This window comes from Paraburkholderia piptadeniae (assembly GCF_900007165.1).
Taxonomy (GTDB): domain Bacteria; phylum Pseudomonadota; class Gammaproteobacteria; order Burkholderiales; family Burkholderiaceae; genus Paraburkholderia; species Paraburkholderia piptadeniae.
The window spans coordinates 3113-60783 of the sequence record NZ_CYGY02000075.1 but is presented as its reverse complement, the minus strand read 5'-3'; the positions used below and the strand labels follow the sequence as shown (position 1 = coordinate 60783).

Annotated in this window: 52 protein-coding genes (1 of these 52 cut by a window edge); 18 read left to right on the top strand and 34 right to left on the bottom strand. The window is 62.3% G+C overall.

The features are described 5' to 3' along the window. The 6 genes from BN2476_RS35485 to BN2476_RS35460 all read right to left on the bottom strand — a co-directional run. A protein-coding gene (locus BN2476_RS35485; protein ID WP_087738860.1) for an aspartate carbamoyltransferase catalytic subunit crosses the window boundary here: on the bottom strand, nt 1-549 show its 5' portion. 492 nt of this gene lie to the left of the window's left edge; only the first 549 of its 1041 coding nucleotides appear in the window; its start codon is at nt 547-549; its stop codon lies off the left edge, out of view. Between the two features lie 195 nt (nt 550-744). Beyond that, the gene (pyrR, locus tag BN2476_RS35480) at nt 745-1257 is read right to left on the bottom strand and encodes a bifunctional pyr operon transcriptional regulator/uracil phosphoribosyltransferase PyrR (protein WP_087738859.1); all 513 of its coding nucleotides are present in this window, start codon (nt 1255-1257) and stop codon (nt 745-747) included. Then, nucleotides 1244-1684, bottom strand: a complete 441-nt coding sequence (gene ruvX, locus BN2476_RS35475; RefSeq protein ID WP_087738858.1) for a Holliday junction resolvase RuvX — start codon at nt 1682-1684, stop codon at nt 1244-1246. The genes pyrR and ruvX overlap by 14 nt, the downstream gene beginning before the upstream one ends. Beyond that, entirely contained in the window at nt 1681-2256 is a 576-nt protein-coding gene (locus tag BN2476_RS35470) for a YqgE/AlgH family protein (RefSeq protein WP_087738857.1), read from the bottom strand. Before BN2476_RS35470 ends, ruvX begins: the two co-directional genes overlap by 4 nt. A gap of 263 nt (nt 2257-2519) precedes the next feature. Then, nucleotides 2520-3929, bottom strand: coding sequence for a FimL-related protein (locus BN2476_RS35465; RefSeq protein WP_087738948.1), 1410 nt, complete (start codon nt 3927-3929; stop codon nt 2520-2522). 433 nt (nt 3930-4362) lie between these two features. After that, nucleotides 4363-4533 carry a rubredoxin gene (locus BN2476_RS35460; protein ID WP_004186709.1) on the bottom strand — a complete coding sequence of 57 codons (171 nt, stop codon included), beginning with the start codon at nt 4531-4533 and terminating at the stop codon, nt 4363-4365. A gap of 260 nt (nt 4534-4793) precedes the next feature. Here BN2476_RS35460 and BN2476_RS35455 point away from each other — a divergent pair, with 260 nt between their 5' ends. Together BN2476_RS35455 and BN2476_RS35450 are read left to right on the top strand one after the other, a co-directional pair. After that, nucleotides 4794-5654, top strand: coding sequence for a hydroxymethylpyrimidine/phosphomethylpyrimidine kinase (locus tag BN2476_RS35455; RefSeq protein ID WP_087738856.1), 861 nt, complete (start codon nt 4794-4796; stop codon nt 5652-5654). A 280-nt stretch (nt 5655-5934) separates the two neighbouring features. Continuing rightward, nucleotides 5935-6960, top strand: a complete 1026-nt coding sequence (locus BN2476_RS35450) for an IS110 family RNA-guided transposase (RefSeq protein WP_087738855.1) — start codon at nt 5935-5937, stop codon at nt 6958-6960. A 327-nt stretch (nt 6961-7287) separates the two neighbouring features. Here the strand turns inward: BN2476_RS35450 and groL are convergent, their stop codons facing one another. The 3 genes from groL to BN2476_RS46755 all read right to left on the bottom strand — a co-directional run bounded on the left by groL (nt 7288) and on the right by BN2476_RS46755 (nt 9777). Further along, nucleotides 7288-8928: a chaperonin GroEL gene (groL, locus tag BN2476_RS35445; RefSeq protein ID WP_087738854.1), complete on the bottom strand. Its 1641-nt coding sequence runs from the start codon at nt 8926-8928 to the stop codon at nt 7288-7290. A 59-nt stretch (nt 8929-8987) separates the two neighbouring features. Next, a complete protein-coding gene (gene groES, locus BN2476_RS35440) occupies nt 8988-9278 on the bottom strand; it encodes a co-chaperone GroES (RefSeq protein ID WP_087738853.1) in 291 nt (96 codons plus the stop codon). Between the two features lie 352 nt (nt 9279-9630). Next, nucleotides 9631-9777 carry a hypothetical protein gene (locus BN2476_RS46755; RefSeq protein ID WP_160111814.1) on the bottom strand — a complete coding sequence of 49 codons (147 nt, stop codon included), beginning with the start codon at nt 9775-9777 and terminating at the stop codon, nt 9631-9633. Between the two features lie 406 nt (nt 9778-10183). Between BN2476_RS46755 and BN2476_RS35430 the strand changes: the two genes are divergently transcribed. The 4 genes from BN2476_RS35430 (at nt 10184) to BN2476_RS35415 (ending at nt 14410) form a co-directional block, all read left to right on the top strand. Then, nucleotides 10184-10429: an AbrB/MazE/SpoVT family DNA-binding domain-containing protein gene (locus BN2476_RS35430; protein WP_087738851.1), complete on the top strand. Its 246-nt coding sequence runs from the start codon at nt 10184-10186 to the stop codon at nt 10427-10429. After that, nucleotides 10426-10824 (top strand): type II toxin-antitoxin system VapC family toxin, encoded by a 399-nt coding sequence (locus tag BN2476_RS35425; RefSeq protein WP_087738850.1) that lies wholly within the window; start codon nt 10426-10428, stop codon nt 10822-10824. The genes BN2476_RS35430 and BN2476_RS35425 overlap by 4 nt, the downstream gene beginning before the upstream one ends. Before the next feature lie 524 nt (nt 10825-11348). Then, a complete protein-coding gene (locus BN2476_RS35420; protein ID WP_087738849.1) occupies nt 11349-13358 on the top strand; it encodes an acyltransferase family protein in 2010 nt (669 codons plus the stop codon). 842 nt (nt 13359-14200) lie between these two features. Beyond that, complete coding sequence (locus tag BN2476_RS35415) at nt 14201-14410, top strand: hypothetical protein (protein WP_087738848.1); 210 nt, start codon at nt 14201-14203, stop codon at nt 14408-14410. A gap of 74 nt (nt 14411-14484) precedes the next feature. On the opposite strand, the gene BN2476_RS35410 is transcribed toward BN2476_RS35415, so the two are convergent. Further along, entirely contained in the window at nt 14485-15504 is a 1020-nt protein-coding gene (locus BN2476_RS35410; protein WP_087738847.1) for a zinc ribbon domain-containing protein, read from the bottom strand. A gap of 519 nt (nt 15505-16023) precedes the next feature. Between BN2476_RS35410 and BN2476_RS35405 the strand changes: the two genes are divergently transcribed. Next, nucleotides 16024-17865, top strand: a complete 1842-nt coding sequence (locus BN2476_RS35405; protein ID WP_087738947.1) for a SulP family inorganic anion transporter — start codon at nt 16024-16026, stop codon at nt 17863-17865. 77 nt (nt 17866-17942) lie between these two features. Here the strand turns inward: BN2476_RS35405 and BN2476_RS35400 are convergent, their stop codons facing one another. After that, nucleotides 17943-19340 (bottom strand): MFS transporter, encoded by a 1398-nt coding sequence (locus BN2476_RS35400; RefSeq protein WP_087738846.1) that lies wholly within the window; start codon nt 19338-19340, stop codon nt 17943-17945. 98 nt (nt 19341-19438) lie between these two features. Between BN2476_RS35400 and BN2476_RS35395 the strand changes: the two genes are divergently transcribed. Continuing rightward, nucleotides 19439-20572 (top strand): RNA-guided endonuclease TnpB family protein, encoded by a 1134-nt coding sequence (locus BN2476_RS35395; RefSeq protein WP_087738845.1) that lies wholly within the window; start codon nt 19439-19441, stop codon nt 20570-20572. A gap of 115 nt (nt 20573-20687) precedes the next feature. Here BN2476_RS35395 and BN2476_RS35390 read toward each other — a convergent pair whose 3' ends face one another. The 5 genes from BN2476_RS35390 to xylA all read right to left on the bottom strand — a co-directional run bounded on the left by BN2476_RS35390 (nt 20688) and on the right by xylA (nt 27382). Next, nucleotides 20688-21437, bottom strand: coding sequence for a methyl-accepting chemotaxis protein (locus tag BN2476_RS35390; protein ID WP_087738844.1), 750 nt, complete (start codon nt 21435-21437; stop codon nt 20688-20690). 502 nt (nt 21438-21939) lie between these two features. Beyond that, a complete protein-coding gene (locus BN2476_RS35385) occupies nt 21940-23136 on the bottom strand; it encodes a sugar ABC transporter permease (protein ID WP_087738843.1) in 1197 nt (398 codons plus the stop codon). Next, a complete protein-coding gene (gene xylG / locus BN2476_RS35380; RefSeq protein WP_087738842.1) occupies nt 23133-24704 on the bottom strand; it encodes a D-xylose ABC transporter ATP-binding protein in 1572 nt (523 codons plus the stop codon). The genes BN2476_RS35385 and xylG overlap by 4 nt, the downstream gene beginning before the upstream one ends. A gap of 77 nt (nt 24705-24781) precedes the next feature. After that, the gene (xylF, locus tag BN2476_RS35375; protein ID WP_087738841.1) at nt 24782-25810 is read right to left on the bottom strand and encodes a D-xylose ABC transporter substrate-binding protein; all 1029 of its coding nucleotides are present in this window, start codon (nt 25808-25810) and stop codon (nt 24782-24784) included. A gap of 246 nt (nt 25811-26056) precedes the next feature. Beyond that, nucleotides 26057-27382 (bottom strand): xylose isomerase, encoded by a 1326-nt coding sequence (gene xylA, locus BN2476_RS35370; protein ID WP_087738946.1) that lies wholly within the window; start codon nt 27380-27382, stop codon nt 26057-26059. Between the two features lie 303 nt (nt 27383-27685). Here xylA and BN2476_RS35365 point away from each other — a divergent pair, with 303 nt between their 5' ends. The 3 genes from BN2476_RS35365 (at nt 27686) to BN2476_RS35355 (ending at nt 30593) form a co-directional block, all read left to right on the top strand. Continuing rightward, nucleotides 27686-28912 carry a XylR family transcriptional regulator gene (locus BN2476_RS35365; RefSeq protein ID WP_087738840.1) on the top strand — a complete coding sequence of 409 codons (1227 nt, stop codon included), beginning with the start codon at nt 27686-27688 and terminating at the stop codon, nt 28910-28912. A gap of 61 nt (nt 28913-28973) precedes the next feature. Continuing rightward, nucleotides 28974-30065, top strand: coding sequence for an aldose epimerase family protein (locus BN2476_RS35360; protein ID WP_087738839.1), 1092 nt, complete (start codon nt 28974-28976; stop codon nt 30063-30065). 150 nt (nt 30066-30215) lie between these two features. After that, a complete protein-coding gene (locus BN2476_RS35355) occupies nt 30216-30593 on the top strand; it encodes a hypothetical protein (protein WP_087738838.1) in 378 nt (125 codons plus the stop codon). A 64-nt stretch (nt 30594-30657) separates the two neighbouring features. On the opposite strand, the gene BN2476_RS35350 is transcribed toward BN2476_RS35355, so the two are convergent. From BN2476_RS35350 to BN2476_RS35335, 4 genes are all read right to left on the bottom strand, one after another. Continuing rightward, nucleotides 30658-30996, bottom strand: coding sequence for a BON domain-containing protein (locus BN2476_RS35350; RefSeq protein WP_087738945.1), 339 nt, complete (start codon nt 30994-30996; stop codon nt 30658-30660). 498 nt (nt 30997-31494) lie between these two features. Continuing rightward, nucleotides 31495-31680, bottom strand: a complete 186-nt coding sequence (locus BN2476_RS35345) for a hypothetical protein (RefSeq protein ID WP_235851103.1) — start codon at nt 31678-31680, stop codon at nt 31495-31497. Beyond that, nucleotides 31677-32192, bottom strand: a complete 516-nt coding sequence (locus BN2476_RS35340; protein ID WP_235851102.1) for a hypothetical protein — start codon at nt 32190-32192, stop codon at nt 31677-31679. Before BN2476_RS35340 ends, BN2476_RS35345 begins: the two co-directional genes overlap by 4 nt. A 197-nt stretch (nt 32193-32389) precedes the next feature. Next, nucleotides 32390-33163: an SDR family NAD(P)-dependent oxidoreductase gene (locus BN2476_RS35335; RefSeq protein ID WP_087738837.1), complete on the bottom strand. Its 774-nt coding sequence runs from the start codon at nt 33161-33163 to the stop codon at nt 32390-32392. Nucleotides 33164-33326: 163 nt separating this feature from the next. Here BN2476_RS35335 and BN2476_RS35330 point away from each other — a divergent pair, with 163 nt between their 5' ends. Together BN2476_RS35330 and BN2476_RS35325 are read left to right on the top strand one after the other, a co-directional pair. Continuing rightward, nucleotides 33327-33917, top strand: a complete 591-nt coding sequence (locus BN2476_RS35330) for a TetR/AcrR family transcriptional regulator (protein ID WP_087738836.1) — start codon at nt 33327-33329, stop codon at nt 33915-33917. A 174-nt stretch (nt 33918-34091) separates the two neighbouring features. Then, nucleotides 34092-34403 carry a hypothetical protein gene (locus BN2476_RS35325; RefSeq protein WP_087738944.1) on the top strand — a complete coding sequence of 104 codons (312 nt, stop codon included), beginning with the start codon at nt 34092-34094 and terminating at the stop codon, nt 34401-34403. 18 nt (nt 34404-34421) lie between these two features. On the opposite strand, the gene BN2476_RS35320 is transcribed toward BN2476_RS35325, so the two are convergent. From BN2476_RS35320 to BN2476_RS35300, 5 genes are all read right to left on the bottom strand, one after another. Then, complete coding sequence (locus BN2476_RS35320) at nt 34422-35273, bottom strand: carbohydrate ABC transporter permease (RefSeq protein ID WP_087738835.1); 852 nt, start codon at nt 35271-35273, stop codon at nt 34422-34424. A gap of 10 nt (nt 35274-35283) precedes the next feature. Then, nucleotides 35284-36234 carry a carbohydrate ABC transporter permease gene (locus BN2476_RS35315; protein ID WP_087738943.1) on the bottom strand — a complete coding sequence of 317 codons (951 nt, stop codon included), beginning with the start codon at nt 36232-36234 and terminating at the stop codon, nt 35284-35286. 90 nt (nt 36235-36324) lie between these two features. Continuing rightward, nucleotides 36325-37596: an ABC transporter substrate-binding protein gene (locus BN2476_RS35310; RefSeq protein ID WP_087738834.1), complete on the bottom strand. Its 1272-nt coding sequence runs from the start codon at nt 37594-37596 to the stop codon at nt 36325-36327. Between the two features lie 52 nt (nt 37597-37648). Further along, nucleotides 37649-39631, bottom strand: coding sequence for a beta-galactosidase (locus tag BN2476_RS35305; protein ID WP_087738942.1), 1983 nt, complete (start codon nt 39629-39631; stop codon nt 37649-37651). A gap of 11 nt (nt 39632-39642) precedes the next feature. Next, a complete protein-coding gene (locus BN2476_RS35300; protein WP_087738833.1) occupies nt 39643-40794 on the bottom strand; it encodes an ABC transporter ATP-binding protein in 1152 nt (383 codons plus the stop codon). A 234-nt stretch (nt 40795-41028) separates the two neighbouring features. Between BN2476_RS35300 and BN2476_RS35295 the strand changes: the two genes are divergently transcribed. Further along, nucleotides 41029-42057, top strand: coding sequence for a LacI family DNA-binding transcriptional regulator (locus BN2476_RS35295; protein ID WP_087738832.1), 1029 nt, complete (start codon nt 41029-41031; stop codon nt 42055-42057). Nucleotides 42058-42180: 123 nt separating this feature from the next. Here BN2476_RS35295 and BN2476_RS35290 read toward each other — a convergent pair whose 3' ends face one another. After that, entirely contained in the window at nt 42181-42783 is a 603-nt protein-coding gene (locus tag BN2476_RS35290) for a lipocalin family protein (protein WP_087738831.1), read from the bottom strand. 248 nt (nt 42784-43031) lie between these two features. Here BN2476_RS35290 and BN2476_RS35285 point away from each other — a divergent pair, with 248 nt between their 5' ends. After that, on the top strand, nt 43032-44027 hold the full coding sequence (locus BN2476_RS35285) for an aldo/keto reductase (protein WP_087738830.1): 996 nt from the start codon (nt 43032-43034) through the stop codon (nt 44025-44027). Between the two features lie 35 nt (nt 44028-44062). Here the strand turns inward: BN2476_RS35285 and BN2476_RS35280 are convergent, their stop codons facing one another. The 8 genes from BN2476_RS35280 to BN2476_RS35245 all read right to left on the bottom strand — a co-directional run bounded on the left by BN2476_RS35280 (nt 44063) and on the right by BN2476_RS35245 (nt 54692). Then, on the bottom strand, nt 44063-44620 hold the full coding sequence (locus tag BN2476_RS35280; RefSeq protein ID WP_087738829.1) for a YbhB/YbcL family Raf kinase inhibitor-like protein: 558 nt from the start codon (nt 44618-44620) through the stop codon (nt 44063-44065). Nucleotides 44621-44753: 133 nt separating this feature from the next. Continuing rightward, on the bottom strand, nt 44754-45554 hold the full coding sequence (locus BN2476_RS35275) for an ROK family protein (protein ID WP_087738828.1): 801 nt from the start codon (nt 45552-45554) through the stop codon (nt 44754-44756). A 26-nt stretch (nt 45555-45580) separates the two neighbouring features. After that, nucleotides 45581-47215 carry a glucose-6-phosphate dehydrogenase gene (zwf, locus tag BN2476_RS35270; RefSeq protein WP_087738827.1) on the bottom strand — a complete coding sequence of 545 codons (1635 nt, stop codon included), beginning with the start codon at nt 47213-47215 and terminating at the stop codon, nt 45581-45583. 160 nt (nt 47216-47375) lie between these two features. Further along, complete coding sequence (locus BN2476_RS35265; RefSeq protein WP_087738826.1) at nt 47376-50123, bottom strand: MGH1-like glycoside hydrolase domain-containing protein; 2748 nt, start codon at nt 50121-50123, stop codon at nt 47376-47378. 34 nt (nt 50124-50157) lie between these two features. Continuing rightward, nucleotides 50158-52161 carry an amylo-alpha-1,6-glucosidase gene (locus BN2476_RS35260; RefSeq protein WP_087738825.1) on the bottom strand — a complete coding sequence of 668 codons (2004 nt, stop codon included), beginning with the start codon at nt 52159-52161 and terminating at the stop codon, nt 50158-50160. 114 nt (nt 52162-52275) lie between these two features. Beyond that, nucleotides 52276-53631: an ATP-binding protein gene (locus BN2476_RS35255; protein ID WP_087738824.1), complete on the bottom strand. Its 1356-nt coding sequence runs from the start codon at nt 53629-53631 to the stop codon at nt 52276-52278. Next, nucleotides 53628-54341 carry a response regulator gene (locus BN2476_RS35250; RefSeq protein WP_087738823.1) on the bottom strand — a complete coding sequence of 238 codons (714 nt, stop codon included), beginning with the start codon at nt 54339-54341 and terminating at the stop codon, nt 53628-53630. The genes BN2476_RS35255 and BN2476_RS35250 overlap by 4 nt, the downstream gene beginning before the upstream one ends. A gap of 57 nt (nt 54342-54398) precedes the next feature. Continuing rightward, entirely contained in the window at nt 54399-54692 is a 294-nt protein-coding gene (locus tag BN2476_RS35245) for a hypothetical protein (protein WP_087738941.1), read from the bottom strand. A 351-nt stretch (nt 54693-55043) separates the two neighbouring features. Between BN2476_RS35245 and BN2476_RS35240 the strand changes: the two genes are divergently transcribed. The 3 genes from BN2476_RS35240 to BN2476_RS35230 form a co-directional block, all read left to right on the top strand. Beyond that, a complete protein-coding gene (locus BN2476_RS35240; RefSeq protein ID WP_087738822.1) occupies nt 55044-55448 on the top strand; it encodes a hypothetical protein in 405 nt (134 codons plus the stop codon). Nucleotides 55449-55546: 98 nt separating this feature from the next. Continuing rightward, a complete protein-coding gene (locus BN2476_RS35235) occupies nt 55547-56020 on the top strand; it encodes a ferritin-like domain-containing protein (RefSeq protein WP_087738821.1) in 474 nt (157 codons plus the stop codon). 329 nt (nt 56021-56349) lie between these two features. After that, nucleotides 56350-57671 (top strand): efflux transporter outer membrane subunit (locus tag BN2476_RS35230; RefSeq protein WP_235851111.1); only part of this gene is annotated, 1322 nt, incomplete at its 3' end.

Sequence of the window (57671 nt, the reverse complement as noted above, 5' to 3'; positions counted from 1 at the left end):
GTACATGTCGAGCAGACCCTGAGTGGGATGCGCGTGCCGGCCGTCGCCGGCGTTGATCACGTGCACGTGCGGCGCGCAGTGCTCGGCGATCAGATACGGCGCGCCGCTCGATGCGTGGCGCACGACGAACATGTCGGCATGCATTGCCGACAGGTTGTTGATCGTGTCGAGCAGCGACTCGCCCTTGCTCGTCGACGAAGCGTTGATGTTCAGATTGATCACGTCCGCCGACAGCCGCTTCGCGGCGATCTCGAACGTGGTACGGGTGCGCGTCGAGTTTTCGAAGAACAGGTTGAACACCGACTTGCCGCGCAACAGCGGCACCTTCTTCACCTCGCGGTCGGTCACGCTGACGAACTGCTCGGCCGTATCGAGAATATGGCTGACGATCGCGCGCGGGAGGCCTTCGATAGTCAGCAGATGCTTCAGCTCGCCGTTCTTCGTGAGCTGCGGATTGCCCTTCAGGAAACCGTAGCGAAAACGGCCCGCTGACGCCGCGCTATCGTTCGAATCGGTGGAACCTTGGGAAACCGGGTTGGGCGTGTTCATGGTGTTCCTGAATCAGACTTGGGACTGCGGGTGGTGCTTTGGTGTGTTGCGTTGCGGTGCCGCTTTTCGGATGCCGCTGCGAGGTATGGATCTCTTTCGACCTGTGCTCGCGCTGGTGGCATGCTACGTGCGCTATACGCGCCACATTTTCGATGCCCTGCTTCGGATGTTGCCGTCCTGCTCGCGCGAGCGCGCTCAATCCACGCGCGGCTCGGTGTGAAACGTGAAGCGTTCGCCATCGCGCGCGAGCACGAGCGTCGCATTCGCCGGCACTTCGACCGTGCCGCCGACGAAGCCCGCGGCCACTGGCAACTCGCGCCCGCCACGGTCGGCGAGCACGGCGAGTTCGACGGCTGCGGGGCGCCCGTAGTCGTACAGTTCGTTCAATGCGGCGCGCACGGTGCGGCCCGTGTACAGCACGTCGTCGATGAGCACGATGCGGCGGTTGTCGACTTCGAACGGCAACGAAGTCGGGCTCGCCTGCGTGTGCAGACCTTTCTTCGCGTAGTCGTCGCGATGCAGCGCGACGTTGACGACGCCGAACGTCGCGACGTTCAGGTCCTTGGCGAGCCGCTCGGCGAGCCATGCGCCGCCGCTGTAGATGCCGGCGAGCACCGCGCCGTCGGGACCACCGAGCGCGTCGCCGTATGCGGCGCGAATCTGTTCGAGCACGGCGCGATAAAACGCCTCGGCGTCAATGGAACTCATGATCGTCGGAAAGTCCGTCCAGATATTGCTGAAGAATGATGCACGCAGCTTCGGCGTCGAGCATGCCGGCCTGTCTCGTCCCGCTGCGGATGCCCGCCTCCGCTTCGACGGACGAATAGCGCTCGTCGACCCACGAGACGGGAAGATTGAAACGCCCGTTCAGTTGATTGCCGAAGCGCTTGGCAAGCTGGGTTCGTTCATGCGCGGTGCCATCGGGATGCATCGGCAGCCCGACGACGAGCGCATCGGGCTTCCATTCGTCGATCAGTTTGCCGACGGCTTCGAAACGGTATTCGCGATTGCGGTTTTGCAGAACGACGAGGGGCCGCGCGCTGCGCGTCAGTGAATTGCCGACGGCGACGCCGATGCGTTTTTCGCCATAGTCGAACGCAAGCAGCGTCGCTTCACGTCCGGCTATGTCGCTCATGCGTGACCCGCTTCGCCGGAGAGCATCGACGACGAAATGCCGAGCAGTGCGAGCGCGGCTTCGAAGCGGTCTTCGGCGGGCACGTCGAACACGATTTTCGGATCGGCCTGAACGGTGAGCCAACCGTTCTTCGAGATTTCTTCTTCGAGCTGGCCCGCGCCCCAGCCGGCATGACCGAGCGTCAGCAGGAAGCGCTGCGGGCCCTTGCCGCTCGCGACGGCTTCCAGTACGTCTTTCGACGTGGTCATTTCGAGCCCGCCTGGCACCTGCATCGACGACGTATAAGTGCTTTCCGATGCGTCATGCAGCACGAAGCCGCGTTCCGTTTGCACGGGGCCGCCGAAATACACGGGAACATGCAGCAAAGGTTCGATTTCGAGCTTGAGATCGATGCGATTGAAGAGCGCCTGAAGGTCGATATCGGTTGGCCTGTTGATGACGAGGCCAAGCGCGCCACGCTCGCTGTGATCGCAAAGGTAGACCACCGTTCCTGAAAACGTGGGGTCCGCCATGTTCGGCATGGCGATCAGGAACTGGTTGGTCAGATTGATGCGATCGTTACTCTTGGGCATAGGTCGAATTTTAGCAAAGACGGTGCGCAACTGCGGGCTTCCGGCCTCATACACGGAGGCCTGCCGGATCGTACAGCGCGCCACGCTTGCAACCTGTGCGCAGCCTCTGTGCATCGGCGCGCGGCCGGCAAAAACCGCAGTTCATGAAACTGCACTCTATCACGCGCTTCGCCCTCGCCGGGCAAGAGGAACGTGCGCTATCGCGCGGCGAATGGCATAGGACAAGTGACCGTCCCCATTCAACCCGCGTGAGCTTCGACTCGCTACGCGACGCCCTGCTCGATCGCGTGCGTGAGCGCCGAGAGAGCGGTCGTCGCGGACTGCGGCGCGACACCCGCCGCCACCTTATGCAACATCGCGCGCAGCGCCTCGGCGGCGGCTTCGAGCGAAGGCGCGCCGGGCGCATCGACGGCGACATGTGCGCGAACCGCGGGCGTCGACACGCCAGCGTGCGCGCGACGACGCCACGCAAGCCCGAGCGCATCGGCGAGCAGCGCCACCTGGCCCAGTCCGAGCGCGGACGCCGCCGCGCCCAGCCGGTACGCGGCATCGCCCGCCTGCAGCGCGGCGCTTGGGTCGGCCTTCTGTGGGTTGTCCGCGGCGCGCGCATGGTCGGTCAGCGCGACGATCGCGCCATCGGCCGTCTGCAAGAAGTCCTCGTAGGCGTTGGCATTGACCGTGAGCACGCCCAGCTCGCGCGTCACCGCGGCCTGCGCGGCCAATGCCTCGGCCTGGTGCGCGCCCGCCTCCCATAGTGCCTCCGACGCCTGCGTGCCCGCGACATGCCAGTCCACCGTCAGACCGTAGTCGCGCAGCAATTCGACGTGTTCGGTGTCTTCGGCGGCGGCGCCGAAAAGCGCGTAGTCGCGCCACAAAAGCGCGAGCGTCGCGCGCACTAGCGAGCGCGGCGCGAGGGGGATGCCCCGCGCCGCGTCCGCGAGCGCCAGATTGCAGCGCGCATAGAAACGCCGCGTTTCGGCGTCTTCGATCGGCAGGCCGCGTGCGCGGAAAGCGCGGGCGCAAGCGGACGCGAGACGCCAGAAGTCGTATGGATCGGGGCCCGTCAGTTCGGCAAGACATGCGTCGAGATCGACGAGCGCGGCGTTGACGGCGCCTGCCACCGCGCTCGTGCCGACATTGCCCTTCGAGCGCAGCACGGGCAGCAGCGCCTGCTCGTAGCGGGCCCGCGCATGCGCGAGACGCGCCGCGGGCTGCGAGCGCAGCGTGACGGGCGGAATCGGCCGGCCGGCCAGCGCGATGTCTTCGAATGCGACGCTGTAGCCGGGCGTGTGCTGCGCGATATGGGTGCTGAGTGCCTGGTAGTGCGAGAACAACGAGGGCGAGCAGCTCAGCTCGCGCAGATTGCGCCGCTCCAGCGCCGCGTGAAAAGCGCGCAACGCCGCGCCGAACGTGGCGCGCACGGGGGCCTCGTCGGCGAGACCGCTGGCGGCCATCGGCGACACCAGCAACAGCGCGTCGGTAAAACGTTGCGCGGCCAGCCAGCCTGCCTCGCGCAGCGCGCGCACCGCGACGAGCAGCTGCGCAGTCATGTCGCGACGCTCGTCGAAGGCGTCGAGGGCGTCGGCAATGGCCTGTTCCGCCGGGCGGACGGCGCCGCCGCGGGGATTCGGTAAAGCGTCGAGCGTATCGGGCGATGCGGATCGAGGAGTCATGAGCAGGCTGCAGGAACGCCGGCATGTCAGGCGTGCACCCGCAAGGCGCCGCCCGAACTGCCGCAGTGGCGAAAGTAAAGCAACCGCAGGGCCATCGGACGCCCGGCCGGAAACGGCGCCGCGTCTTTTGATCACTTGAAGACGCGATGCGACAGCCTGGCGGCGATGGCTACGCGAGACGGCAAGCGCGCCCATCGCGCATTTCGGCGATCGTCGGCAAACGTCGACGCCGACGAGACGGCACCTGCTGGACCAAAACCACAATCAGGCGCAATAGCGCACCATAAAGCGCAATGAAAGCCCGGTGACGCGTTACCTGCGACACCGCGTGTGCGCGGATGTTCCATCCCGCGCGAAAACATGCAATTCGAGTCTTGCGCCCTTTCACTTCACGCGATGGACAAACGCCGCCCGTCGCCGAACGATGGGTCGCTCAGATCTGGACCATCTCGAAGTCTTCCTTGCGCGCGCCGCACTCGGGGCAGGTCCAGTTGATGGGAACATCTTCCCAGCGCGTGCCCGGCGCGATTCCTTCCTCTGGCAAACCGGCTTCTTCGTCGTAGATCCAGCCGCAGATCAGGCACATCCAGCTCTTATATTCCATTCTTGAGTCGCGTCGAAAAGTCCGTGGAAACGGGAGCCATGATGGTACCGTGTTGCCGCCCCTATGCCTAGCGGATGCGGGGCCCGAGCGGCTCCGAGCGGCCCCGTGGCCGCTTTATCTATGATGGGACAGACCGGCTGATGCGAAAAAATGCCGGCTGCCGATATAAAGCCGCATAATTGAGCCGTCTGCGGGCCCCATCGGCGCCTCGCGCGCCCACGGCCCACGAACGCCCCGCTTATCGACTCATCAAAGATTTCATGGCCAGCGACACCCCTCCCATCGTTCTCACTTTCGGCCTCTCCGATCCGACGGGCGGCGCCGGGCTGCAAGCCGACCTGATGACGCTTGCCAGCATGGGCTGCCACGGCGTGTCCGTGCTGACCGGCTACACGGTGCGCGACTCGGCGAATTGCGACGAAGTGACCGGGCTCGACCCGGAAGTCGTCGCGACCCAGGCGCGGATGCTGCTGGAAGACATGCCCATCGCGGCGTTCAAGGTCGGTGCGGCAACGCGCGCGGAAGTGGTCAGCGCAATCGCCGAAGTGGTCGCCGATTACGACGACATCCCGCTGATTCTCGCCCCCGACTTCACGCTCGACGACGAACACGTGCTCGCCGCCGACGAGTTGCGCGAGGCGATCGCCGATCTGCTCGCGCCGCAGACGACGCTGCTCGTCGCCGACACCACAGCGCTACTCGCGCTTGCGCAGCCGGACGGCGACGCTGAAGCGCCGACGCTCGATGCGGCGATCTCGCATCTTCTGGCGCAAGGCTGCGAATACATTCTGTCGACGGAAACGGGCACGCACCGGCTCGTCAATACGCTATTCAGCGACGAAGGCCAGATACGGCAGGACATGTGGGATCGCGCCCAGCAGCGCGTCATGGGCATCACCGATACGCTCGGCGCCGCGATCGCCGCGCTGCTGGCGAACGGCCAGGAGCCCGCCGAAGCGGTGCGCGAAGCGCAGGAGTATCTGTTCCAGGCGACGCAGGCCGCGTTTCGCCCGGGTATGGGCGCTTACCTGCCGGACCGCTTCTTCTGGGCACGCAGCAGCGATGAAGACGTGCCGCTTGCCGGAGGCAAGGAGCCGCCGCCGGGCGAGGCACGGCACTGACCTGTTGGGTTCCGTCATTTTCCGCCCTCCGCTCGCAGCTTGCGGAGGGCGCGTCCACATCACTGCTTTCGCATCAACCCGATAATCAAGCACGAATTGGCAAGTCGGATCTTTCTGTTGAAACAACGCTGAAGCAATCGGCATCGCGGCGGCCAGAACATGGCTTGCCTGCCGGAAGCGCAAACAAAAAACCCGCATCGCTGCGGGTCTTAATGAGATGGTCCCCTCCACCCTACGAGCGGGTTACGCTGTAGGGTGTTTTTCTTTCTGGAGACCATCAATGGATAGCGTGACGCTGGTTGGAATCGATCTGGGCAAACATTCGTTTCATCTTCACGGCCAGAACAAGCAAGGTAAAGCTGTGTTTCGCAAGAAGGTGAGCCGCAAGCAACTGGTTGAGTTCTTTGCCACGTTTCACGCCTGTACGGTGGTCATGGAAGCCTGTGCTGGAGCCCATTACATGGCACGCAGGCTGGCTGGATTCGGACATGAGGTCAAGCTCATTTCGCCGCAGTTCGTGCGCCCCTTCGTCAAGAGCAACAAGAACGACTTCGTGGACGCGGAGGCGATCTGCGAAGCGGCATCCCGCCCGTCCATGCGATTTGTGACGCCAAAGACGGAGCTGCAGCAAACGCTGTCCGCCCTGCACCGGGTCCGCGAGTCGCTGGTGCGCGATCGCACGAAGACTACCAATCAGATCCACGGCTTCCTGCTTGAATTTGGCATCAGCCTGCCCAAGGGCAAGGCGGTTATCACGCGTCTGCCCGCCGTGCTAGAAGAGCATTCATTGCCGCCGCACCTGGTCACGACGCTTGAACGCCTGCACAAACACTACAAGTATCTCGGCGAACAAATTACGGCCATCGAGAAGGAAATCACCCAGCAACTCGCCGCCGACGATCTCGGTCAGCGTCTGCTGAGCATCCCCGGCGTTGGCCCCATTACGGCCAGTGTATTGGCGGCGGAGATGGGGGATGGCAAACAGTTCGGCTGCAGTCGGGATTTTGCTGCGTCCATCGGCCTGGTGCCCCGCCAGTACAGTACGGGAGGCAAATCAAATTTGCTGGGCATCAGCAAACGGGGTGACAAGAATCTCCGGCGCCTGCTGGTGCAGTGCGCCCGTTCCTATATGCAGCGGCTGGAGCGGCAAACGGGCCGGCTTGCCGATTGGGTCCGGGGCATGCTCACCAGACGGCACTCGAACGTCGTGGCTTGCGCGCTGGCAAACAAGCTCGCTCGAACGGCATGGGCGCTGGCAACCCACTATGCAACCTTTAACCCGGAGCCGACCGGCGGACCTGCCTGATCCGCCGACGCCCTATCTTGCTGAAACGAAGTGACGAATCACCAACTGGTTTTGCGACCGCTGAAATTTGATGACGTAAACGGCACAACGGCCTGACGGACAACCTGCCACAAAAATCGGCCTTCGAGGCCGCGGTCTTTTTAAGGACTGTCAGGCGCGACTCTCATCGTGGCGCGGGGAGTAATCCCCACAACGACGCCGGATAGATTTAGGCAAGCCAATCACACATCGAAAGTCAGTGTTGCAAAAACGGAGGGGACCATAGATTTGTTTTTTGGGAAGCACGCCTCGCGACGCGCTTCCCGCATGTATTCCCATTGCCGGAAATTACATGTCCATGCCCATGCCGCCCATGCCGCCGGGCATGCCGCCAGGCATCGGTGCATCTTCCTTCGGCAGTTCGCAGACAGCTGCGTCCGTCGTCAGCAGCAGGCCAGCGACGGAAGCTGCGTTTTGCAGCGCCGTGCGCGTCACCTTCGTCGGATCGACGACGCCAGCTTCGACCAGGTCGCCGTACTCGCCCGTTGCTGCGTTGTAGCCGTAGTTGCCCTTGCCAGCCGAAACAGCCGCCACCACGACGCTGGCTTCTTCGCCGCCGTTCGTGACGATCTGGCGCAGCGGCTCTTCCATCGCGCGCAGCACGATCTTGATGCCTGCGTCCTGGTCAGCGTTGTCGCCCTTCACGCTGCTGATTGCGGCGCGAGCGCGGATCAGCGCGACGCCGCCGCCAGCCACGATGCCTTCTTCCACGGCCGCGCGCGTTGCGTGCAGTGCGTCTTCGACACGTGCCTTCTTTTCCTTCATTTCGACTTCGGTCGCGGCACCAACCTTGATCACTGCAACGCCGCCAGCCAGCTTGGCCACACGCTCTTGCAGCTTTTCACGGTCGTAGTCCGACGTCGCTTCTTCGATCTGCGTGCGAACCTGCTTCACGCGCGCTTCGATGCTCGCTGCTTCGCCAGCGCCGTCGATGATCGTCGTGTTTTCCTTGCCTACTTCGATGCGCTTCGCCTGGCCCAGCTCCTGCAGCGTTGCCTTTTCCAGCGACAGACCGGTCTCTTCAGCGATGACCTGACCACCCGTCAGGATCGCGATGTCTTCCAGCATTGCCTTGCGACGGTCGCCGAAGCCCGGAGCCTTCACGGCAACGGTCTTCAGGATGCCACGGATGTTGTTGACGACCAGCGTAGCGAGCGCTTCGCCTTCGACGTCTTCAGCGATGATCAAGAGCGGACGGCCAGCCTTCGCGACTTGTTCCAGAACCGGCAGCAGATCGCGGATATTCGAAACCTTCTTGTCATGCAGCAGCACGAACGGGTTTTCAAGAACGGCGACTTGCTTTTCCGGGTTGTTGATGAAGTACGGCGACAGGTAGCCGCGGTCGAACTGCATGCCTTCGACGACGTCCAGTTCGTCTTGCAACGACTTGCCGTCTTCGACGGTGATGACGCCTTCCTTGCCGACCTTGTCCATCGCTTCAGCGATGCGATCGCCGATCGACGTGTCGCTGTTCGCCGAGATCGCGCCGACCTGCGCGATTTCCTTGTTCGTCGTGCAGGGCTTGCTGATCTTGCGCAGCTCTTCGATTGCTGCAGCGACGGCCTTGTCGATGCCGCGCTTCAGGTCCATCGGGTTCATGCCCGATGCGACGTACTTCATGCCTTCGCGAACGATCGACTGGGCCAGAACCGTTGCCGTCGTCGTGCCGTCACCGGCGTTGTCGCTGGTCTTGGAAGCGACTTCCTTGACCATTTGCGCGCCCATGTTCTGGAGCTTGTCTTTCAGCTCGATTTCCTTCGCGACCGACACACCGTCCTTCGTGACCGTCGGGCCGCCGAAACTGCGCTCGAGAACAACGTTACGGCCCTTCGGACCCAGCGTAACCTTCACTGCGTTGGCGAGAATGTTCACGCCTTCAACCATCTTGGCACGGGCGGAATCGCCGAACACGACGTCTTTAGCTGCCATCTTCTAACTCCTTGAATTCTTGAGAATGAACCGGAACAAGTACTTACTGGAACAAGTGCTTACTTGTTGACAACGGCCATGATGTCTTCTTCGCGCATCACCAGCAGTTCGTTGCCATCAACCTTGACGGTCTGGCCTGCGTATTTGCCGAACAGGACGCGGTCGCCGACCTTCACGTCGAGCGCGATCGGGTTGCCCTTGTCGTCACGCTTGCCCGGGCCGATGGCCAGCACTTCGCCTTGATCCGGCTTTTCTGCTGCTGCGTCGGGGATCACGATACCCGATGCGGTCTTGGTTTCCTGATCCAGACGCTTGACGATCACGCGATCATGCAAAGGACGAAGGTTCATGGATAGATCCTCTCTTGATTGGGACTGAAGTACGCTGAGGAAAGCCAGCTGGCGGAGCCAGCCGGCGAAGTTGTTAGCACTCTCGTGCAGTGAGTGCTAATTATATGGACGGGGAATTACAAATTCAAGAAGGGGTGTCGAGGTTCATCCAACTCTGAACTTTGTTCACTTAAGTTTGAACTTCGAGCGTGCCGTCGAAGACGAAAATATCTCGCAAATACAATAATTTACTATCGTGAACCATCGTCATCTGACGCAGCAGCCTTAACGTCCCGCCCGTCGTATTTCATGCGCAATGACGCAGCCCGCACAACATCAGTAAAAACCCTTGGCGCCCGGCGCAGCAAGAGGCTTAGCCAACACTGAGCCCCGCCGCGAGGAGCAGATCATCGGACATGGCATGCGCCAGCGTCGTATCCCGACACCTGCTGACGAATGCCGTCCAGTACGGCACGGGGCCCGTCAGCGTGGACGCATAGTGCCAGGGTGATGTGCTCACGCTGGACGTCTCGAACCCGGGCGCGCTGATTCCGGCCGCGGCGCTGTCCACGCTGTTTGATCCGCTGAGTTGGGCCGTCGTCCGCGCACGACGGCTTAACGGGCGGCACGGGCTCCGGCCTCTATATCTGCCGGTGCATCGCGCGGCGCATGGGGCCGCCCGTTAAGTCGAGTCGTCGGACCGGGCCACACCATTCACGCTGCAGTTGGCCGCGCTCGTGCAGGGCGTCAACACCGTCATCCGGCTCATGAACGTGCTGCGCGCCTTGTGCCGCTGGCGCACGCGCGCATCCTGACGCAGCCGGCCCCTGGCTCCGACAATCGTTTGCAGTTCATCAGGCAGTTTTCCGGTGGCCTTGCCTTTCCTATTGCCTTACCTTAAGGTAAGGAATATTGGAGGTACCATCATGACCGCAGCAACTATCACTTCGAAGGGCCAGGTCACGATCCCCGTGGACGTGCGCAATCAGCTTGGCTTGCAGTCCGGCGATCGGATCGAATTCAGCTTCAATGAGGCGACGGGCCGGTATGAAGTTTATCCGGCCACGCGCTCGCTCACGTCGCTCAAGGGCATCGTGAAGAAGCCCGCTAAACCGGTGTCGGTCGAAGACATGAACCGGGCCGTCGCGGAACAGGGAGCATCCGCGCGATGATCGGACTGGATACGAACGTCCTGGTCCGCTACTTCGCCCAGGACGATGCCGTGCAATCGAAGAAGGCGACGGCGCTGATGGAGTCCCTGTCGGCCGAGCGGCCGGGGTACGTTTCTCAGGTTGCGCTGGTCGAGGTGGTATGGGTGCTCGAGCGCTGCTATGGCGTCGAGCGCGAGCAGATGAAGGACATCATCGATTCGATGATCGGCACCAAGGAGCTGCTCGTTGAAGGTGCTGACACGGTGCGAAAGGCGCTTCGCATTTTCTCAGCATCTGCGAAGGGAGACTTTGCGGATTGTCTGATCGAGCGGTCGGGGCACGTCGCCGGATGCGAGTACACGACCACTTTCGACGTGGCGGCTTCGAAGGTCGCAGGAATGCGCTTGATTAAGTGACCGCGCACGCGTTGATACAGGAAACATCAGGACGGGAAGCATCGCCGCGCGCCGCGAATCGTTTTGGAGACGACTTCACGGCCGGGCAGGAGGGCTCTACGTCGTTCTCGCGATCGCGAATATCGTCGTGGCCCATGCAGGGCCGTTTCGTTTCATATGTGGCTCTAGGTAAAACGTTCGGTCCACTCTTGACTCGTCGCGATCGTCGGCGTGCTCATGCTACTGACGGACCTCTGGCGCACCGAGCAGTGACTCGTTCCTGAGGGTAACTTAGTCACACGGGAAGATTGTCGCCTACCGTCGATTTCGCTCTCCCTCTCGCCGTGCGGAACTTCTTCCGTGAATGACCCCACAAGGACATTCGCGCTTTCCAAAAGCAGCCATTCAAATCCATCGCACGACGATGTCATCGGAATTGATGGCACGTGGGGCCTTGACGCGCGCTGTCAATGAGCGCGCAGCGGGTCCAGGGGCTGCGCCACAGCCTGATATGATTTGGGCCGCAATTTGAAGCGAGAACCCTTGTGAATCACCCGCCCCGACATCTGTCTCCTCATTATCGTTCCGACATTGACGGACTACGTGCCGTAGCAGTTCTCTCCGTCGCGCTCGCACACGCCGGATTCTCGTCATTCGCGGGCGGATTCACGGGTGTCGACGTTTTCTTCACGATCTCAGGTTTCGTTGTCACGACTTCGATTCTTGGGGATCTGCGGACTGGTACATTTTCGTTTCCCGGCTTCTATGCCCGACGAGCAAAACGGTTAGCCCCGGCGCTTTTTCTTGTCCTTGCTGCGACGTTTGCGTTCAGCATTCTTTTTTCGTTTCCCGACGACTCATTTCATCTGGCGAAGAACATTCTTGCGGTCGCCACGATGACCTCAAACATCTATCTGTCAAAGCAGACGGGTTATTTCGACGCAAAAGCTGCCGATCAGCCCTTGCTGCACACATGGTCCCTATCGGTTGAAGAGCAGTTCTACGTCGTCCTTCCGCTGCTGCTTTTCTGGCTGAACAGAAAGGCAAGGCGCTGGATGCTACCAGCATTGGCGGTTCTTACTGTTGCGTCCTTCCTTTCGGCCTTGGCCGCTGCGCGCGTGCCGACGGCTGGCTCGTATTACTTCGCGCAGTACCGCGCTTTTGAATTTCTGGTCGGAGTGCTGCTAGCAATACGCGAGCATCAGAAGGAGCCGCAAAAGTCGCGGCTCTTCGATGTAGTGTTTCTTGCCGGTCTCTTGATCATTTTGGCGGAAGTGCTCGGTATCAGCACGACATCGCATTTTCCGGGCATTGGCGCTATCGGTCCTTGCGGTGGGACGCTACTGGTCATCTATGCAGGCCGCCGCTCCTTGGCGCTTCATCGTTTGCTCGCAAACGAAGGTGCCGTCTTCATTGGCCGCGTTTCCTACCCGTTCTACCTTTGGCACTGGCCAGTCTATTTCGCCTTGCGCAGGCTTGATCTCGATTCAACGACTGGCTATGCAGTCGCGATCACCGTGGCATTTGCACTTTCTGTTCTGACCTATCTGTACGTCGAGGGCGCAGTTCGGCGAACTAGCATGCCGACAGGACGCGCCCTAGTGGGATTTCTCTTGCTGCCGCTGCTTGTTTCGGGAGCGCTCGCCGGTACGGGCAAACTGACAGACGGATTCCTTTTCGCGTACCCGACGAAGATCCGCGAGGACGTACGCTGGTCAGGTGATGCGCTGTTTGACATGCCACGCGGGAAGAAGTGCTGGTCTCACGTCGAGATCACCGATGAGGCGACCTGCACGCTCGGCGATGTGGGCGCAAGCGACAAGGCCGTGCTTTGGGGTGATTCGCACGCTTATCATCTTGTCTATTTCTTCGACAGGCTTGGCAAGGCCGAGCGTATGGCGATACATGATGTAGCGTTGACCCTCTGTCCGCCCATCGAAAACGAACCGCCCAAACCTGGCGACATGACGTATCTTGAGGACCATCTCAAGTGCGTTGATCACGACAAGGCCGTGCTGGCGTACCTGATAGCACGGCCAGAAATCAAGACCGTTTTTATGGCTGCTGCATGGCAAAACTATCTTAACCAATCTACGGATTCGAACGCTGGTCCTAACGGACACGGATTCTTGCCCGGACAGCTTGAACGGGAACTGGCCAGTACGATCGTGAAGTTGTCGGCGGCCGGCAAGCACGTGGTCCTGATGAATGATGTGCCTATGATTCCCATGGGTCTCATCAACTGCGACTTCAACAACGATCTTCTATTCCCTGTCAGTCGCCACGTTTGTCAGTTCGATGCCTCGATTGCCCGGGAGCAGCACGCGCCGATCCAGGCGATGCTGGAGCGGCTCCGGAACGCTCATCCCCAGATCGACATCATGCATACGTATGACGTGCCTTGCACGGCGAGCGTCTGTTCGCTTAATTTCGACGGACTGCCGATCTACCGCTTCGACGACTATCATCACTTGAGCGCTGCTGGTAGCTCACTGCTATTCCCTAAATACATGGAACGGCACCCGCAGGAACTGAAGCAAGTCCTTTCCCGATAGCGTCACGGTGCTGATCTGGTGCGTTCGTCGCCGCAGTGTTTGGAAACGTTCTCTGTGAAATTTGTATCGCCTTGTCGCCTTGCGTAGCTCGCGAGGAGATCTGATTGCATAGCGAACACAAAGGTCCGCACGTCGCTGATCGGTCCGACTCGAGCCTATCAAGGGGCCATCCCCAGCAGGAGCGCCCCATACAGCGCAGCAGCTCAGCGCTCCCCAGAGTGACCGGCAACGGGAAATTCAAAGTTCACTGAACCAAATCGCGGATAGTTCAAACTTAAACGAACCGCGGGTTCAAAGTTGGCTGAGCATCCCGCCCGGGAAGCCCTGTCCTAGCGACGCAAGGAGTTCAAAGGTCAGTGAATCTCGACACGCAGGGCGTCGGCCAGTAGCTGACCGGCTTCGCCCGTCGATCGATTCCTCTTTTGCGACAAGGGTTTACGGCAGATAGCCAGGATCAGAAAAAGATACGGATCCGCCTGAAGGGACCGTTATTCTCTCGTTTTCGCTACGGCACGGACGCCTACGTGAAAACCCTGATCATCCGCGTCAGGAGAGCGGCGGACGCGAAACGATTTCCTTACTGTTGGCGGAACAACGCGTAATCGCGGACGCGATCGACATCGAACGATGCATCGCTTATCCCTCCGCTTCGCCGGCCTCATCAGCCATTTCAGTCTTTTTCAGTCTTGCAGAGGCTTCGCGGGGTTCTGTGCGATCGCGCACAGGTGCCTTGAATCGAAGCGAATAGACTTTCCAGAAGGATTGCCAGATCAAACCCAGACGCTTCGTATCAAGGCAAAGTGGCTATACGCATCTGCTGATGCAGCTTCCGAGGTTGAATCATGACCAACGCCATTCACGCTGTCCGTCAGTTTCAACCCTTCTCGGAGTATCTGAGAGAAGGCAAAAAGCCTCCATCGAATCCGCATGTCGAGAAAGCGGTTCTCATGCCGATCGAACCATCCAGCCACGTGGTCATTTCTCAGGAGGGGAGCCGGCGCCTTGCGGCCGAGCAGCAAGCCGGGCAGCAGCAATGGGATTGGGAAATCTAGCTAGCCCTCGTTCTGCACATCCCTTCGGTCGCACCAACGACCCGCATTCCCGCCGATCGCGTGAGCCGTTCAACTCACTGACTGTCCGCCGCATCAGGCGGCGAAGGCTGTCGCCAGCCCGAGTCGCGGATCGCACGCGCCTGCGCATCGAGGCCATCGCCGGCCGCTGATGCGCGATTCATTGCGGTCCGATCCCCATGAACCACGTCATTCGTGACCGGGCTGGGTGTGCTGTCCGCCGGTATGCCCGGTGGCAACGGCGGCAGTGTTGGCAATGCCGGCTGTGTCGGAAGCGCCGGCGCGCTGCCCGCCACGGGCCGCGGGGGATCGCGCGGCGCCGACACAACGGTGCTGCTGGCTGCAAGCGGCTTCCAGCCCGTCGACCGGATCGCGCGTTGAAGCAAGGCCTTGGCGTCCGTGCTGCTGCTATCGACGGTGAGCGCCTGCGATGCCTGCTTGAGCACGCAACTCCACACCCGATCTCTCGCACAGGCATTTGCGACGCCCAACGCAACGTCACGCTGGTTCTCGCGATCGCCGATGTCGCTTCGCATCTGCAATGCGTCGGCGTTGTGGGGCGCAACCGACAGCACCTCGGCAACCGCGGCCTTCGCCGCCGTCAGGTCGTTCTGCTCGAGACTCGCATGGGCGTCGCGCAGCGCGGCGGGTACGCCCCTGCCGTATTGCACGGCGCGCGGCGGAGCCGCGACAGCGAGCGCCGCCGTATTCACCGCGCGCTCACCTGTGACGATCGCAGGCCTGCTGCTCCCCGGCCGCGCCACATCGGATGTAACAGCGCCGTCCGACGTGCTCATAGCCGTTACGGCCGCTTCGCTATCGGCCACGCTGCCGCTGTCGTCGTGACGATCGCCGCCAAGGCGCAGATACCCCGCATAACCAACCGCCAGCACCAACACCAGCAGCGCGGCACCCCGCGCGACGAACGAGCGAGCCGCGCTTTTCCAGAAAGGCGGCGGCGGCAATTCGGGCGGCGGGTCCGATATGTCGGGCCAGACAACGGCAGGCGAAGACTGTTCCTCTTGATCACTGTCGGACACGGGCGCAAGCGATGCGCCCCTTTCGACGGCTCTCAACGGCGCCTCCGCCCGTCCGCGCGGCACGCTTGCAAGCGGATGACTGACCCCGCAGTACGGACAGAACGCGACATGTTGGTACAGCGCGCCGCCGCAACGTACGCACGGCGCAGGAAAAAGTTGAGCGGGTGTCGTTTGAGCAGACATGCTTGAGCCCCACGCTGTTGGTGGCGATGCCATTTCGACATGCTCAGGATCGAGGTTGAAGCAAACGACGGAGTCGGCGGAACTCACGATCCAGATCCGCTGGGTAGCGGTTGGCCCAGTCTGTTCGTCATGGGCCGCGGTTTGTGCAATACGGGATTTTTCGCACGGCGCGACAGTCGCGTTTGTTACCTGTCGCACACATGCATCCTGATTCCAGAAAGGGAACGATGACCGGCCGGCTTTTTTGCACACGCGTAGCAAGTGCCGCGAGGCCGCAAGAACGCTCATTCGCTACTACACTGAGCAATGTCGACAGCACCGCGCGCCGCATCGGGTCGCCTCTCGGCGCGCGCGCACCTTCGGACCTCCGGTATGCGATCGTCTCGTGTAGCCGCTCCAGCGCTTGACCGTCTCGCGCGGATTGCGCCGGGCCTCGTCGCCTTCGTGCGCTATCGCCGCGAAGACTTGCGCCATGACGTCGTGGCGGGTGTCTGCGTGGCGTCGGTTGCGCTGCCTGTCGGCGTCGCCTATGCGGAGCTGGCTGGCTTCAACCCGGCCATCGGCCTGTATTCGTGCATCTGGCCGCTCGTCGCCTATGCGCTCTTCGGCACCTCGCGCCAATTGATCGTCGGCCCGGACGCCGCGACGTGCGCGCTCGTCGCCGCGTCGATCGTGCCGCTTGCGGCCGTCGGCACGCCCGAATACCTGTCGATGTCGACGACGCTCGCGTTTCTCGCGGGCCTCTTCTGCATCGCCGCGAGCTTCATCGGTCTCGGCGCCTGCGCCGACTTTCTGTCGCGCCCGATTCTCACCGGCTTCATGAACGGCATCGCGATTTCCATCGCCCTCGGACAGACGGGCAAGCTGCTCGGCTTCAAGATCGAATCGACGGGCGTCATTCGACCGCTGATCGAAATCGTCGCGAAGATCGGGCAAACGCATTGGCCGACGCTCGCCGTCGGACTGGGTGCATTCGCGCTGCTGCTGTTATTGCCGAGGTTCGCGCCACGCGTGCCCGCTGCGCTCGCCACGCTCGCATCGGCCGCCTGCGTGACGGCCCTGTTCGCGCTCGACACGCACGGCGTACGCACGATCGGCGCCGTCCCTGCCGGACTGCCTTCGTTCGTCGTGCCGCGCATCCATTGGGACGCACTCGATACGCTCGCCGTCGATGCCGCGGGCATCGCGCTGATTTCGTTCTGCAGCGCGACGCTGACGGCACGCAGCTTCGCCGCGAAAAACGGCTACGAGATCGATGACGACCGCGAAATGTCGGCGATCGGTGCGGCGAACATCGCGTCGGCGCTCTCGCAGGGCTTCGCGATCAGCGGCGCCGACTCCCGCACAGCAATGAACGACATGACGGGGGGACGCACCCAACTGGCATCGATCGTCGCTGCCGCCGCGATCGCGTTCGTGCTGATCTTTCTCACCGGGCCACTGCGATTCGTGCCCGTTGCCGCGCTCGGCGCGGTGCTCGTGATGGCCGCCGTCTCGCTCGTCGACATCACCACGCTCAAGGGGCTATGGAGCGAAGCGCGCGGCGAGTTCGCCATCTGCCTGGCCGCGACAGTGGGCGTGGTTGCGCTCGGCTCACTCAAAGGGATACTGCTTGCCGTCGCGCTCGCGCTGTTCCGCTTCATCCGCATCGTTGCGCGCCCTTCGCATGAAGTGCTCGGCACCGTCGATGGGATGAAGGGATTTCACAGCACCGAACGTCATGCCGATGCGCGCCGCACGCCCGGGCTATGCCTCTTTCGCTTCAATTCGCCGATCGTGTTTTTCAACGCGCGATACTTCAAGCGGACGGCGCTCGACGTCGTCGCGCAGACGGCGCCGAAGCCGCAATGGTTCGTGCTGGACGCGGTGGCCGTGACGGGCGTCGATGTCACTGGGCGTCACGCGATCGAAGAGCTGCGGCAGGAACTCGGTGAGCGCGGCGTGTCGTTCGTGCTCGCGGGACGCCGCACGCAACGACTCGACTGGCTCGAAAGACACGGCATGGACAACGTGACGGCCGCGCAGCTGCACTTTCCGACGCTGCGGGCCGCCGTCCGTGCATTTCACGCCGCGCGGCAACGCGAATCGGGTGAGACTGCATCAACGTCATCTGTTCCGACTCCGCGCGACGCGCCGCTTCGCCCAACCGATCCAGCACCCGCCCCGCTCGATCAGGCCATCACGCGGCGGCACGACGACGGAATCCCGACCTGACGCCGCCGCTGATCGCGGGTGCGCGAGGCAGGCGCGACCGATGAAACTGCGCTTCGCGAACAATGAAGCGAAGACGATCAAGCCCCGCTATCCGCACTCACGCCCGCGCGAATCGGCTCGACGACAGCATGGCCCTCCTTCGGCAGCGCCCATTCCAGCCAGCGCGCACGATGCAGCACCACGAGGCCGAAAGCGATCGCCGCGAGCACGCCGAACGTCGCAAAGCCCATCTGATAGCTGCCCGTGCTTTCCTTCGCAATGCCCATGATGACGGGCAGATAGAAGCCGCCGATACCGCCCGCCGCGCCGACGATGCCCGACATCAAGCCCGTCTTGCCCTTCCAGCGCTGCGGCACGAGCTGGAACGTCGCACCGTTGCCGAGACCGAAGCACACATACGTCGCGATCAGCAGCACGATACCCGCCGACAGCGGCGGCATCCACGCGGCGAACAGGAAGTCGCACAGCGAGATCGCCGCAAGCAAGATCACGAGCGCGCGCACGCCGGAGATGCGATCCGCGACGAGCCCGCCGACAGGCCGCACGAGTGCGCCGATACACGCGAGCAGCGACATGAAGAGACCTGCTTCAAGACGCGGCATCTGATAGAGCGAAATGAGCAGCGTCGTCACATACGACGACATGCCGACAAAGCCGCCGAACGTAATGCTATAGACGAGCATGACGATCCACGTATCGCCCTCGACGAGCACGCTCCGATAATGCTTCGGCAGCACGGCGATCGCGAGCAGCGCGCCGAGCACAGGCAACAGCAGCACGCCCGTCTTGCCTGCACCGAACACGCCCGAGTGCACGGCGACGACGAGCGCGACAAGACCCGCGAGCGTCACGACGAAGCTGCGCAGCGCCTGCGAGCCGCTGCCCGTCTTCGGCCCGAGATCCCTGGCCCAGAAGAACAGCGCGACAGCGGCAAGACACAGCAGCGGCAGCCCGGCGCCCGCCGCCTTCGCCCAGCCGAAGTGATCGGCGAGCGCGGGGAACATGAAGCCGTCGAGCACCGCGCCGATGTTGCCCGCCGCCGCGAGGCCCAGTACGAGGCCCTGCACCTTCGGCGAATAGTTGCTGCCCGCCATCGGCAATGCGACCGCGAAGCTCGCGCCGCCGACGCCGAGAAACACGCCGAGAATCAGCAGCAGCGTGTATGACGGCGCGCCGGGCATCAGCAGCAGCACGATCGAAGGAATCGCCGACAACGCGACGCCCATCAGCGCGACGCGTCTTCCGTCACAAGCCTGATAGAGATTGCCGAGCGTCACGCGCAGGATCGCCGCGCCGAGCACGGGCACCGCGACGAGAAAGCCCAGTTCGGCGGGCGACATCGCGATGTCCTTGTGAATGAACGGCGCGAGCGGCCCGAACATGACCCACACGGTGAAGCCGGTATCGAAGTACAGGAAGCACGCGAGCAGCGCGCGCCAGTTACCGCTTGCAAGCGAATTCAGCAGGTTTTTCATAGGATTTTGTTCCGAGAAATCCTGTCCTCTAGGACGGGGAGTGAAAGGAGCTGCATGTCTGCACCTGATTTACATAAAAATGCGATATTGTGTGAGCGATGGACGTTAAGCGCGCATACCGATTTCGGTTCTACCCGACTCTCGAACAGGCAGACATGCTTGCGCGGACGTTCGGCTGTGCGCGCTACGTCTATAACCACATGCTGAGGCTGCGCACTGATGCGTGGTATCAGCGACAGGAACGTATCGGCTATCACGAAAGCTCCGCAGCGCTGACCGCGCTCAAGAAAACTGCGGAGCATGCGTGGCTGAACGAAGTCAGTTCGGTTCCTGTCCAGCAGGCGCTTCGCCACCTGCAAACCGCATTCGCCAACTTCTTTGCAAAGCGGGCAAAGTACCCAAGCTTTCGCCGGAAGGATGGTGTCCAGTCAGCTGAATACACGACGAGCGCCTTTAAGTGGGACGGGTCCGCGCTGACATTGGCAAAGATGAAAGGACCTTTGGCAATCCGCTTTTCTCGACAGATTCCCAAGGGCGCTAAGGTGACGACATGCACCGTATCGAAAGACACAGCAGGCCGGTACCACGTTTCAATGTTTTGCGACGATGTAGTGTCGTCAAAGAAGAAGGTGAGCGGCAAAGTCGGGATTGACCTTGGCTTGACGCACTTCGCGATCCTTTCGACCGGTGAGAAGATTGCTGCGCCGAATATGTTCCGCAAATATGAGGACAAGCTTGCAAAGCTGCAACGCAGACTTGCAAGGAAACAGAAAGGATCGGCTCGCCGAGCCAAGGCGAAATTGAAGGTAGCAAAGCTGCATGCGAAGGTGGCGGATTCACGCAGGGATTTCCTGCACAAGCTTTCGACCCGGTTGATAAACGAGAACCAGGTGATCGCCATCGAAAGCCTCGCCGTTAGTAGCATGCAGAAAAACCGAAGCCTCTCGAAGTCGATCAGCGATGCAGGTTGGTCGGAGTTCGTGCGGCAGTTGACGTACAAAGCCGAGTGGTACGGGCGCACGCTTATCGGAATCGCTTGCTGGTATCCGTCCAGCAAGCGATGCAGCGATTGCGGCCACACAGCAGCAAAAATGCCTCTGCGCATACGTGAATGGACTTGCCCGGAGTGCGGGTCAATCCACGACCGAGACGTGAACGCCGCTCGCAATATTCTGGCCGCAGGACTGGCGGTGTCAGCCCATGGAGAAAGCGTAAATCCCATGTCTCTTTGAGATGATGTCGGGTCGCATTCCGTGAAGTGGGAATCTTCTCCCTTCAGGGAGAGGAGGATGTCAACGGTCTCTCTCATTGAATATGTCCGTCTCACGTCGTGTGAAGAAGAAAAGATCAGGCGCGTTCGGCGATCCCGTTGCGCGCGGAAATGGGCAGTACGCTTTGCGACGCATTGCGCGTACGCGGCGAGCCGCGTCGCGATGAGGCGTCGTCGCCATCGCGGTCGACGACGCTGCAGATCAGCGCGTCCATCTCCTTGATGATGTCGGCGAGCACGGTCGTGATGACGGCGAACTCGCGGCCATATGAACCCGCGCGCGCCGCCGAAATGCGCGCATTCAACGCGACGATGTTCGCCTGCATCGAAATGCCCGACAGCTGCTCCGCGATGGCCGCCTGACGGCGCTGCGCCGCTGCTTCGATGCCGCGCATCTCGTGCTGGTACGCGAGCGTGATGTCCTGCAGCAGTTCGAGCAGCGGCGTCGCCTGCGCGACGAGCGCTTCGACGTGTGCTTGCGCTGCGTCGTCGCGCGCTTCCACGTGTGCGGCCGTTTGCTCCGTGAGCGCGATGAAACGTCCCACGCGCTCGTCGGCCTTGCGCGTGCCGTAGTAAAGCTGACGCAGCGCATCCGAGAACACGCCCGGCAGATGATCGTTGCCGTTCACGAGCACCGCGTGTGTCGAAGCGAACGTCGCGAGGCATTCGCGGGCGACCGCGAGCGCGGCCACGTCGCCATGCGACGCGAGCAATACGTGCAGCACGATGCGTTGCGAAAGCATCCGCTGACGGCCCGACAGATTGATCAGTTCACCGATCGTCTGTCCCGATACCTCGATGCGTTGCGTGCTCGTCTGCTCGTTCATCGTGCCGATTGTTTCAAATGGGCGCGTCGGATACGCGTGTCAAATGAGCGCGTTTCATGTGCGCAAGAAAAAAGCGTCCCGAACCGTACGCGTGTGCCGTCGACCGATGCGATCGAGCGATCCTCGCGTTGCGTTTCGGGACGCCGTTGCCCCTGTCGTCCGCCCGCCATGCGAGCGACCGCGAAAATTCAGAAATCCTTGAAGCCGCCGTTGGCCCCGCGGCGAATAATGCAATAGGTATGCCATCGGCCTCTGTCAGGCCGTCGCTTTCATGTCGAAACGGGCTTGCGGAAACGCGCGCGAAGCGTGCGAGCATCACTCAATCGCTTGCAGGATAAGGCTTGCGCGCTTTCTTTTATTTTTTTGACGTGCCGCATGTCCCGCCCGTTTCCATCCACGTACGACAAAAGAAAAGCGCCCTTTGCAGGGCGCCTGCACGCGCCTCGACGAAGCGCGCGGATGCTGTGCCGTGGTGCAGCGCACCACAGCCGTGCGCGATGCGCTATCGTCGCTCGGACCCCGAGATCACGTCGATCCACACGGCCAGGACGAGAATGCCGCCCTTCACGATCATCTGCCAGTACGAGTCGACGTCGAGCATCGACATGCCGTTGTCGAGGCTCGCCATCACGAGCGCACCGATCAGCGCGCCGTAGACGGTGCCGGAGCCGCCGCGCATCGACGTGCCGCCGATGAAGCACGCGGCGATCGCATCGAGCTCGCCCATCGATCCCGCCGAAGGCGACCCCGCCGCGAGACGCGCCGTGTTGATGAGCCCGCCGAACGCGCACATCAGGCCCATCAGCGCGAAGATCGCGAGCTTCACGCGGTTCGTGTTGACGCCGGACAGCCGCGTCGCTTCGAGATTCGAGCCGACCGCATAGATGCGCCGGCCGAACACCGTTTGCGTCGCGATGTACGTGAAGATGCCGAGCAGCGCGAGCAGCAGCAGCACGGGCACGGGAATGCCACCGTAGCGGTTGAGCGTCGCGACGAACGCAAGCAGGATCAGCCCCGCCGCGACGATCTTCACGCCGTCCTGCCACAGCGGCACGACGCTCAGGTTGTAGTGCTGACGCTTCTGCCGCTGCCGCACCGTCAACGCGGCAAGCAGCACGAACAGCACGACAGCAAGCGTGTCGCCGGCGATACGTGGCAGATAGCCTTGCCCGATGAACACGAAGTTGTCGGAGACGGGCGCGATCGTCGATCCGCCCGTAATGCCGAGCAGCACCCCGCGATACGCAAGCATGCCGCCCAGTCCGACGATGAACGACGGCACGCGCAGATACGTCGACCACCAGCCGTTGAAAAGCCCGACGGCGATGCCGAGCACCATCACGACGGGCAGCGTCGCTGCGAGCGGCCAGTGATAAGTGACGTCGAGAATCGCCGCGACGCCGCCCAGCAGGCCAAGCAGCGAACCGACGGACAGATCGATCTCCCCCGAGATGATGACGAACACCATCCCGCATGCGAGCATCCCCGTAATTGACATCTGCCGCAGCAGATTCGACAGGTTGCGCGGCGTGACGAACGCGCCATCGGTGAGGACCGAGAAGAAAATCCAGATGACGGCGACGGCCAGCAGCAGCGCGAGCAGCTTGTAACGCGCGAACAGCAGCTTGATGCGCTGCCCCGACGCGAGCGACGCGCCGTGTTTTGCGTGGCCATCGGTTGAAGTGAGATCAGGAGTCATGCGACGCTCGCCAGTTGATTGGGGTCGTTGCCTTGGGTGTCGTTGCTTCCGGCGCCGATGGCGGCCGTGAGAATGTGTTCCTGCGTGAGGCCGTCGTTGGCGAAATCGCCGCGCAACTCGCCTTCGCCGATCACGAGCACGCGATCGCTGACGCCGAGCACTTCCGGCAATTCCGACGACACCATGATGATCGACACGCCGCGCTTCGCGAGCGCGAACATCAGCTTGTAGATTTCATACTTCGCGCCGACATCGACGCCGCGTGTCGGCTCGTCGAGAATCAGTACGGACGGATCGGTCAGCAGCATGCGTGTGAGCACCGCTTTCTGCTGGTTGCCGCCCGAAAGACTCGCGATCGACAGCATCGGATGCGCGGCGCGCACCGACAGCCGCTTCATTTCCGTGTTGATCGTGTCGAGCTCCGATGCCGTGTCGATGCGCCCGCCCTTCGCGAAGCGTTGCAGCACCGCGAGCGTGATGTTGTGGCCCACGCCCAGTTGCGGCACGATGCCATGGCGCTTGCGGTCCTCGGGCACCATCGCGATACCGGCCGCGATCGCATCGGCGGGCGTGCGGATCTTCAGGCGCTTGACGTTCATCCACACTTCCGCTTCGCTGATGCCCGCATACGCGCCGAAGATCGCCTGCATCAGTTCCGTTCGGCCTGCGCCGACGAGTCCCGCGACGCCCAGTATTTCGCCTTTGCGCAACGCAAACGACACGTTGTCGACGCGCTTGCGGTTCGTGTTCGTCACGTCGTAGCACGTGACGTTGCGCGCTTCGAATATCACGTCGCCGATGTCGTGCGGCTCGCGTGGAAAGAGATTCGTGATCTCGCGCCCCACCATCATCGCGATGATGCGATCGGTATCAAGCTGCTTCATCGGCTGCGTGCCGACATGCTTGCCGTCGCGTATCACGGTGATTGTGTCGCATACGGCTTCCACTTCGTCGAGCTTGTGCGAGATGTACACGCACGCGACGCCGCGCTTCTTCAGGTCACGCACGATGTCGAGCAAAATCTTCGTTTCCGCCGCCGTCAGCGAAGAAGACGGTTCGTCGAGTATCAGCAGCCTCGCCTGCTTGTTGAGCGCCTTGGCGATTTCGATCAGTTGCTGATGCCCGCCGCCGTAGTTCATCACCGGCTGCGCGACGTTGATGCCCGTGATGTTCAGTTCGCGCAGGAGCGCGTCGGCGCGCTGATACATTGCCGCGTAATTCATGCGGCCGCCGGGCAAAGTGATTTCGTTGCCGAGGAAAATGTTCTCGGCCACCGACAGCTGCGGCACCAGCATCAGTTCCTGGTGGATGATGACGATGCCCGCGCGTTCGGTATCGCGGATGTTCTGCGCGACGAGCGGCTTGCCGTCCCAGAAGATTTCGCCCGTCCATTCGCCGTGCGGATAGACGCCGGACAGAATCTTCATCAGCGTCGATTTGCCTGCGCCGTTTTCACCGCACAGTCCGACGCATTCGCCGGGCGCGACGACGAGATCGATACCGTCGAGCGCTTTCACTCCGGCAAACGACTTGGCGATGCCGCGCATCTCCAGTAGCGCTTGTGCCATGCGTAATGTCCTGGATGGATGAAAGATGCGCGGGCGCTCTCCCGCCTTCGAAAACCGGAAAGCGCCCGCGCCCGCTATCAGTTGCCAGCCAGTTGCGCCTGCGTATAGAAGCCGTCCTTGATCACGACATCGACATTGCTCTTCGTGAGCAGTGTCGGTTGCAGCAGTACGGTGTCGACCTGCTTCTTGCCGTTATCGTACTTCGCGTTGAACGCGGGCTTCTCGCCCTTCGCGAGATCGACGGCGAGCTTGGCGGCTTCGCCTGCGATCAGCTTCAGCGGCTTGTAGACGGTCATCGTCTGCGTGCCGGCGACCACGCGCTTGACAGCCGCGAGGTCGGCATCCTGGCCGGATACGGGTACCTTGCCCGCCATCTTCTGCGCCGCGAGCGCCTGGATCGCGCCGCCTGCCGTGCCGTCGTTCGACGCGACGATTGCATCGATCTTGTTGTTGTTCGCGGTCAGCGCATCTTCCGTGATGCGCAGCGCCGTCGCCGCGCTCCATTCCGGCACCCACTGCTGGCCGACGATCTTCACGTCGCCGCGATCGATCGCGGGCTTCAGCACCTTCATCTGCCCTTCGCGCAGCATCTTCGCATTGTTGTCGGTCGGCGCGCCGCCGAGCAGGAAGTAGTTGCCCTTCGGCTGCGCGTTAAAGACGCCCTGCGCCTGCAGTTCGCCCACCTTTTCATTGTCGAACGAGATATAGGCGTCGACGTCGGCATCGAGAATCAGGCGGTCATACGAGACGACCTTGATGCCGGCCTTGTGCGCTTCGGCGACGACGTTGCCGAGCGTCTTCGAATTGAACGGCACGATTACGATCACGTCGACGCCGCGCGAAATCAGGTTCTCGATCTGCGAGATCTGTCGCGCTTCGCTCGCGTCGGCGGATTGCACGGAGACTTTCGCGCCCAGCTTCGTTGCGGCGGCGACGAAATAGTCGCGATCGCGCGACCAGCGCTCGACGCGCAGATCGTCGATGCAGAAGCCGATCTCGGGCTTGTCCTTGCTCGCGTGCGCGAGCGGCGCCATCATCGTCAGGCCCGCGGCCATCGCCGCGCAAACGAGGGAACTCAATACGGAACGACGCATTGCGGATTTCATGTCTCACTCCATTTAGGGTTGCGTGCGGTATCGAATGCGAGAACTCGAAAACGCCGTCTTCACCTCAAGGGCGCGCCGCGAATGCCTGTTCGCGAGCGTCTGTTGTTGTCGAAAGCCGTGCCCCATTTTTATTCGCACGACAGCGTGTGCCGTGCGCGCCGGCGGAGCAATTGCGAAATCTGCCGGCGCTGCTAACGATTTTTCGTGCGGCTTTGAAGGCCTGGCTGGAAGGCCCGTTCAGAGTGCCTATTTGGCGTGAGAGTAAATCGCCTGATTGACGATGTTCTCGAGATGCTCCTGCTGTCCGCTGACATGGCGCGGCGCGATGTTTCGCTGCACAGCATCGCTTGCAATCGACTCGAGCGTATAGCCACCTGCGAGCACCTTGCGTCCGAACTCGCTGTCCCAGCCCGCATAGCGCTGCTGCCTGAATGCGCCCAGGCGATCGTTTTCGACGAGATGCGCGGCGCGCTCCAGCGCGATCGCGATCACGTCGATCGCGCCGATATGGCCATGCAGCAGATCTTCGGGATCGATGCTCTGGCGCCGCACTTTCGCGTCGAAGTTCATGCCGCCCGTCGTAAAGCCGCCGTTGCGCAGAATTTCGTAGAACGCGAGCGTGAGTTCTTCGACACTATTTGGGAACTGGTCGGTATCCCAACCGTTTTGCGGATCGCCGCGATTCGCATCGACGCTGCCGAAGATCCCCAGCGCGAATGCATTGGCGATTTCATGGTGGAACGAATGGCCCGCGAGCGTCGCATGATTCGCTTCGATGTTCACGCGGATTTCATTCTGCAAACCGAATTGCGTCAGAAAGCCGTGAACGGTGGCGACGTCATAGTCGTATTGATGCTTGGTTGGCTCCTGAGGTTTCGGCTCTATCAGCAATGTGCCCTTGAAGCCCAGCTTGTGCTTGTGCTCGACGACCATGCTCATGAAACGGCCCAACTGCTCACGCTCGCGCTTGAGATCGGTATTGAGCAGCGTATCGTAGCCTTCGCGGCCGCCCCACAGCACATAGTTCGCACCGCCAAGACGATGCGTCGCTTCGAGCGCGTGAAAGACCTGCGCGGCGGCAAACGCGAACACATCCGGGTTCGGATTGGTCGCCGCGCCGGCCGCATAACGCGGATTCGAAAAGAGATTCGCCGTACCCCACAGCAGTTTGACGCCCGTCTCCTGTTGCTTGCGCGCGAGCACGTCCGTCATCGCCTTGAAGTTGTTCACGTACGTGTTGATGCTGTCGCCTTCGGGCGCGACGTCGGTGTCATGAAACGTATAGAACGGCGTGCCTAGCTTCGAAAACAGCTCGAATGCGTGGTCGGCTTTCATATGCGCCTTTTGCAGCGCGTCACCCGGACGATGCCAAGGACGCTCGAACGTCCCCGCTCCGAAGATATCCGTGCCCGGCCACACGAACGTATGCCAGTAACAGACGGCAAGGCGCAGATGATCTTCCATGCGCTTGCCGAGCACCAGCTTGTCCTTGTCGTAATGGCGATATGCGAACGGGTTGTCCGTCTGCGGGCCTTCGTAGCGCACAGCGGGCAAATGTTCGAAGTAAGACATGCGCGTCTCCTTGGGTATCGGCCCGACATTGCATCGGGCCGTGCATGATGTGACGCCATGCTGACGCTTGACGCTTTGCGCGGCAATTGCGAAATTCGCCAGCGCGCTTGGTGATTCTTGCTGGCGCTTAAAATCCATTGGCAGGCAGGGGGAAGTGACGCCTAGAATAAGCAGAACACTTAAATGTCTGCGGCGCGCAGAATCCCTGCGAAAGCAGCCGCAAACATCAAAACGCAAATCCGGAGACAACGTGACGATCAACGTCACAAGCCCACCGCGCTGCACCACGCGCCAGGAATCCCGATGACACGACAACATGCCGCTCAACGCACGCACCGGATCGCATTGCTCTTCAATGCGAACAAGGTGTACGACCGCGAGATCATCACGGGGATCGGCAATTACCTGCTGTCGACGCGCGTCGCGTGGGACCTGTTCCTCGAAGAAGATTTCCGCGCGCGCCTGAACGGCATCGAGTGCTTCGAAGGCGATGGCTTTATCGCGGACTTCGACGATCCCGCCGTCTGTGAGGCATTGTCGAAGTCGCATTTGCCTGTCGTTGCAGTGGGCGGATCGTATGAGGACGCGTCGAAGTACCCGCCCAACCTGCCGTACATCGCGACCGACAACATGCAACTGGTGTCGCTCGCGTACAAACACCTGATCGGCGCGGGGCTGCAACGCTTCGCGCTCTATAGCCTGCCCGAATCGCCGACGAACCGTTGGGCCCAGGAGCGCGAGCTCGCCTTCAGTGCGCTGTTGAAAGCGGATGGACTCGAAGGCGACGTGCATCGCGGACTGCCGACGAGCGCGCCCGTCTGGCACCAGGCCAGCGTGCAATTGACGGAGTGGTTGCAAAGCCTGCCGAAGCCCGTCGGCATCATCGCCGTGACGGACGCGCGCGCGCGTCAGGTGTTGCAGGCATGTCTGATCAGCGGCATCGCCGTGCCCGAGCAAGTGGCGATCATCGGCATCGGTAACGATCCGCTGACGCGCTCGCTCACGCGCATCCCGTTGTCGTCGGTGATCCAGGGCACTGAGGAAATGGGCCGCACGGCCGCGCATCTGCTGCATCAGATGCTGGGCGGCGCGCGTTTCGCCGGACGCCGCATTCTCGTGCCGCCCGTCGGCATCAACGTGTGCGAATCGACGAAGCATGAGCCGCTCGCAAGCCCCTACGTGATGCGCGCGCGTCACTACATCCGCCAGTACGCGTGCCAGGGCATCAAGACGGAACAGGTAGCCGACTATGTGGGCGTGTCGCGTTCGTCGCTCGAAGACTACTTCCGGCGCGAACTCGGCTGCACCGTGCATCAGGAAATCCTCAAGCACAAGCTCGATGTCGCGAAGCAACTGCTCGCGCAGCAGGACATGTCGAGCGCCGAAGTCGCAACACGCTGTGGCTTCACTTCGTTGCAGTACATGTACGCCGTGTTTCGCCGTGAACTCGACTGCACGCCGCGCGAGTATCAGGAGCGCATGCCGGCCGCACAGCAGGCATCCTCAGCGTCATCGGCGCAAATGCCTTAATCTGGACTCACACTCTGGTTCCACCTTCGACTCACCCTCGGGTCTCAACGAGCGACCGATTATGAATTTCGCCGATATGCAAAGCACCGATACCTCTACTTCATCCAGCGTGCAGATCGAGCGCTGGGGCACGTTGCCCGGGCTCGGCGACATTCGTCTGTTCACGCTGCGCAACGCGCACGGCATGCGCGCGACGATCAGCGATTTCGGCGCGACGCTTGTCTCGTGGCATGCGCCCGACCGCGCGGGCCGCGTCGCCGATGTGCTGCTCGGCCACGACACGCCCGCCGACTATCTGGCGAGCCGCTGGTTTTTCGGTTCGACGATCGGCCGCTGGGCGAACCGCATTGCGCACGCGCGCTTTACGCTCGACGGCGTCACGTACCAGCTCGATCGCAACGAAGGAGACAATCTGCTGCACGGCGGCGCAAGCGGCTTTCACAAGGTGCTGTGGACGGCACGCGAAGTGGACGGCGCGCTCGTGCTCTCGCATGAATCACCCGAGGGCGATGCGGGCTTTCCGGGCGCCGTGACGGCTACGGTCCGCTACGCGCTCGACGACGATGGCGCACTGACGATCGACTACGATGCGACAGCCGACGCGCCCACGCCGATCAGCCTCACGAATCACGCGTACTTCAATCTGTCCGGCGATGCGCTCGCCGACGCTTCCGACATCCGCGGCCATGTGATTTCGATCGATGCAGACGCCTTCTTTACTGTCGACGAAGCGATGATCCCGATCGAACGCAAAGACGTCGCGGGCAGCGTGTTCGACTTTCGCGCGGGCGCGCCCATCGGCGCGCGGCTCGACTGGCCCGATGCACAGCTTGCGCGCGCGAGCGGCTTCGATCACTGCTATGTGCTGCGCGACGCTGCGACCGCAATGCGCACGGCGGCCGTGCTCTACGATCCCGCGAGCGGCCGCGAGCTCACCGTATCGACGAACGCGCAGGGCATGCAGTTCTACACGGGCAATTTTCTCGCCGGCGTGAAGGGCCGCATCGGCAGGACGTACTGCAAGCACGCGGCGTTGTGCCTCGAAACAGGGGCGTTTCCGAACCAGATCAATATGCCGGACGCGCAAGCCGTCGTGCTGCGGCCCGGCGCGCACTACCGGCACACCACCGTCTACCGGCTCGGTGTGCGCTGAGCACTAAAGCCATCGCACGCAGCTTGCCGTAATCTGTCGAAACATTGACGGTGTTGTAAATCGCGCCCGGCGATTGCGGCATTCACTACGCCGTGAAATCATAGGCACCGTTAGACGCTCGCTGATTCGATCGAAAATCCGATCGCACACGTGATCCGGGAGGAAGCGGGCCAGTGGTACGTAAGCTTCTGCTACGAGCGTAAGAGCGACATCATCCTGCGTGAGCTAGGAGAACTCGCATATGAACTGAACCGGCTTGAGAATACGGAGCTGTCGGCTGCGGAGCTGTCGGCTGTGGCACTGGGCATTGATCGTAATGTGCGGGACAACTGCATTGCGACGAGCGATGGCCGCCAGTATCGCCTGGACGCGGTTGTGCTCGAGCGCATCAAGCGCAGGGAGATCGGGGCGAAGCGCCATCAGCGCAGGATGGCCAGGAGCCAGAAAGGCTCGAGCAACCGGCGCAAGCTGGCGGCCCGGCTGGCTCGCAAGAAGGCCTATGCGGCTCGAGAACGGCGTCGCCGTTGAGAACATAACATTCCTGTTCTCAAGGCGCGCCAGTGCAGTCAAAGGATGCGTTTGGACTCAAACGTTAATGTCCTTCTTCTTCCACTGTCAAATTGTTCTGGACCGACGTAACTCCAGAAACACCCTCAGCAACCTTCCCTGCGAGATCTATCTGCGCCTGCTTTGGAACCATTCCTACAAGATAAATCTTGCCGCTACGAGCGATGGCGTGAACATCAGTCCAGTCCATGCCCTTTTGCTTGTACAGCGCCGTCTGAACCCGCTTCGCCAACTCCCTATTTGCTGCTCTATTCGATGGTGAAGCTGCCGCGGTCGTCTCTTGTGCATTAACGACCGGTACCGTTGCGACAATGGCGCTGATGGCGATCGCTGCGGCAACGTAGGTCTTCATGGATTTTTTCATCTCTTCTCCTTCAGGTGAGTAGCAAAACTGGGTGGGAGAGACCCGAAAAGATCGCTGGTCAATCAAAGTGCGGCGAAAGATAATCCCGACATTGATGACCAGGGGAACGACGTTCGGCAAACGAATTGTAGGCCTTTTCTCGTCGGATGCGCACGTTTAAGCGCGTCTAGAACCGCTGGAAAGTCCTTTCCACCCGACGTTCGACTAGCGTGTCAGGGCCAACCCTTTTTGTGAATGAGGGTAACGGGACCGTGACTAGACGAACGGTCGCTGTCCGTTGGAAACGGCCGTTGAGATCCTGCGGCATCCAACGGCCGGTACGGGATACCGACCTTTGGCAACGAACGGCCATACGGTCTGAGACCAAATTTGACACTGGCTCACTGATCAGGTCTCGACGCCTCAGAGCTCTATCGAGGGACTGACTGGTCCAGTCGTCTCGTCAGATTCTCGATGTCCTTGCGCATGCTAGGCACAGGGGCTGAGGCAGCCTTGGCCTCAGCCAGTTGGGGCGGCCGCGTCGATGGCCGCGATCAGTTCGGCGTAGGCGGGCCTGGATTTCTTGATGCTCTCCCGGCCGCTGCCGGCCTCCAGCGCCACTGCATCGTTGCTGTTGGGCTCGCCACGTGCCGTCAGACGCTCTAAGGCGGCGAAGTATGTGTCGACTTGGATCTTGGCGCTCACACGACGTACTCCGTGAGGCGTTTGCGGGCTTTCAGAAGCACCTGCAGGTGATCGGCTTCCAGGCGGTGCTCAACGCTGCCGGCTTCTGTGCTGGCCAGCGTGGCGACGACTGATTCTTGCGTCTTGATCAGCAAACCCAGGCGTTTTCCAAACACCACTGCGTTGGTGCAGTTCTTTTCAATGCAGTCCCAAGGGATGGGTTCCAGCGGCGTGTGATTGCAGTCCTCCACGGCGATGCAACCGCCCAAGACGGTCTCGCGGTAGGCCAGCTTGCCGTCACGGAAGAGTTTCGGTGTCTCTTCCTTGGGACGGCTGGATACCATTTGCTGCATTCTGGCCGCGCCCCGTCCACGGACCTCGCCGATGAGGTCTTCGTCCGAGAACAGCAAGGCCAAGCTGTAGGCCAGGAAGCTCGATTCTGACTTGGCGGCACTCCCCTCATGGGTGAAGCACTCCTTGTCGAAGACGAGGTTATGGATACGGGCACCGGTCAGGAGCGCGGCGTAGTGCATTAGCTCGTATCGGCGCTATATGTCAAACGTGCATCAGAGACGGAAACCTGTTAATGGCGTTCACGCTGTATTCGCGCTGCGTTCGCACGACGACGCGCGTTCTGATGACAGGGCAATGCGCAGCCGCGCGGCTGCGCATCGACCTTTTTTCTCACCAGAACTTCATGTTTCGAAGTCCGGTTCAACGCTTTGCGCGCTTATCCGCGGAAGATCGGCGCACCCATCGGTGCGCCCGTGTTGCCGCCATCGACGACGATCTCCGCCGCCGTCATCCCCGACGATGCATCCGACGCGAGGAACGCGGCCGCTTGCGCGACCTCCTCGGCATCGGCGAGCCGGTTCATCGGGATCATCGGCGTCATCGCGGCTTCTGCGGCGTCGAGTGTCGTGCCCGCGCGGTCGCCACGGGTCCAGATCGGCGTGCGCGTCGCGCCGGGGATGACCGTGTTCACACGAATCCCGCGCGTCACCAGTTCGGACGCGAGCACACGGGCCATACCGGAGATCGCGGCCTTCGAAGCCGAATAAGCCGCCGAGCCCGCGCGCCCCAGTTCGCGCATCACCGAGCCGTTCAGCACGATCGCGCCGCCCTCGCCCATCAGCGGCACGGCCGCCTGCACCGTCAGGAACACGGCCGTGACGTTCGTGCGCATGATCGATTCGAACTTCTCCGCCGTCGTACCGCCGACTGGCGTCGCGCCGCTCACGCCAGCATTCGCGAACACGATGTCGAGCTTGCCGAACCTCTCGCCGATCACCTTCATCACTTCATCGATGGCCTTCGGATCGTTCACATCCGCGCGGATCGGCAGCGCGTTCGGACCGAGTTCGGCGACGGCTTCGTCGAGCTTCGCCTGGTCGCGGCCCGTGATCGCGACGCGCGCGCCCTGCGCGATCAGCAACCGCGCCGTCGCAAAACCGATACCGCTGTTGCCGCCCGTGACGAGCGCCGTCTTGTTTTCGAATGACATTGCAATTCTCCAGAGTTGAGAGATCGAGGCGGACATCCGCCGGCAGCTGCTTTATAATTGCAACTGCAATCTTAAATTAATGATAGTGATCGCAATGAATACGTGTCAAGCGCTTTTTTGCGCTGGCATTTGCGTCGGTATCGTTGGGCAGGATGGAACACTCATGAAAGTAAGCAAGGAAAAGGCGGCGCAGAACCGCGCGGCCCTTGTCGAGACGGCCGCGCGGCTGATCCGCGAGCGGGGCATCGACGGCGTCGGCGTAGCCGAGATCGGCAAGGCCGCGGGGCTCACGCACGGCGCGCTGTACGCGCACTTCAAGTCGAAGGAGGCGCTCGCGGCAGAAGCGCTCGCGTACGGCGTGCAGATCAGCCACGAGCGAATGACGACGCCGCGCAACGGCCATATGCCGAGCCTCGGCGAGCTGCTCGACAGTTATTTGTCGGAGGAAAGACGCGACGATGTTGCCAATGGCTGCGCGATGGCAGCCTCGGCGAGCGAGATCGGCCGGCAGGACGAGACGATCAGCGCGCGTTACAGCGAAGGGATCGAGAACATGGTCGGCGTGTTCGAGAAACATCTGCGCGCGCGCAAGGCGAAGGGCAACGCGCGCGAAAAGGCGATTGCGATCACGACGGCGCTGATCGGCGGCATCGCGGCTTCGCGTGCCGTGCTGAAGGCGCGACCGGAACTGGCGAATGAGATGTTGCGCGCGGTGCGGCGCACGGTTGGTGAGATTGCGGGAGAAAAGGTCTAAGAGCGGTGTCGTGACGAACTGAAACAAAACCGCGACGCGCCCTGCACTACGGCGTGCTCGCTGCCTTGAACTCCCGGATGCGATGGCCAATAGTTTAAGGCGAACCGCGTCGTTTGAAGTTTGCGAGGCAAGTCCCTTCGCATGAGCGCGGCATCATCGATCAAGGAGTGCATCGTGCACAAGACCGCCGTTTCTCTTCAAGTCGCCACAGCTCTCGCGCTTGCGTTGAGCGCGGGTCTATCACAAGCACAGGGGCTTTCCGTTTATGACGACGTGAACTCGCCGATCAACAACACGCGCCTGATGCCAACAGCGCCGCTCGGCAGCGAATACCCGACGCATGGCAACCAGCAGGCGGGCGAACTCAATCTGAATCCGATTGATCCGCGCGCGCAACTCGTGAACGGTCTGCCGAACAATGCGCACTCGGGCGGTTATGGATCGCCACTTGCAGGGGTGCATCCGGTTGCGCAACCGGGGCAGTGACGTATCGCGATCGCAGGACTATCCTTTGGTAGCGCCAAACGTAAGCCCCGCAACGAAGTGCTTCTGCATCGCAAAGAACATCGCGACGGAAGGCAGCGCAGCGAGAATCGAACCGGCCGACACGAGATTCCATGCCGTCGTCCATTGCCCTTTGAGCGCAGCGACGCCCACCGTGATCGGCGCGGCCTCGTCGCCTTGCGTGAGGCACAGCGCCCAGAAGTAGTCGTTCCAGACGAACGTGAAGACGAGAATCGCGAGCGCGGCGAGCGCGGGACGAATCAGCGGCAACACGATGCGAAAGAACACGGTCCATTCGCCCGCGCCTTCGATGCGCGCCGCCTCGACCAGTTCATACGGCAACTGCTTGATGAAGTTGCGAAGAAAGAGCGCGCAAAAGCCGGTCTGAAACGACACGTGAAAGAGAATCAGCGCGTAAAGCGTGTTGAAGAGCCCAAGACTCAGCGACAGGTCGCGCACGGGAATCATCAGGATCTGGATCGGCACAAAGTTACCCGCGACGAACGTCGCGAAGAGCGTCGTGTTGCCGCGAAACCGGTAGATGGCCAACGCGAAGCCTGCCATCGCCGCGAGCGCGATCGAACCGATCACGGAAGGCACCGTGATCAGCACGCTATTCCAGAAGTAATGCAGCATCGGCGATGTGGTGAGCGCTTCGCGGTAGTTGTCGAAGAAAGCGATGTGCTTCGGCCAGCCCCAGTAATTGCCTTCGCTCAGTTCCTCCGTCGAACGCACCGACGTGATGAGCACCGCGATCATCGGCAGAAGCCAGATCAAAAGCGCAACGGGCAACGACAGCTTGTACAGGCGCTGGTTGAGCGGCTTCCATTTCGCAATGGGCATCGGATACATGGTCCGCTCCTTACTGTTCGTGGCGCAGCATGCGGCGCAGGTGATAGACGATGTACACGAGCATGATCGCGAACAGCACGACGGCAATCGACGCCGAATAACCATTGCGGTAGTACTTGATCGCCTGGTCGTACATGTAATACGCGAGCACCGTCGAGCTTTCGAACGGACCGCCGCCCGTCATCACCGAGATCAGATCGAAACTGCGCAGCGCACCGATCACCGTCACGACGATCGCCATGAACGTGACGGGCCGCAATTGCGGCAGCACCACGTGCCATAGCATCGACCAGCCCTTCGCGCCTTCCATGCGCGCCGCTTCGAGTTGCTCGCTATTGAGCGTCGTGAGACCCGTCAGATAGAGAATCATGCAGTACGCCGTTTGCGGCCACAGCGCGGCGAAGATGATGCCGAAGGTCGCGTAGCGCGCATCGCCGAGCACGGGCACGCCGTGTCCGAGGATCATCGCGAGCAGGCCGAATGTCGGATCGTAGAACCACGAAAAGATCAGCCCGACGACGACACCCGACAGCACGAACGGCGCAAAGAACAGCGACTTCACGATGCGTATGCCCACCACCGCCTGGTTCAGATAGAGCGCGACGGCGAGTCCCATCGGCGGCGCGAGCAGGAACAGCACGAGCCAGATCAGGTTGTTCTTCAATGCGGTGTAGAACGTCGGCGCCTGAAACAGCTCGAGGTAGTTCGCGAGACCGACGAAGACCTTGTCGGTCATGCCGTCCCAGTTGTAGAAGCTGAGCCAGATCGACGACAGGATCGGCCAGACGACGTACACCGCGACCATCAGGCAGGCGGGTGCGAGAAACAGAAACGCGGCCTTGCGCTGCCGACGCGCCGAGGGCGACGGACCGCGCCGCCTGCCCGCCGCTCTGGGCGCAGGCGCGGCCTGCGGCGAAGGCGGCGTGGCGTTGATGTCCTGACGTGTGACGGAGTGCGACACGACGATGCTCCTCTTCATGCAGGCGGGCTGCTGACTTGCTGCGTGCGCCGGACGACATGCGCATGCAGTCGTCGCCCGGCGCATCCGCCCTTACTTCTTGTAGATGCGCTTACGCGTCTGTTCGAGCTGCGCGAGAATCGCGTCGAGCTTCGACGGATCGGAGACGAACTGCTGCATGCCCTTCATCCCCTCGTCGGCCATTTCCTTCGTCATGTCGCGATCGTAGAACTGCGCGATGCCGCCCTTCGTGTTCGACAGAATCTGAAAGCCAATCTTCGAAATGGGATCTTCCGGTTCCGGCGACTTGCTGTTCGCCGACAGCGAGCCGAGACCCGCCGCGAGCTTCGCGCCCTGCTCGGGCGATTCGACGAACGCGAGGAACGTGTGCGCATCGGCCTTGTTCTTTGCCTTCGCCGGAATGTGCAGCGACTCGACGGGGCCGTCCTCGGCAGTCGGCACGTTGGAATCGATGATCGGGAACTGGAAGTAGCTCATGTTCGACTTCACGCTCGCCGGGAAGCCGCCCGTGATGAATGTGCCCATCAACATCATCGCGGCCTTGCCCTGGAACAGGAACGGTTGCGCCGCATCCAGATCGTAGGACAGCGAGTTGTCGATGAACTCGTGATCGTCGAGCATCTGCTTCCACGTCGTGTAGACCTTCTTCACGCGCGGATCGGTATAAGGCACTTCACCCGCCATCAGCTTCTGGTGGAACGCGTTGCCGTTCAGGCGCAGGTCCAGATAATCGAACCAGCCCGCGAGCGTCCATGCGTCGCGGCCGCCCACTGCGAACGGCGTGATGCCCGCGGCCTTCAGCTTCTTGCACGCGTCCATCAACTGATCCCATGTCTTCGGCTCGGACGCAATGCCGGCCTTCTGGAACAGGTCCTTCCGATAGAACAGGCCCCACGAGTAATACACGGTCGGCGCCGCGTATTGCTTGCCGTTGTACGTCGACGATTCCTTCGTCGACGCATACATGCTGTCCCAGCCGTTTTTCTTCCAGTCGCCGCTCAGATCTTCGAACAGGCCGCGCCGCGCGTAATAGGCCATGCGCTCGCCGTTGTGCCAGTTGACGACATCGGGCGCGACCGTCGACAGCCAGCCCGGCAGTTGCACCTTGTACGCCTCTTCGTCGACGAACGACACCTTCACGTCGATGTCGGGGTGCGCCTTCTTGAAGTCGTCGATCACCGATTGCCACACCGCGCGCTGGCTTGCGCCCTTGAACGCGATGTTCATCGTCATCGTGCCCGCCTTCGCGACCGTGGTCGTCGCAGCGAACGACGACACGGCTGCCGCAACCGCGATGGCCATCGTCGCGAACGCCTTGCGAGGGTTGAATTGGCTTGTTGTCATCCTTTCGTCTCCTGTCATTTGTATCCTGGTTTTTACGTGCATGGTCACTTGCCTACTCGGTCCGATAAACCGCTACGCCTTGCGGCTCGACTTCACGCGTGCCGATCACGAAGCGCGATGCATCGACGCCTTCGATGACGTGCTTTTCATGCGCATAGTTGAAGACATACGTGAGCTTGCCGCGCTGGCTGATGCGCACGCTGTCTCCACATGGCGTCGGCGTGAGCCCGGCTTCCATCGCGATGCGCGCGAACAGCGACCCGGTGAGACGGTCGTCGAACAGGCTCGCAAAGTAATGAACGCGACCATGCTGCACATACGCTGGATGGCCGTCGGCGAAGCGTGCGTGCACGCCGAACGTGCGTTCATCGACGGCATCGATCAGATCGCGCCAGTGACGCGCATGGCCCTCGCGATGCGCATCGCCCGTGCCGTCGAGACGCACAGGTTCCGTTACGTTGGGCCGCATCGATTCGACGCGCCACACGCGGATCGGCAGCAGCGACGCGAGCACGCCCGGCGGCAGGTTCGCGGGAATCTGCAGATCGGTCGTCTTCGAGCCCGTGCGCGGACCGAGCACGATCTGCGCGCCCGATGCCGCGAGCCGCTGCGCAAAGTCGGCAGGCACGACAGGCAACGGCGGCACGACGATCATCGTGTAGCCGTCGAGCGGCGCATCGGCGGAAATCACGTCTACATCGAAACCGAGCGAGCGCAGCGCCGAGTAGTACTCGAACGCAAAACGCGGATAGTGGAAATCCGCGCCCTGCGGATGTATCTCGAAGAGCCACTTCGCTTCGTAGTCGTAGATCAGCGCGATCTTGCTGCGCACATCGGCGTTCGCATCCGCGTCGGCCGACAGCACATGCGCGATCTCCTGCGCGACCTTCGCCGCTTCGCTGCCGCCGATATCGATGCGATTGTCGGGCGTGTTCAGGCCCGCGTGCATCTGCTCCTGCGCGAACGGCGCCTGACGCCATCTGAAGTACGACACGCAGCCCGCTCCGTGCGCGAACGCTTCCCAGCTCCACAGGCGCACCATGCCCGGCAGCGGCGCGGGATTCCAGTGCGCCCAGTTGACGGGACCGGGCTGCTGCTCCATCACCCAGAACGGCAGCTTCGACATGCCGCGATACACGTCGTGATTGAACGTCGCGAAATCGGGATGCCCCGTGCGCAGAAACTTCGCCTTGATCTCCGGCGCGAACCACTGCTCTTCGAGCGCGCCGAGCGGATAGCTGTCCCATGTCGCCACATCGAGATCGCGCGCGACCTTGTAGTGATCGAACTCGGTGAAGAGCTGCATGAAGTTGTGTGCGACGGGCCGCCCCGGCGAATGCGCGCGAATGATCTCGACCTGCATGCGGTTGTAGCGCGCCACTTCGTCGGAAGCGAAACGCCGATAGTCGAGACGATGCGACGGATGGGCTTCCGTCACCGTCGCAACGGGCGCGTCGATTTCGTCGAAGCCGCGGTACTCCATGCTCCAGAACACGGTGCCCCACGCACGGTTCAACGCGTCGATGCTTTGATAGCGCTCCTTGAGCCACACGCGAAAACGCGCGACGGCAGCAGGCGAATAGCTGACCACCGTGTTGTGGCAGCCGAACTCGTTATCCGTCTGCCAGTATGCGACGGCAGGATGCTTGCCATAACGCTCCGCCACGGCCGTGCAGACCTTGCGCGACGCCTCGAAATACGACGGCGACGAAAAATCATAGTGACGTCGCGAGCCGAACGCGCGCGGCCGGCCATCGGCACCAACCGGGAGAATGTCGGGATGACGGTCGATCAACCACTTCGGCGGCGTGGCCGTCGGCGTGCACATGACCACCTGCAAGCCCGCATTGCCGAGCACGTCGACGGCACGATCGAGCCAGCCCCAATCGTATTCGCCCGGCGTGGGCTCGATGCGGCTCCATGCGAACTCCGCGATTCGCACCTGTTCGATGCCGAGCGCCTTCATACGGCGCGCGTCGTCTTCCCAGATCGATTCCTGCCAGTGCTCCGGGTAATAGCAGACTCCAAGGCGCATGCGCATGTCCCTTATGCGTAGTGTTCGACGGTGCTGAGCGCCTTCACGGCGAATCCGTCGTCGGTGAAAAGATGGCAGGCGTTGGCGGGCGCCTCGAATACCGCGCGCTCGCCCTGCTCGATGCGGGCATTGCCGGGCACTTTCGCGATCAGCACGTCGCCGCCGTGTTGTTCGAGATGCGCGTAACTGTGCTCGCCCAGACGTTCGACAAGCGAAACGGTGCGCGTGAGCGTTGCCTCACGTTGTGATACATCGGCTGCGACGAGCCGCAGATGTTCGGGGCGCACGCCGAGCGTCACCGGCTGCGCGCCTTGCAGCGTGCTGCCGTCGACCACGACGCGCACGGTTTCATTCGTGTGATCGAGCACGACATCGACGCCTTGCGCATCGATCGCCGTGACTCTCGCTGGCAGAAAATTCATGCGCGGCGAGCCGATGAAGCCCGCGACGAAACGGCTCCTGGGCCGGTGATACAACTCGAGCGGCGCGCCGATCTGCGCGATGCTGCCGTAACGCTCCGTGTCCTTGCCCGTATGCAGCAGCACGATCTTGTCGGCGAGCGTCATCGCTTCCGTCTGATCGTGCGTCACGTAGACGACGCTCGCCGACGCGAATTGCCGGTGCAGCCGCGCGATTTCGATGCGCGTCTGGCCACGCAGCGTCGCGTCGAGATTCGAAAGCGGTTCGTCGAACAGAAACACGCCGGGCTCGCGCACGATCGCGCGGCCAATCGCAACGCGTTGCCGCTGCCCACCCGACAACGCACGCGGCTTGCGATCGAGCAACGCCTCCAGTTGCAGGATGCGCGCGGCCTCGCGAACCTTGCGGTCGATTTCGTCTTTCGGCTTTTTCGCGAGCTTCAGGCCGAAGGCCATGTTCTCGTACACGCTCATGTGAGGAAAGAGCGCATAGCTCTGAAACACCATCGCGACGCCGCGCTCGGCGGCAGGCACGTCGTTGACGATGCGCCCGCCAATCGACAGGTCGCCGTCCGTCACATCTTCGAGCCCTGCGATCATGCGCAGCAGCGTGGACTTGCCGCAGCCCGACGGACCGAGGAACACGCAAAACTCGTTCTCGCCGATCTCCAGATCGACGTTGCGGATCACGGGCGCGTTGTCTCCGTACGCTTTCTGCACGCCCCTCAAGGAAATGCTCGCCATCGCTTCGACTCCGTGATTTAATCAGCGCGAAGCGGAGATTAAGCGCTTAATCTGAATGGCCGAAAAAACGCGATCGCGTCGCGACCGCGGGCTCTCCGGCCTTCCGTTGACCCTTGCCGTGGGCCGGTCAACGCTGTCTCCGATCATCGTTCTGGTGTTTCGCGCATGGTGCCCCGCCTTCGAAACCAATGCAAATGATGAACGCCTGTCCCATATATTGAAGACGCGCAAACCATGTCTACTCTCAGCGAAGTCGCGCGGCGGGCCGGCGTCACATCCGCCACGGTTTCGAACGTGCTGCGCAATCGCGGACGCGTCGGCGAACAGACGCGTCAGCGCGTGCTCGAAGCCGTCGAAGCGCTCAACTATCGTCCGCATCTTGCCGCACGCGCGCTGGCCGAAGGCCGCGCACCGACGATCGCGCTGATGGTATCGAGCATCGCGAATCCGTTCTATCCCGAGTTCGCGCTCGCTGTCGAACGCGAGGCGCGCAAGAGCGGCCACTTCGTCATCATCTGCAACACGAATGAGGACCCGCACGCTGGCCGTGCGTACCTCGACCAGATTGCGGGCACGCTCTCCGAAGGCGTGCTCGTGATGAACGCCAATCTCGACTTCGACGACCTGCACAAGACGCAGGCGCGCGGCGCGCCCGTGGTGCTGTGCATGTGGGAACGCCCCGACGATCCGCCGGGCTTGCCGTGCATTGCCGTCGACTTTCGTCTTGCTGGCCAGCTGGCCGCGAAGCATCTGATCGAACTGGGTCATCGGCGCATCGGCGCGATTGTGGGCAGCAAGCCTTCGGGCATTCACGCGTCGCGTTATGAAGGCTTCATCGATGCGATGCGCGAAGCGGGCCTGAAGGTGCCCGCCAAAAACGTGCGTTATGCGCCCGACACGATCCAGGGCGGCTATACGGCCGCGCGCGATCTGCTGGAGCACGACGCGAACATGACAGCGATCTTCGCGACGAACGACCTGCCCGCGCTCGGCACCATGCATGCCGCCGCCGATCTCGGGCGCAACGTGCCGCGCGATCTCTCCGTGATCGGCATCACCGACATCCAGCTCGCGCAGCAATCGCGCCCGCCGCTGACGACCGTCGCCGTGCCGACCGTCGAGGCCGCCGAGCTTGCCGTGACGCTGCTGCGCGATCTGATCGAGCGGCCGACACGCAAGCATGGTGCGCATCAAAAGGCGCCGCGCATGTGCGTGACATCGGAGCCGCGACTGATCGTGCGCGGATCGACGCAAAAGCGTTGACATCGACCACGCATGACGAGCGGGCAAAGAGCAAAACTTACCGTGAAGCGCCGTTCGATATCGCCACGCACGCAATAAGCCGGCAACCGCTTCGCAAAAGCAGAAAAATTTTCAGGCGCGCTTTCAGTGCTGCGTACGGCGCAGCATCGAAAGGTCATAGCCGAGCGCGCGCACGCGTTCGAGCAGCGCGTGTTGCAGTTCACCTGCGGGCTTTGCGTCACGCGTGAGTATCCATAGATACGCGCCGCTCGGTTCGCCGATGATCGACCATCGGTAGTCGTCCGCGTGATCGAGCACCCAGTAATCGCCAACGTAGAACGGTCCGAAGAAAGACACTTTCAGTTTGGCGTTGTCCGAGCCTGGCATCACGCGCGCCTTGCCTCTCGCGATGCGCCGCACGCCGTTTGCGCCGTCGCGGCCCGTGTTGATCACGCTGAGCGAACCGTCATCGCGCTTCGCATAGTTGGCCGTGACGAAATCGCGGCCCCGTTCGAAATGATTGTCGTAGCGCGCAAACTCGTACCAGTGCCCGGTGTAGCGGTCCAGATCGACGCTCTTTGCCGGCTCGGGCACGCGTGCATTGCCCTTTTTGCTTTTCAACCTGATTGCGTACGTGACGGCAATGCCTAATGTCACGACTGCCACGCCTGCAGCGACGACGATCGCACCACGCGCAGAGAAACTACTTCGCTCGATATTGTCGTTGACGCTTCGTTCGACACTCATCGGACATAAACCTCGACTCGATGCCAAAGCCGTTTAGACCTTACGTGAATGGAAAGTTTTCGCCATTACGGGACGAAGAAAGGACAAAGCGGTATCGGCGATACGACTGCGCACGACGCTGCATGGCAGGCCAGCGACGCGAATCCGCGATAGCCGCTATGCTTGCTCCTTTGCTGCACTTTTGTTTCGCGTGCTGCTGCACATCACAACATCACATCACTCATAGTTCCCTTCTCGCGGAGTCGATCATGCAATACCGCAAATTCGGCAACACCGGCCTTACTGTCTCGCGTTTGTGTCTCGGTACGATGACCTTCGGCTTGCAAACCGAAGAAGACGTATCGCGCGGCATTCTCGACAAGGCAACGGACGCCGGCGTGAATTTCATCGATACGGCTGATGTCTATCCGCTCGGAGGCACCGAAGGTGTCGTAGGCCGCACCGAGGAGATCATCGGGCGCTGGCTCAAGGGCAAGCGCGACCGCTTCATTGTCGCGACGAAAGCTGTCGGCAAGGTTGGCCCGTCGCCGTGGGACCAGGGTGCGTCGCGCAAGCATCTGCTCGATGCCATCGATGCATCGCTGCGCCGTCTCGGCACCGATTACGTCGATCTGTATCAGCTGCACTCCGATGACCGCGACACGCCGCTCGACGAAACGCTCGAAGCACTCGACGTGATCGTGCGTTCGGGCAAGGCGCGCTATGTCGGCGTATCGAACTATCTCGCGTACCGGCTCGCGCGCATGCTCGGCCGCGCGGACGTGCTGCGCACTGCGCGCTTCGTGTCGGTGCAGCCGCGCTACAACCTGCTGTTCCGGCAGATCGAGCGCGAACTGCTGCCGCTCGCGGACGAAGAAGGTCTCGCCGTGATGCCGTATAACCCGCTCGCAGGCGGCCTGCTGACGGGCAAGCATCGTCACGTTGCGAAGCCGGCGGACGGACGCTTCACCGAAACAGTTGGTAACGCAGGCGCGATGTACTCGGAGCGCTACTGGCACGAGCGCGAGTTCAAGACGATCGACACGCTGCGCGAGATCAACGCGAAAACGGGCGAGCCGATGACGAAGACAGCGATCGCGTGGGTGCTTGCGAACCCCGTCATCACATCGGCGATCATCGGCGCGAGCCGCGTCGATCAACTGAACGATTCGCTCGCCGCTGCCGACTACACGCTGGACTCCGAACTCAAGACGCAGCTCGACGAGGCGACGGTCGAATACCGTTGGGGCGATGCACCGCGCTGAGTGGCAAATGCCATGAAAAAGGCGTGCGCTGTGCGTTAGCGTCCGTAGCGCAGCACGGTGCTGCTCGCGGCCAGCACATGATTGTTGATGGCCGCGAGGAACTGATCGTGATTGAGACCTGGCTGTAGCGCGTCCTGCGAGAGATCGAGCGCATACACCTGCAGCACGTAGTGATGCGGCACGTCGCCGACGGGCGGACACGGCCCGTAATAGCCGGGCTTCCCGGTGCGGTTGATGCCGCTCACGCTGCCCTCGGGCGCGGACGCGCCATGTGCCATCGACGTCATCGATGCGGGTATCCCGTACAGCACCCAATGGATCACGCCCAGGCCTTTCGCGCCGTCGGGATCGAACAGCGTCACCGCGAAACTGCGCGTGCCCGCCGGTACGTTGCGCCACTGCACGGCGGGCGACTGGTTGCCTCCGCCGCAATTGTTCGCGCTTGCCCCATGGCTCGAATCGACCGTGCCGCCGTCGGGCGTACCCGGCGACGTGACTTCGAAAGCGTCCGCCGCGAAGGCCTGCATCGCGCCCGCCGACAGTGCGACACATAGCGCCGCGCGCGCCAGTCGTGCATAAGGAAATGTTTTCATCGAACCGCTCCGTTGACCCCGGATGAACAAACTGCGGCCACGCATTCGCGGCCGCCAGAGAACAAACGGACTACCCTGCGCCATTATTCCGCGGCGTGACGTTCAAGGCACTTCAGGGCATTCGTGCGGCGCGCTATTTGACCGCGCCTGCCTTCCGGTTCGCTCCGGGCAACTGCTGCCGGGACTCGCGCACCGACTTCGGATGCCACAGCCTCGCACCGCCTTCGATGCCCGCTTCGTTCGACACGATCGCGACATTCGGCGGCAACTCGAACGTGAGCCTCGACGCATTGCCGCCGCCGATCCACAGCTTGTCGTAATTGACGAGCGAAGCCAGGATGCCGATCACCTTTTCGACGCGCCGGTTCCAGCGCTTGTTGCCCGCCTTTTCGCGCGCCGCGTTGCCGACGTACTGGTCATAGGTGCGAGCCTTACTGACGGGATGATGCGCGAGTTCGAGATGCGGCATCAGCTCGCCGTCGCGAAAGAGCGCGGTGCCTGCGCCCGTGCCGAGCGTCAGCACGAATTCGATACCGTGCCCTTCGATCGCAGCAAGGCCCTGCATTTCGGCATCGTTGATCATGCGCACGGGCATGCTGCCGACACGCGCGATGAGATTGTCCGCGAGCGGAAAACCGCGCCAGCTCTCGTCGCCGATATTCGGTGCGGTAAGAATGCGGTTGTCGCGCACGACTCCGGGAAAGCCGATCGACATCGACGCGGGATGATGTTCGTCGACGAGCGGCTGCACGAGTTTCGCGAGCGTATCGACGAGTTGCTCCGGCGTGCACGGATGCGGCGTCGGCACACGCACGCGCTCGCTTTTCATGCTGCCGGCCGGATCGAGCACGGCCGCCTTCAGACCCGTGCCTCCGACATCGATCGCGAGTATCCGTTCTTCGCGGCTTGCTGCTTCTTTCCTGCTCGTAGCCAAGTCGTTCCCCTTTCTCTGGTTCTTGATCAGTGCGGCTGATTCAGTGCGCCATTCAGCGTGCTATTCGCCGAGCCGCTTTTCTCCAGCGGCCGCCACGCGCGGCCATCGCGGGCTAGCATTTCATCCGCTTGCGCCGGGCCGCTGCTGCCCGCCGGATAGCCATGCACCTGCAACGCGGCGCCCTGAGGATGCAGCACACGGTCCACCGCGCACCAGCTCGACTCGATGCTGTCCGCGCGCTGAAACAGCGTCTCGTCACCGCGCATGCAGTCGTACAGCAGCGTTTCGTAGCCGACGTTCGCGCTTTCCTCGAAGTAGTCGTTGTAGTCGAACGCGGAGCGCGCCGCGCCGATCTGCATTGTCGGTCCGGGCACCTTCACGTTGAAGTCGAAGCTCGTGCCGTGCGCGGGATCGATGCGCAGCGTGAGCACGTTCGGCGTCAAAGCATCGACCGGCGTATCGCGGAACATCAGAAACGGCACGCGTTTCAGATACACGGCGATTTCCGTGCGCTTCGCCGTCATGCGCTTGCCCGTGCGCAGATAGAACGGCACGCCTGCCCAGCGCCAGTTGTCGATGAACACGCGCGCAGCCGCATATGTTTCCGTCTCGCTGTCGCGTGCGACATCCGGTTCGTCGCGATAGGCCGCCTTCGCATCGCCCTTTTCGTATTGCCCGAAGATGACATCGTTGGGCGTCAGGGGCTCGATTGCATCGAAGAGTTCCGCTTTCTTGTCGCGTACGGCTTCGGCATCGAATGATGTGGGCGGCTCAAGCGCGACCATCGCGAGCAACTGGAACAGGTGGTTCGGCACCATGTCGCGAAAGGCGCCCGTCTGCTCGTAGAACTTTCCGCGCCCTTCGACGCCGAGCGTTTCGGCCGCCGTGATCTGCACGTTGTCGATGTACTCGCGCCGCCATACCGGCTCGAACAGCGCATTCGCAAAGCGCACGGCAAGAATGCTTTGCACCGTGTCCTTGCCGAGAAAGTGATCGATGCGATAGACCTGCTTTTCCTTTGCGAAATGCAGAATGTGCGCATTCAGATCGCGTGCGGAAGCGAGGTCGGTGCCGAATGGCTTTTCGATCACGAGACGCCGGAAGCCGCCATGGCCTTGCGGATCTTCCTTGAGCAAGCCGTGCTTGCCGAGTCGCTCGACAATCGGCTTGAAAAAATGCGCGCCAACCGCGAGATAGAAGATCGCATTGCCGTCGGGCGCGTTGTCGATGCACTGCTTGAGCGCCTCGTAAAGCGCGTCGTCTTCGAATTCGCCCGCCATGTACTCCATGCGCGTCGAGAGCCACTGCCACGCCTTGTCGTCGATCTTGCCGGTATGAAATTCACTGCCCTTGTCCGCGGCAAACTGTTGTAGCGACTGGCCGAGATCATCGACCCAGTCCGTCGTTTCGCGCTCGCCGTGATTGACGCCGATGACGTTCATGCGATCGTCGAGCAGGCCGTCGACCGTCAGGTTGTAGAGCGAGGGCGTCAAGAGCCGTTTGGTGAGATCGCCGCCCGCGCCGAAGATGACCAGCGTGCACGGTGGTGCGGGCTGCTTGCCTGCAGGCCCCGACGAAGCGGGATGCGGCCCGGCGTCGAGCTTGCGGTTCACAGGTTGTCTGGCGGATGAAGCAGCCGTGTTTATCGCGTCATTGGACATGGCATTCTTCCCTGAATGAGCCAGATGAAGTGGCGATATCTGAAAGACACGCGGCCAGGCCGCGCAGTTCAATCAAAGCCAGTCGATGCGTTCAACAATGCAATCCAGGCGATACGTCAAGCACGCGTCAGCCGTGCGCAAGGCAGATGTAATGCACGCGCTATTTCACCGCAACCGGAGTCGGCGCGGCAGCGGCGGCCGATTGAGCAACCCCTGCCGCCGCGGGCACATTCCCCGAGCTCGCGACTTCGCGTGGCTGCAACAGCAACGCGACGAGACCCGTCCAGCCTGTCTGATGCGATGCGCCGACGCCGCGCCCGTTGTCGCCATGGAAGTACTCGTGAAAGAGCACGAGATCCTGCGAGCGCGGGTCCGCCTGTAGCAACGGATAGGCCGCCATTACGGGGCGCTCGCCGTTCTTGTCCTTCAGAAAGAGCGTGGTCGTACGCCGCGCGAGCGCATCGCCGATTTCGGCAAGCGAGAGTTTGTTGCCCGAGCCCGTCGGATACTCGACGTGGAAGTCATCGCCGTAATAGCGATGAAATTCGTATAGCGATTCAATCAGCAGATAGTTGACGGGCATCCATACGGGCCCACGCCAGTTCGAATTGCCGCCGAATACGCGCGAATCCGATTCGGCGGGCAGGTACTTCACACAAAAGCTCTGACCGTTGTGCCGGTAGACGAACGGATTGTCGCGATGCACACGCGACAGCGCGCGCACGCCGTGATCGGACAGGAACTCCGCTTCGTCGAGCGCGCGCCTGAGGAGCGCCTTCATCCGGTGCCCGCGCAACAGTGAAAGCAGCAGGCTGTTGCCGCGTCCCGGCTCGTTCCAGCGCGACACCAGCCGCGCGAGATCGGGGCGGAAGCGCAAGAACCATACGAGACGGTCGCGCAAGCCCGGCAATGAACCATGCAGGCGCTCTTCGAGTACATGCACGGCGAGCAGCGGAATCAGGCCGACGATCGAGCGCACGCGCATTGGCATGCTGGAGCCGTCGGGCAAGCGCAGCTTGTCATAGAAGAATTCGTCCTCGCTGTCCCACAGACCCGTCTCGCAATTGTCCTCGCAACTGACGGCCTGCGCGATATACAGAAAGTGCTCGAAGAACTTCACGCCGATATCGACGAACACATGGTTTGCAAACGCGAGTTCGAGCGCGATGCGCATCAGGTCCAGTGCGTAGGCCGCCATCCATGCCGTGCCGTCCGCCTGATCGATACGGCCGCCCGTCGGCAGCGGCGACGAGCGATCGAAGATGCCGACGTTGTCGAGCCCGAGAAAGCCGCCCTGAAAAATATTGCGGCCATCGGCGTCCTTGCGGTTCACCCACCACGAGAAGTTGAGTAGCAGCTTGTGAAAGACGAGCTCCAGAAAATCGCGGTCGCCCTTGCCTGTCAGTGCGCGGTCGATTTCGTAGACACGCCACGCGGCCCACGCATGAACTGGTGGATTCGCATCGCTGAAAGCCCATTCATACGCGGGGATTTGCCCATTCGGATGCATGTAGCGGTCCTTCACGAGCAACAGCAATTGACGCTTCGCAAACGCGGGGTCGATCAACGCGAATGCCGCCGCATGAAACGCGAGATCCCATGACGCGTACCACGGGTACTCCCACTTGTCCGGCATCGACACGATGTCGGCATTGCACAGATGCCGCCAGTCGCGGTTGCGGCCCTGCTTGCGCGACGCGGGCGGCACGGGCTGCGCGGGATCGCCGTCCATCCAGCGCTGCACGTCAAACTGGTAGTACTGCTTCGACCACAGCATGCCCGCAAACGCCTGACGCTGCACGAGCCGCTCGTCCTCGCCGTCGATGGCATGCTGCAATGCTGCGTAAAACGCGTCGGCTTCCGCGATGCGCTGCGAGAACAGCTCGTCGACGTCGAGCGGCTCGTCGTTGACCGCGAATTCGGGCCGCCAGCGCAGATAGACGACGGTCGTTCCATGCGGCGGCAGATTTAACGGCACATGCGCGGCCGCCTTTGTGCCCGCGTCGCGGCGAATCGCGTCGGCGTCGCCATGCACGAGGTATTTGTTGAAGCCGTCCTTGAACGGCCCCGTCGCCTCCATGTTGAAATGACGCCGGACGTTAGTATCGTTCTCGCAGAAAATCCATTCGAGCACGGTCGTATCGGGCGACCATGCCGTCACGACGATCGGCTCGTGGCCCGGGTGCGTGCCGAGCAGACGCGTGACGCCGTGCACCGTTTCCTTGACGAGCTTCGGCCGCTCGTCGATGTCCTTCCACGACCACTTGTTGCGCGCCCAGATCTGCGGCAGAAGATCGAGCGCTGCCGACTCGTCCGCGCGATTCTCGACGGTGACGCGCATCACGATGTCTTCAGGCGTGTTCTTTGCGTATTCGACCGTCACATCGAAATAACGCAGATCGTCGAACACGCCTGTATCGAGCACTTCGTACTCGGGCATGTCGCCGCCGCGTCGCGCGTTTTCCTCGATGAGATCCTGATATGGAAACGCGGCATGAGGGTACTTGTACAGCATGCGCATATAGGCATGCGTCGGCGTGCCGTCCAGATAGAAGTACAGTTCCTTCACATCCTCGCCGTGATTGCCTTCCTGATTCGTGAGGCCGAAAAGACGCTCCTTCAGAATGGGATCGGCACGATTCCACATCGCGATCGACACGCACCAGTTCAACGTTTCGTCGCCGAATCCTGCAATGCCGTCTTCGCCCCAGCGATACGCGCGGCTGCGTGCGTGATCGTGCGGGAGGTAGTCCCATGCGGTGCCGTTCGGGCTGTAGTCCTCGCGCACCGTGCCCCATTGACGCTCGCTGAGGTACGGACCCCAGCGCTGCCACCGCGCGCACTCGGCGGAATGCAGACGTATCCCCTCGACTGTGGAAAGCAGGTTCGCGGCGCGCAGCGCAGGCATGGCAGCGTCCTTCGTCTCGTGGTGACGGTAGGAGTCACATCGTAGCGCGGTTGGGGGGTTCGCGTGGCGCAGCAGGCACATCGGCGCTGACGCGCTCCCCAAGCAACACCCCCACACGCAACCGTTCCCCAAGCGACCACGCCTGAAACGGCGTGCCGCCCGGCGCATGGGGCGCGTCGCCGTCCGCGACTTCCGAAATATGATCGAGGCCCGCGCGATCCAGATGCGCATCGAGCGGCGCGAGAAAGCGCGTTCGCGCCGCATCGCGGGCCGCGGCATCGGGACGTTGCACGCGCAGCCATGCTTCGACGAACGGACCGAGCAGCCAGGGCCACACGGTCCCTTGATGATAGGCGCGATCGCGCTCGAGCGGCGTCCCCGCATAGCGCCCGCGATATGCTGGATCTTCGGGCGAGAGCGTGCGCAATCCAAGCGGCGTCAGCAGATGCGCTTCCACCTGCGCGAGGACGGCACGCGCCGTCTCCCCTTCGACGAGCGCGAACGGCAGCCCGCCGGCCGCGAAAATCTGATTGGGCCGCACGGAACGATCGACGGCGCCGCGCACGTGATCGACATCGACGTTGTCGAACAGCGCGCCCGTTTGCGGATCGATGAAGCGCTCGCCAAACGACTGCGCCACGCGGATCGCGGGCTCGCGCCAGCGCGCATTCCACTGCGCGGCGATATGCAACGCGTTGAACCACAGCGCCTGCACTTCGACGGGCTTGCCGATGCGCGGCGTCACGACCCAGTCGCCGAACTTCGCGTCCATCCATGTGAGCTGCACGCCGCGCACGCCGGCGCGCAACAGGCCGTCATCGTCGGCGCGTATGCCGTAGCGGGTGCCTTGCGTGTAGCCGGACAGGATCGTATCGACGGCTTCATGCAAGCGGTCTCGCGTTTCGTTCGACGCGTGTCCCGTCGCCAGATAATCGTGCACGGCAATCGCGAACCAGAGCGACGCGTCCACTGAGTTGTACTCGGGCTCGCCGCCATAGTCCGGAAAGCGGTTCGGACACATGCCCTCGGAAATCGTGCCCGCCCAGGCAAGCAGGATCGATTCGGCTTGCGCATGGCGTCCCGTGGCGATGAGCAGGCCGCGCATCGCGATGAACGTATCGCGGCCCCAGTCGGTGAACCACGGAAACCCGGCGACGATCGTGTGGCCCGTCGAGCGCGCGGTGACATACGCATCGGCGGAACGTGGCAGGCGCGATGAGAAAGCAGCGCGACGCGCCGCTTCCGTATTCGCAAGCGCATCGGCGTGAGCGCTTGCCGCTCGCATGTCGGGCGACGCATGACCCGTGTCCGCGCTCAGCACCATGACGGCTGCATCGCTCAGAAGATCGAAGCTGAAGACGCCGGGCGTCGCGAGATCCTCCGTGTAGTCGAGGCCACGCTCGCGCTCGCGCGCGTAACAGAAGTTGCGATACCAGTCGGGCGCATGTCCGTACGCGCCGTTCGTCAGTACGCGAATCGCGGGCAGATCGCGATAGGGCTGCCACTGCACGCGCTCGCCATCGACGCGAGCGGTGAAATCGAATGCGCCGTTCTCATGATGCAGCGCGTGATAGTCGCGGCCCGACAGCAGCGGGCGCACATGCAGCGTGATCGTGCAATCGCGCGGCGCATCGTGCTCGAACTCCGCCCGCCAACGCAGCACCGTTTCGCACGTCGCTTTCGCAACGAACGCTTCGGCGACCACGCTGGTTTGTGCGTCGATCCGGAAACGCCAAGTCGGCCACGGCATCGTATCGAATGCGACCAGGCTCGCGGCGATGTCGGGACAGAGAATGTCGGGCGCGTAGCGCTGCATCGTGAGCGGATAGTGCGCTCCGTTCGCTTCGATCCATGCTTCGATGCCGTTGACGAGCACCACGCGCCCCGCAGGCGCGCGCGTCGCCGTCAGCAGCAGCGCGTGGTATCGGCGCGTGCGCAACGTGCCCACCGTGCCCGACGCAAAGCCGCCGAAGCCATCGGCCTCGAGCCATTCGTCTTCAAGACGTTCGATATCGAAGGGGCATTCGACGCGTGTCATCGCAGATCCGCTTTCCACTGGCGTGGCCGATCAAGACTGCCGACAGATTAGCGGCTTGCGCCGGAAAAGTCTCGCGCGGTGCCGCGTCACGTGTGGGGTCCGACAGCGTGAAGATCACGCCGCCGGTTGCGCCGCCATGCGTCGCTGGATCGGCAGCACGGCCCACACTTCGAGCCCGCCTCCTTCGCGCGGATGAAACTCCAGCGTGCCGCCATGCAAGCGCGCGATGCGCTCGACGATCGCAAGCCCCAGCCCTGTGCCGCCCGTCTTGCCATGCGCGTTCTTGCCGCGCTGGAACGGCGCCTTCAGGCGTTCGAGTTCTTCCGCGCTCAGTCCTTTGCCGCGATCCGCGACGGCCACACGGATCGCATCCGCATCGGCCCACGTCCTGACAGCAAGCCCCGTCTGCCCGTAGACGACGGCGTTCTGCATCAGGTTCATCACGAGCCGCATCATCGTGATGGGCCGGAACGCGTGTTCGGGAAGCTCGCCGAGCGACAGCTCGAACTCGTGCCCAAGGCCCGCGAAGTCCGCGGCAAGCTGGCTGATCAGCGCGTTCAGATCGCCGGGCTGCGGCGTCTCGCGCTCGCCGCTTCCCGCGTAGTCCATGAACTGCTGAAGGATCGTGTCGATCTGGTCCAGATACGATTCCGCCGCGCCGGCGAATGCTTCGTCGCCGCCCGTATCGTTCGCCATCGCCATCGCGAGACGCAGCTTCGTGAGCGGCGTGCGGATATCGTGCGAAACGCCCGCGAGCATCAGCGCGCGCGTCGCCTCTGCCTGCTGCAACGCCTGCATCATCTGATTGAACGCGCCGCTCACTTGCGCGATCTCGGTCGGCCCGTCGACGGGCAAAGGCGGCGGCGTTTCGCCCGCGCTCACGCGGCGCGCCGCATGCGCGAGTTCCTGCAGCGGGCGGTTCAGGTAGCTTTGCAGCGCGAAGCCCGTCAACGCCGCCAGCATGCCAAGCCCCAGCGACAGCAACACGGCTGTCAGCATGCCGCCGCCCTGCGCTTCTTCCGGCACCTGCAAGCCAATCCAGTACGGCTTGCCCGCAACGTGCATGCGTATCCACATGCGCGGACCGGCTTGTTGCCAACGCACTTCCGTGCCCGGCGGCAGATAGTGGCTCAGACTTTCCAGAAACACCCGCAACTGATGAAGCCGGTAGAACGCGAGCAGCCTGACGCGCGGCTCTGTCACCGCATCGGCGGGCGGTTCGTTGCGCGCGTCGAGCCGCGCGACGAGCGTGTCGCGCGCGATCTCGGGCGACGCGGCAAGCGCGTTGTCCAATGTCTTGATGTACGTGCCGAACACGGCGGCGGCGCGCTCGGTGCGCGGGCTTTGCACATAGTGGATCAGCACGCTCAGCGCGCAGACCTGGCTGATCGCCATCAGCACGATCAGCAGCGCGATGTTGCGCGCGAGAACGCTGCGCGGCAGCAGGCGCGACAGGATGCGCGCGCTCATGCTTCGACGTCGGCGACGAGCATATAGCCGATGCCCCATACGGTCTTGATGAAACGCGGCTTCGACGGATCGCTTTCGATCGCCTGCCGCAAGCGCAGAATCTGCACGTCGATGCTGCGATCGAGCGCATCGTGGTCGCGCCCTCTGGCGCGCGCAATCAGATTGTCGCGGCTCACTGCGCGGTTCGGCGACGCCGCGAGCGCCGTCAGCAGCAGCATCTGCGCGGAATGCAGTTCGACGGGCGCATCGAGCCGATAGAGACACTGCTTGCCGACATCGAGCCGGAAGTCGCCGAAGCGCAGCGTTTGCGTGGTGACGGTCGGGTCGCCTGCTGCGATCTTCTGGCGGCGCAACAGCGCATTGATGCGCGCCACCAGTTCGCGCGGCAGGAAGGGTTTTGCGAGGTAATCGTCGGCGCCCGTTTCGAGCCCGATCACGCGGTCGAGCGGATCGCCCTTTGCAGTAAGCATCAGGATCGGCATCGTATGGCCTTCCGAGCGCAGGCGCGCGCAGATCTGCAAGCCGTCTTCTTCGCCGATCATCAGGTCGAGCACGAGCAGATCGTAGGGCTCGCGCTGCAGGTAGCGTTCGAGCCGCTTGCTGTTCTCGACGGCGCGGACTTCGAAGCCATGTCCGCTCAGAAAGCGCTGCAGCATGTTGCGCAGTTCCGCTTCGTCGTCGAGCACGATGATGCGCGCGGGTCGGTCCATGCGATGGCTCCTTTCGCTACTTGCAACAGTTTAGCTTCGGGCCGACCCGATTTGCCGTCAGTGCGATCCCGCGCGCTGCGCCATGAATTGCTCGATCTGTCCGAGCGTCACATAGCTCTGCTTCTGCGTGTCGATCTCGTCGAAATACTGTGCGATGCGCGGCATGCCCGTCTGGGCCTGCGCAAGGGTCAGCTTGCCGTCATGCGTCGTGTTGGCGGCGGCAAAGCGCTGCTGCAACTCCTGCATCATGCGCTCCATGCGCGGCGATGCGGCCATCGGTTGCGGCGCCGTCTGCGCCATCACGCCCGTCGATGCAATGCACAAAGCAAGCATGGCGATCCACTTCTTCATTTCCATCTCCAATCGGTTCATTCAACTTCTTCGCTCACGTGGTGTTGCGATTCGTCGTTGGCGAAGCGAATTCTTGCCGTCCAGGAAGCGGAAGGCAATTTCAAAGTTATGTCGCCGTATGTCGTGTGGACCGTGCGTTCACGCCTGTTTCCGATGCGCCGCTGCATCGCTCGCTACGCGATTACGCAGCAAACACTTCAAGCATGAGCGTGCTTTTCCGGCGACATCGAATGAAACAAGTTATCGCTGCCCATCCCACGATGCGTTGCGTATCGTCTGCACGTCGGCGGCGATGTGAGGACTTCGCATCGCATCCGCCGGCTGTCCGCTCGTTCGCCCGAGGAGTTTGATGTGAACATTCGCTCTGCTTATACGTCCGCGATTGCCGCGATGGGTATCGCCTGCTCGACCAGCGCCTTCGCCGGCACTGTGTTCGTCCATGCGGCCTATGTGCCCGCCGTCGTCTATGCGCCGCCGCGCACGCTCTATTACGTGCCGCCGCAACCGCCCTATGTCGTGCCCGTCGTCACCGGAGCGCCTGCCGCGCCTGTCGTGCCCTCGGTGCCCGTGGTGCCTGTGGTGCCCGTGGTGCCTTATGTCGCCGTCGTGCCGCCGCCCACGCACGCGAAGCCCTTGCCCTATGCGACAGTGGCCGTGCCCGTCGTCGCGGCGCCTGCTTACGCCGTTGCGCCGACAAGAAGCATCGTCTATGCGCAGCCGGTCGCCGTTGTGCCTGGCGTCGTCGTCACACGCTGATTGCATCGCTGCGCCGATTCACTTGATCTTTGGAAAGCCGAGGCCAACAATGAAAGCCTTTGTCTAACCGGCATTCGACGAGCTTCGCGGAGGGCGCCATGTCAGGGATCGAAAAAGACAAGGTCATTGCCGTGCTCAACCAGATTCTCGAATCCGAGCTGGCTGGCGTGGTCCGTTACACGCACTACTCTTTTCTCGTGTTCGGCTTTGGCCGCATCCCGATCGTGTCGTGGCTGCGGCAGCAGGCTGACGAATCGCTCGCGCATGCGCATCTGGCGGGCGAATGGATCACGACGCTCGGCGAGTATCCGTCGCTTGGCATCGGTCCATTGCTCGATTCGCATACGACCGATATCGCGTCCATTCTGCGCGAGTCGCTTGCAGCCGAAGACGTCGCGCTCGGCCTATATCGCGATCTGCTTGCGCTCGTGAAAGACCGCTCCGTTGCGCTCGAAGAATATGCGCGGCAAATGATCTCGGTGGAAGAGATGCATGCGGGTGAAGTCGACAAGATGCTGCGCAAGCCGGGGACGGTCGCGACATCGGGCGAGCGCAACGCCGATACGCATTAGCTTCGACGCCTGCATCGCGCATCGCGCACGCGTTGAACTTTCAATTCGCTGCCCACGCCGGTTTTCGATCGCTCACCGAATAATTCTTCTACCTGCACACCAAGGGCACGGCATGCATCGACACACGATGCACGCCGCGCCCTTTCTTTATTGCATGCGCGCTCGATGCATTTAACGTTTGCCTACAGCAATGCGCATCTAATCCCCTAAATGTTCTGCATGCATGGCGGAGTTTGCAACGACCCATGCTAGGCTATGCGCGGCATCAGGCTGTTGAATTCTGCATCCGCTATTTCGTTCGTAGTCCGCGCAGTAAAACAGGTGGATAGATGATCGAAGACGTCAACCGCAGTTTCAGTCGCAGTCGCAATCGATGGCACCGGCATTCGCGCGGTGCGTTTCGTCGCCGCCCAACATTTGAGACCTTTGCACGCGCTGTAGCGATCGCTGTCCTGATCGCGTTGTCTGGCTGCATGGTCGGCCCCGATTACCGCACGCCCGCCCCGCCCGCCACCGAAACCTACACGCCCACGCCGCTGCCCGATCAAACGGCGTCGTCGCCGGGCGCATCGGGCGTCCCGCAACAGTTCGTGGCCGGCCAGGACATTCCCGCGCAGTGGTGGACGCTCTTTCATTGCGAGCCGCTCGACGCGCTGATCCGCGAAGCGATCGCCAACAGTCCCAACGTCGCGGCGGCGCAAGCGGCGCTCAGGCAAGCCGGCGAGAATCTTCGTGCGCAAATGGGCACCACGCTGTATCCGTCCGTCGATGCGAAGGCCAACGCGACGCGCGAGAAATTCAACGGCGTCACGTTCGGCCAGCCGGGACTCACGGAAGTGCTGAATCTCTATAACGCATCGGTGAGCGTGTCGTACAACCTCGATGTATTCGGCGGCGCAAGGCGCGAACTCGAATCGCTGCGCTCGCAAGTCGATTACGAGGGCTTTCAGTTGCAAGCTGCGTATCTCGCGTTGTCGGCGAACATTGTGACGGCCGCTGTCAAGGAAGCCTCGCTGCGCGAGCAGATCGAAGCGACCGAGCGCATCGCCACCGACGAGGACGCGCAGCTCGGCGTGTTGCGCAAGCAGTTCGAGCTTGGCGGCGTGAGCCGCGCCGCCGTGCTCTCGCAGGAAACGCTCGTCGCGCAGACGCGCGCGACGTTGCCGCCGTTGCGCCAGTCGCTCGATCAGACGCGCCATCAGCTTGCCGTGCTCGCGGGCAAGCCGCCGAGCGACACGGGCGTGCCGGAGTTCACGCTGTCGATGTTCACACTGCCGCAGAGCTTGCCCGTCAGCGTGCCGTCGTCGCTCGTGCGGCAGCGGCCCGACATCCTCGCCGCCGACGCCACGCTGCATCAGGCGAGCGCGCAGGTCGGCGTCGCGACGGCGAACATGTATCCGCAGCTCACGCTGTCGGCGAGCTACGGCCCGCAGGCGCTGACGCCCGCAGGTCTTCTCAAGTACGCCGACATGATCTGGAGCATCGGCGCGGGCGTCACGCAGCCGATCTTTCACGGCGGACAGCTGAGCGCGCAAAAGCGCGCAGCCGAAGCCGCCTTCGATCAGGCCAACGCGCAATACCGGCAGACGGTGCTGCTCGCGTTCCAGAACGTCGCCGATACGTTGCGCGCGCTCGAACACGATGCAACCGG

Coding starts and splice junctions, on each gene's coding strand:
- BN2476_RS35365 (WP_087738840.1), top strand. CDS start 27,686: ATGACACGACAACATGCCGCTCAACGCACGCACCGGATCGCATTGCTC.
- BN2476_RS35395 (WP_087738845.1), top strand. CDS start 19,439: ATGGACGTTAAGCGCGCATACCGATTTCGGTTCTACCCGACTCTCGAA.
- pyrR (WP_087738859.1), bottom strand. CDS start 1,257: ATGAGTTCCATTGACGCCGAGGCGTTTTATCGCGCCGTGCTCGAACAG.
- BN2476_RS35340 (WP_235851102.1), bottom strand. CDS start 32,192: ATGCACTACGCCGCGCTCCTGACCGGTGCCCGTATCCATAACCTCGTC.
- xylA (WP_087738946.1), bottom strand. CDS start 27,382: ATGTCTTACTTCGAACATTTGCCCGCTGTGCGCTACGAAGGCCCGCAG.
- BN2476_RS35320 (WP_087738835.1), bottom strand. CDS start 35,273: ATGTATCCGATGCCCATTGCGAAATGGAAGCCGCTCAACCAGCGCCTG.
- BN2476_RS35350 (WP_087738945.1), bottom strand. CDS start 30,996: ATGAAAAAATCCATGAAGACCTACGTTGCCGCAGCGATCGCCATCAGC.
- BN2476_RS35290 (WP_087738831.1), bottom strand. CDS start 42,783: ATGAGTGTCGAACGAAGCGTCAACGACAATATCGAGCGAAGTAGTTTC.
- BN2476_RS35305 (WP_087738942.1), bottom strand. CDS start 39,631: ATGCGCCTTGGAGTCTGCTATTACCCGGAGCACTGGCAGGAATCGATC.
- BN2476_RS35295 (WP_087738832.1), top strand. CDS start 41,029: ATGTCTACTCTCAGCGAAGTCGCGCGGCGGGCCGGCGTCACATCCGCC.
- BN2476_RS35300 (WP_087738833.1), bottom strand. CDS start 40,794: ATGGCGAGCATTTCCTTGAGGGGCGTGCAGAAAGCGTACGGAGACAAC.
- BN2476_RS35235 (WP_087738821.1), top strand. CDS start 55,547: ATGTCAGGGATCGAAAAAGACAAGGTCATTGCCGTGCTCAACCAGATT.
- BN2476_RS35460 (WP_004186709.1), bottom strand. CDS start 4,533: ATGGAATATAAGAGCTGGATGTGCCTGATCTGCGGCTGGATCTACGAC.
- BN2476_RS35465 (WP_087738948.1), bottom strand. CDS start 3,929: ATGACTCCTCGATCCGCATCGCCCGATACGCTCGACGCTTTACCGAAT.
- BN2476_RS35385 (WP_087738843.1), bottom strand. CDS start 23,136: ATGACTCCTGATCTCACTTCAACCGATGGCCACGCAAAACACGGCGCG.
- BN2476_RS35470 (WP_087738857.1), bottom strand. CDS start 2,256: ATGCCCAAGAGTAACGATCGCATCAATCTGACCAACCAGTTCCTGATC.
- BN2476_RS35400 (WP_087738846.1), bottom strand. CDS start 19,340: ATGAAAAACCTGCTGAATTCGCTTGCAAGCGGTAACTGGCGCGCGCTG.
- BN2476_RS35310 (WP_087738834.1), bottom strand. CDS start 37,596: ATGACAACAAGCCAATTCAACCCTCGCAAGGCGTTCGCGACGATGGCC.
- BN2476_RS35430 (WP_087738851.1), top strand. CDS start 10,184: ATGACCGCAGCAACTATCACTTCGAAGGGCCAGGTCACGATCCCCGTG.
- BN2476_RS35260 (WP_087738825.1), bottom strand. CDS start 52,161: ATGACACGCGTCGAATGCCCCTTCGATATCGAACGTCTTGAAGACGAA.
- xylG (WP_087738842.1), bottom strand. CDS start 24,704: ATGGCACAAGCGCTACTGGAGATGCGCGGCATCGCCAAGTCGTTTGCC.
- BN2476_RS35330 (WP_087738836.1), top strand. CDS start 33,327: ATGAAAGTAAGCAAGGAAAAGGCGGCGCAGAACCGCGCGGCCCTTGTC.
- BN2476_RS35450 (WP_087738855.1), top strand. CDS start 5,935: ATGGATAGCGTGACGCTGGTTGGAATCGATCTGGGCAAACATTCGTTT.
- xylF (WP_087738841.1), bottom strand. CDS start 25,810: ATGAAATCCGCAATGCGTCGTTCCGTATTGAGTTCCCTCGTTTGCGCG.
- BN2476_RS35285 (WP_087738830.1), top strand. CDS start 43,032: ATGCAATACCGCAAATTCGGCAACACCGGCCTTACTGTCTCGCGTTTG.
- BN2476_RS35360 (WP_087738839.1), top strand. CDS start 28,974: ATGAATTTCGCCGATATGCAAAGCACCGATACCTCTACTTCATCCAGC.
- BN2476_RS35425 (WP_087738850.1), top strand. CDS start 10,426: ATGATCGGACTGGATACGAACGTCCTGGTCCGCTACTTCGCCCAGGAC.
- BN2476_RS35255 (WP_087738824.1), bottom strand. CDS start 53,631: ATGAGCGCGCGCATCCTGTCGCGCCTGCTGCCGCGCAGCGTTCTCGCG.
- groL (WP_087738854.1), bottom strand. CDS start 8,928: ATGGCAGCTAAAGACGTCGTGTTCGGCGATTCCGCCCGTGCCAAGATG.
- groES (WP_087738853.1), bottom strand. CDS start 9,278: ATGAACCTTCGTCCTTTGCATGATCGCGTGATCGTCAAGCGTCTGGAT.
- BN2476_RS35245 (WP_087738941.1), bottom strand. CDS start 54,692: ATGAAGAAGTGGATCGCCATGCTTGCTTTGTGCATTGCATCGACGGGC.
- BN2476_RS35250 (WP_087738823.1), bottom strand. CDS start 54,341: ATGGACCGACCCGCGCGCATCATCGTGCTCGACGACGAAGCGGAACTG.
- ruvX (WP_087738858.1), bottom strand. CDS start 1,684: ATGAGCGACATAGCCGGACGTGAAGCGACGCTGCTTGCGTTCGACTAT.
- BN2476_RS35390 (WP_087738844.1), bottom strand. CDS start 21,437: ATGAACGAGCAGACGAGCACGCAACGCATCGAGGTATCGGGACAGACG.
- zwf (WP_087738827.1), bottom strand. CDS start 47,215: ATGTCCAATGACGCGATAAACACGGCTGCTTCATCCGCCAGACAACCT.
- BN2476_RS35265 (WP_087738826.1), bottom strand. CDS start 50,123: ATGCCTGCGCTGCGCGCCGCGAACCTGCTTTCCACAGTCGAGGGGATA.
- BN2476_RS35280 (WP_087738829.1), bottom strand. CDS start 44,620: ATGAAAACATTTCCTTATGCACGACTGGCGCGCGCGGCGCTATGTGTC.
- BN2476_RS35335 (WP_087738837.1), bottom strand. CDS start 33,163: ATGTCATTCGAAAACAAGACGGCGCTCGTCACGGGCGGCAACAGCGGT.
- BN2476_RS35415 (WP_087738848.1), top strand. CDS start 14,201: ATGACCAACGCCATTCACGCTGTCCGTCAGTTTCAACCCTTCTCGGAG.
- BN2476_RS35455 (WP_087738856.1), top strand. CDS start 4,794: ATGGCCAGCGACACCCCTCCCATCGTTCTCACTTTCGGCCTCTCCGAT.
- BN2476_RS35405 (WP_087738947.1), top strand. CDS start 16,024: ATGCGATCGTCTCGTGTAGCCGCTCCAGCGCTTGACCGTCTCGCGCGG.